Consider the following 57,235-nt stretch of genomic DNA (forward strand, 5'->3'; position numbering starts at 1 on the left):
GTGTAGCCGCAAAGTTGAAGTGTCCTGATCCTGCAAAGTAAGAATGTCACTCTCCCCGGGTTTTGATGACCTGGGAGATTGCGGATGGGATTGATTGCGATGAGCGAGCGTGACCTGCAGCGGATTGAGGTCTTGTCGAAAGTGATTGCCGGGCGGATGACGCTGGTGTCGGCGGCCCATGTGCTTGGCTTGAGTACCCGCCAGGTGCGTCGTCTGTTGGACCGGATCGGCGCTGGCGGTGCGGCGTCGATCCGGCACCAGGCGATCGGCCGGCCATCGAACAACCGGATCTGCGACGGCGTACGCGATTACGCCATGGCGATCGTGCGCGAGCGCTATGCGGACTTTGGTCCGACGCTGGCGGCCGAGAAGCTTGCGGAGCGTGATGGTCTGACGGTGTCGCGCGAGACCTTGCGCCAATGGATGTCGGAGGCCGGCCTGTGGCTGTCGCGCAAGCAGCGACGGACGTTCCATCAGCCGCGGCTGCGGCGCGAGGCCTACGGCGAGCTGGTTCAGATCGACGGTTCCGAGCATCGCTGGTTGTCTAATCGCACTCCATCCGTCAAGCTGGTTTGAGCACGCAATTCCCTTGCCGGCTTGCGAGAGAGGCAACACGGCTGGAACGGATTGAATGGACTGCCCTCACCGGCCATGTCCTTCAGAGCTATCCAGTGCTGGGAGCAGGGTTGTCTCCGCGGTCGACAAATGTCGCCGCACAATGGTCTTCGCAGGTGGGATCTTCCTAATGTTCGAAACGCAGTCTCAACGAGCTGCAGCCAGCGATAGCGGAATGATCCTGCCCACGTCCGCAGCAGGGACGCTCAGCACGCAAAGTTACATGGCGCGCTGAGGGACGAAGGCTGAGCGTCTCCTATATGGTCGCGCCAGCCGATGCGTTGAACACTTCTCCCGTCTTGAGCATGCTGTGCATGATGACCGCGAGTTTCCGGGCGACGGCCACAGCGGCCCGCTTGAAGCCAAGTCGCTCCCGCAGCTTAAGTCCCCAACTCTTGAGACTGCTCTCGGTCCTGGCACTGGTTCTCGTCAGCAGCGCTGTCGCCGCTTCATAAAGCAGCCCACGTAAACGATTGTCACCCCTTCGCGAGATATGGCCGTCACAATCGACTTCGCCTGATTGGTAGCGCCGGGTTGTCAACCCAAGCCAGGCGCCAACCGACCGCGACGTTCGAAAGTTTCCTGGGTCTTCAATTGCCGTAACGTAGGATACCGCCGTGACTGCGCCGATGCCCGGGATTGTCATCAACAGCTTCGTGGCTTCGCTCTCACGTGCCACTATCAGCAACTGGCGACCAAGATCGGCTGCGCGCTTGCGGATATCGTGCCACGCCTCCAAAAGAGGCAAGATAATCTTCGCAAGCTCGTTGTTCCCATCCAAAAGCTTCCGCACATCGCCATCAAACACTCGCCCCTTCGTTTTCGGGATGATCAGACCGAAGGTCTTCATCAGGCCGCGGATTTGATTGCCAAGTTGTGTCGAGATGTTCAGGAGTTGTTCGCGGGCAGCCACCAATGTGCGGGTCATCATAGCGTCAAACGACTTGACGCGAACCGCTTTGTAAAAGCCCGCTTCAGCGAGTTGCGCTAAACCATCCGCATCGTTGGCATCAGTTTTGTTGAGCGTCTCGCTCAGTACCTTTTGCGCGTGTCGCGCTTCAATGCAGATCGCCGGCAACCCCTCGCTCGTCAGCGCGTGATAGAACCACGTCGACAGCGGTCCCGTTTCGAATACCACGCGCTGGGCGCGCGGAGCTTTTTTGCGGATCATCTGTGCGAGAAGATTGGGATCCGAAGGACATTTCCCCCGCCAGATCCGCTTCCCGTCTTCCCGGATCGAGATTGCGGTGTCTTTCAATGAAACATCAAGCCCAATATATTGGTTCATGGTTGCCTCCATCCGATGTTTGGGCCCGGTTCCAATCGAGAGCCCGTTTTTTCATCCTATCGGGGGCAACCACCCTCGCCAGCCAAAAAGCCAGAGACGGTCGCGCCGCGATTACTCCATGTTCGAAGATCGCGGTGATCCATGTTCATTACTGGTGTTCATCGATGATGCGACCGGCAAGCTGATGCAGTTGCGGTTTGTACGATCGGAAAGTGCGTTCAGCTACTTCGAGGCGCTGGAACTCTATCTGAAGGCGCATGGTGCTCCAGTCGCCTTCTATTCCGACAAGCATTCGGTGTTCCGGGTTGCGAAGAAGGATGCCAAGGGCGGCCAGGGCATGACCCAGTTCGGGCGTGCACTTTGCGAGTTAAACATCGAGATTCTTTGCGCAAACTCGAGCCAGGCCAAGGGCCGCGTCGAGCGGATGAACCGGACGCTACAGGACCGGTTGATTAAGGATCTGCGCCTGGAGGGCGTCTGCGGCATGGACGACGGCAACGCTTTCCTGCCTCGGTTCATGGAGCGCTATAACCGCCAGTTTGCCATTACCCCTGCCAGATCTGATGATCTGCATCGGCCGCTGAACCTTGCCCCGGATCGGCTGCGCGACGTGCTATGCAAACGTGAGCAGCGTTATGTCGGTGCCCAGTTGACGTTTTCGTTCGAGCGCCAGCGGATCATGCTGGAAGAGAACGAGGTGACGCGCGGGCTGGTCGGTCGCTATGTCGAGACCTACGCGCTTGCCGACGGCAGGCTGGATGTGCGTTGGAAGGGGCATTCCCTACCCTACCGGGTGTTCGACAAGGACCAGCGGGTGACGCATGCGGCGATCACCGAGAACAAGCGGCTCGGTGAACTCCTGACCTACATCAAGGAACGTCAGGAGCAGCAGACGAAGCCCGCCGTGAAGACGAACAGCGAGAAGAACGGCTACGTTCGACGCGCGCGCGGCCCGGGACGTCGGAAGGATTTCATGAACGATCCTGCGGTCATTGCCCGGCGGCGACAGGCGCTCTCTGACCTCGATGCGGCGGAATGACCGGCTGCTTCAACTGTCCAAGCTAAAGCCGAAGGGGAGCGTCTCATCCGCCCCCTCCCTTCCCTTGCAACCCGGTCCAGCCGGTCCGGTCGGGGGCTTGCCTCAGCGCCAGTGGAGATGTCGAGTGTCGCATGTCTAAATGGCTGACGACGCGCCGCCCAAAGTGACATTTCTCCTTGCTGCCACATCTCGTGTAGCCGGGTACATTCTAATTCGAAGTGCGACTTGCGATAGATACCAATGGGTTGTCACGCGCAAGGAATGGCTCATGAGACGCACCTACTCCCAGATCGATATGGATGAACGCCGCAAGATTGCCCGCTGGCGATCGGCTGGCATCAGCGTTGACGTAATCGCTGAGAAACTGCACGGACATCGTTCGACGATTTTCCGCGAACTCAGGCGCAATACTTTTGTTGATCCGCAGATGCCAGACCTTAGCGGCTACTATTGCGTCACCGCCAACGCGATGGCGCGTGAGCGCAGAGCCAAGCTACGCAAGCTTGCTCGTTTCTCGCATGTGCGCCAATCGGTGATCGAGCGCATCATGCATGGCTGGTCGCCGCAGCAGAACGCCGGCCGCATGCGGCTGGAGCGCGATCCAGTTTCTGTCAGCCATGAGACGATCTACAAGTACGCCTATTCCGCGGATGGGCACGCGATCAAGCTCTGGCGGCATCTGCCGGAGCACCGCTCCAGACGTCGGCCGCGGCATGCCAGGCGTCGTCATGGCAGGCGGTTCAGCCCGGATGTCAACATTCTCTACCGTCCCGACACCGTCGCCGAGCGCAAACAGTTCGGCCATTGGGAATGCGATTGGGTGCGCTCAGGTGACAATTGCGAATATCACTAAGTTATGATGTTTGAAAGATTAATTTAGAAGTTCCGTTTAAGGCATTGAATATGAACGATATTGTATATATGTGCTTGGTGTGAAGAAGCGCACGGCGCTGTCCGCGCCATTTCCAGAACGTGCAAACGACCTATGCTTTCAGGAGCAGGCAGAAACGTCTGGTGGAGATCGGTGATGATCAGGACATTTGCCATTGCCTTCGGTATCGCAGCGCAACTCGCAGGCGCGGGCCTTTGTCGGGCGGAAGAACCGGTCGATACGGCACGCTCGATCATCCAGGATCAGATCGCGGCTTTCCTCAATGACGATGCGGACGCCGCCTACTCCTTCGCTTCGCCGGCGATACGCGGCAAGTTTCCCGACAAGACGGCCTTCTTCGACATGGTCAGGCGCGGCTACCAGCCGGTCTATCGGCCCGGAAATTTTGCCTTTGGCCGCTCCAAGGTGGTGGGCGATCAGGTCATTCAGGAGGTGCTGATCTCGGCTCCCGATGGTAAGGACTGGACGGCGGTCTACCAGCTGATGAAGCAGCCCGACGGCAGCTACAAGATCAACGGCGTCATGATGCTCCAGTCGGCCCCAGGTCCGGAGATCTGAGCAGGTCTGGTCCTCAGAGTGGCGCCAGATCCCCTCGCCGCCAGGTTTCCTGGGTTTCGGCCATGAAGTCGGCAAAGCGGCCCTCTTCGATTGCCAGGCGAATGCCCGCCATCAGTTCCTGGTAATAGGCAAGGTTGTTCCAACTGAGCAGCATGCCCCCGAGTGACTCATTCGAGCGGATCAGGTGGTGCAAATAGGCGCGCGAATAGTCGCGCGTCGCCGGGCACGAGGATTGTTCGTCTAGCGGCCGCAGGTCTTCGGCATGGCGCGCATTGCGCAGGTTGATGCGGCCATGGCGGGTGAAGGCCAAACCATGTCGTCCGGAGCGGGTCGGCATGACGCAGTCGAACATGTCGATGCCGTGTGCGACCGACCTTAGGATATCGTCGGGCGTGCCGACGCCCATGAGATAGCGCGGCTTTTCGGCAGGTAGCTCGGGGCATGTGATGTCGAGCATTCTGAGCATCACCTCCTGCGGCTCGCCGACCGCAAGTCCACCGACGGCGTAGCCCTTGAGATCCAGCCCCTTCAGGGCTTCCGCCGAGCGCACGCGCAGTGCCGGAATGTCGCCGCCCTGGACGATGCCGAACATCGCCTTGCCCGGTTGGTCACCAAACGCCACCTTGCAGCGTTCCGCCCAGCGCAATGACATTTCCATTGCCCGCTCGATCTCCTTGGGCTCGGCCGGCAAAGCCACGCACTCGTCCAGCTGCATCTGGATATCGCTGCCGAGCAAGCCTTGAATTTCGATCGACCGTTCCGGCGACATGTGGAACAGCGCGCCGTCGACATGGCTCTTGAAGGTGACGCCCTGCTCGTCGAGCTTGCGCAGCCCGGCAAGCGACATCACCTGGAAGCCGCCGCTGTCGGTGAGGATCGGACCCTGCCAGCGGATGAGGTTGTGCAGACCGCCAAGCCGCGCCACGCGTTCAGCACCAGGGCGCAGCATCAGATGGTAGGTGTTGCCGAGGATGATGTCGGCGCCGAGATCCTTGACCTGATCGAGATACATCGCCTTGACCGCGCCGACGGTTCCGACTGGCATGAAGGCAGGCGTACGGATGGTGCCGCGCGGCATGGAAACCTCACCGAGGCGCGCCTTGCCGTCGGTTGCGTGCAGCTTGAACTGGAAGGTTTCGGTCATCTAGTCTTTCCGAAAAAGCAGGCTGGAATCGCCATAGGAATAGAAGCGGTAGCCGCTCTCGATCGCGTAGGTATACGCCGCGCGCATCGTCTCGAGGCCACAGAAGGCCGAAACCAGCATGAACAGCGTCGATTTCGGCAAGTGAAAATTGGTCATCAGCATGTCGACGGCGCGGAAGCGGTAGCCGGGCGTGATGAAGATGCCGGTCGGGCCTGACCAGGGATGGATGATACCGTGTTCGTCCGCCGCACTTTCGATCAGCCGTAGCGACGTCGTACCGACGCAGACCATCCGGCCGCCCCTCGCCTTGACGGCATTGAGGCGTTCGGCGGTTGCGGCATCGACCTGGCCAATCTCCAGGTGCATCACGTGGTCGTCGGTATCATCGGCCTTGACCGGCAGGAATGTCCCGGCGCCGACATGCAGGGTGACGAAATGACGTTCGATGCCGAGTTCGTTCAGCTTGGAAAACAGCCGCTCGGTGAAATGCAGGCCAGCGGTAGGGGCGGCTACGGCGCCCTCCTCACGGGCGTAGACCGTTTGGTAGTCGACGCGGTCCTGAGCATCCTCTGCGCGTTTGGAGGCGATATATGGCGGCAATGGAATGTGCCCGACGGCCATGATCGCTTCGTCGAGCAGCGGTCCGGCGAGATCGAAGCGCAGCGTCACCTCACCGGCGTCGCCCTTTTCCTCGACAGTTGCGTCGAGTGTGCCGAGCATGCAGCTGTTGCCGCCGTGGCCAAAGGCAATGCGGTCGCCGACCTTGAGGCGGCGTGCCGGCCGGGCAAACGCCTTCCAGCGATCCGGCGCGACCCGCATATGCAGGGTCAGCGAGACGGGCGTGGTAATCTCTTCGCCGCGTCGACGAATGCCTTCGAGCTGCGCCGGAATGACCTTGGTGTCGTTGAACACCAGTGCGTCGCCGGGACGCAGGAAGGACGGCAGGTCGAGCACGCCGTGATCCGTCAGGAGTTCCGGCGCCTGCGGGTCGACGACGAGCATGCGGGCGCTGTCGCGCGGATTTACGGGCCGCAACGCAATCGAGGTTTCCGGAAGGTCGAAGTCGAACAGGTCTACGCGCATGGATCGTTTCTGAAAAAAAAGCAAACCCGCCCCAGGGCCTTTCGGCGCGACCGGGGCGGGTTTGTGCATTAGCGCAAATCAGGCGTCGGCGGCAACCCGCATGGACACGATGGTGTCGGGATCACGCACCGGTTCGCCGCGCTTGATCTTGTCGATGTTGTCCATGCCTTCGATGACCTGGCCCCAGACCGAGTACTGCTTGTTCAGCCACGGAGCATCGGTGAAGCAGATGAAGAACTGCGAATTGGCCGAGTTCGGCATCTGGCTGCGCGCCATCGAGCACGTGCCACGAATGTGGCTGACGTTCGAGAATTCAGCGTTCAGGTCCGGCTTGGATGAGCCGCCCATGCCGGCACGCGACGGGTTGAAGTGCTCGCCGCCGGTCTTGCCGTACTGGACGTCGCCGGTCTGTGCCATGAAGTCCTCGATCACGCGGTGAAACACCACGCCGTCATAGGCGCCTTCGCGTGCCAGTTCCTTGATTCGGGCGACATGACCCGGAGCCACGTTCGGCATAAGCTCGATGACGACCTTGCCCTTGGTGGTCTCCATGATGATCGTGTTTTCCGGATCTTTGATCTCGGCCATGGGTTTTCTCCTTCTGTTGACTTTACTTGCCGACCTTGACGCTGATCATGCGGTCGGGATCGGCGACGGAGCCGTTGTTGGCGTCGTCACCGAGTTTGATCTTATCGACGTTCTCCATGCCGGAGACGACCTTGCCGACGACCGTGTACTGGCCGTTGAGGAAGTCGCCCGGGGCAAACATGATGAAGAACTGCGAATTGGCGCTGTTGGGATCCTGCGAACGGGCCATGCCGACCGTGCCGCGCTCGAACGGTACGTCGGAAAATTCGGCCGGCAGGTCCGGCTTGGACGAACCGCCCGTGCCCGCAGCCTGGGGCTGGAAGCCGTTTTCCATGTCGCCGTACTGGACGTCGCCTGTCTGGGCCATGAAGCCCTTGATGACGCGGTGGAAGGCGACGTTGTCGTATTCGCCGGCTGTTGCAAGCGCCTTGATCTGCTCGACGTGCTTCGGCGCGATATCAGGGCGAAGCTCGACGACAACAGGGCCATCCTTCAGCGTGATTGTGAGGAAGTTGTCGGCCGACTGCGCAAGCGCCGTTCCCGTCCAGGACGCAAGCGTGACGGCACCGGCGAAAGCGAGGTGGAGGATTTTCATGGTTTCTCCCTGAGTGGTGAATGGAGTGTGGCGGCTCAGGCCTTGCGTTTGGCCTGCAGCGCCGCGTGAACAGCCTTGGGCACGAAGGCACTGACGTCGCCGCCCATGGCCGCGATCTGGCGGACCAATGTGGCTGTAATGGGCCGCGATGCCGTGCCAGCCGGCAAAAACAAGGTCTGGACATCCGGCGCCATCTGCCGGTTCATGCCAGCCATCTGCATCTCGTAATCGAGGTCAGTGCCATCGCGCAAGCCGCGCACAAGCAGCTTTGCGCCGCTTTGCCGCGCAGCGTCGACCACGAGATTGTCGAAGGAGACGACGTCGATGTCGGCGGCACGCTCGGGCAGAAACTCGAGCAGCGACTGGCGAATGAGGTCCGAGCGCTCGTCGAACGAGAAAAGCGGCGCCTTGCCCGGATGGATGCCAATTGCCACGATGACTTTGCGCGCCACGTTCAGCGCCTGAACAAGTACGTCGAGATGCCCGTTCGTCATCGGATCGAAGGAGCCGGGGTAGAATGCCGTCGTCATCGCACCTGTTTCCGTTTGGTGAAGCCTTTTGTCATGGACGGCGACAGATCGCAAGAGTTGTGCAGGAGCGCGGGCCTGTTCCCTGGGAAACAGTGGCACCAAAGAAATGAATGCTAGATGAATGCCATGTTCAAGAGTGTTTCACGTTGCAATCGGTAATGTGAAGCAAGAAAGAACGGAACCTTTTTGAAGATACTGCCGTTTAGGAACCTGAAAGGATGACGGCTATGGGACTTGCTCTGTTTTCGATGACGATGTTTTTCGCAATGATATTTGCGACGATACATGCACTCCGCGACGAGTCCCGTGAGCAACGTGACCGTTCAAGCAACCGTAAGATCTTCGGCTAAAGGTATCATGTCATGGCGACAGTCTTCATGACCGCCGCGGCGGTAATCAGTTTCGTCTTTCTCGTCGATTTTGCCCGCACGATACGCGACCTCCAGCGCGATCGACTGGGCTCCAATGAGACCGGCGGGTTCAACGTTTAGAGACCTTGAGAAACTTCCTCCAGGAGTTTCGGAATAAGCGACCGACATTCTCCCCTGATGTGGTCGCCTTTTGTAAGCCGGACGGCATCCCCTGCCCGTCCGGCTTTTTCTTTGGTCGATGCTTAAGCCGCCGTCACCTTGTGGTCGCGGATCATCCGGAAGAACCGCCAGTTCAGGAACAATGCTGCAGCGGCAAGTCCCAGCACGAAGCCGAACCACACGCCGATGCCGCCGAACTTGAGCGGGAACGCGAAGGCCCAGGCGCAAAGGAACCCGATCGGCCAATAGGAGATCATCGCCAGGATCATCGGCACCTTTGTGTCCTTGAGCCCGCGAAGCATGCCGGCGGCGATTGCCTGCAATCCGTCCACCAGCTGGAACGCGCCGGCGATCACGATGAGCGGAGCGGCAAAGGCGAGCACTTGCGCGGCATCCGGCCGGTTGGTGTCAAGATAAAGGGCGGCGAGCTGGCTCGGGAAGAGAGCGAAGATGGCGCTGCCGATGATCGCAAAGATGGCTCCGAGCACCAGTGCCGAGATCGCGGCACGCCGGACGCCGAGCATGTCGCCACGGCCGTAGGCAAGGCCGACGCGCACGGTTGCCGCCTGCGCAATTCCGAGCGGGATCATGAAGGCGAGCGAGGCGAACTGCAGCGCGATGCCGTGTGCGGCAAGCTCGATCGTGCCGATGGTTCCCATCAGCAACGAGGCGACGGTGAACAGGCTGACTTCGGCAAGAATGGTCAGCGAGATCGGTATGCCGAGATAGACGACTTCCCTGAAGGCGGGCCAATCCGGGCGCCAGAAACGCACGAACAGCTCATACTGGTTCAGTTCCGGTTTGCTCTTGATATAGGCGATGGTCAGCACCGTGCCGAGCACGGCCACGCCAAGGGCGGCGACGGCCGCGCCGAAGATGCCCAGCTGCGGAAAGCCGTAGTGGCCGTAGATCAGCACGTAGCAAAGCGCTGCATTGAGAACCAGCGTTGCCAGTGTGACATAGAGAATGATCCCCGCCCGCTCCAGACCGCTCAGGAACGCCCGCAGCACCATGAAGATGAGGCCGGGAAAGATCGCCCATTGCGCAATGTGCAGATACTCGGCCGCGAGTGCCGCGACCTCCGGCTGCTGGCCGGCAAGCAGCAGGATCGGTTCCGCCAGCCAGAGCACCGGCGCCGTCAGCACGCCATAGCACAGCACCACCCAGAGACCCATGCGCACGGAGCGACGCACGGAGACCTTGTCGCCCCTGCCCTGGGCTTGCGCGGCCATCGGTACGACCGCGTTGGCGAAGCCGCTGCCGAAGATGTAGATGGTAAAGTACATCTGCGTCGCCAGGATGATTGCCGCAAGCTGCGTTGCGCCAAGCTTGCCCACCATCAAGACGTCGGTTGTGTTGATCGCAAGCTGCGCCAGCTGTGCGCCGATGAAGGGCACCCCGAGATAGAGGCTTGCACGATAATGAGTGCGCCATGAATTGTCGGTTTGCACCGGGGTCGGGCTCGCAGTGGCGGTCAGCATGACGGATTCCTGGATGTCGACGCGGCCGAAATGCGGCAGGTCAGAACGAAGGCAAGGATGACCGAAATAGATCACGGCCGGCAAAAGAACCAGTAACAAAGCTCCGACTGCTCAATTTTTCATCCAAAGATCACGAATATTGATCAATTTCAGTGCATGGCACTGCGATCGGAGTAGCGCGGTTCGGCCATGGACACTGCGGGCTCGATATGTTCAGCCGCGACCGCGAGCCGTTTTGGTGCCTTGAGCCAGAACACCGCGAGCGCACCGACGACGAAGCAACTGGCGAGTGCATAGGGGGCGCCTGAGAAGGAGACCGTGGTCGTCGGGCTCGTGAAGTAGCCGAAGATCTGGGTGAAGATCAGCGGGCCGATGATCGTCGTGATGCTGCCGATACTGGTGAGCGCCCCTTGCAACTCTCCCTGCGCCGACGGCGGCACATGGCCGGCGGCGATGCTGCGCAGCGGCGGATCGGCGAGGCTTTCGAGCGCGGTGGCGATAATCACGGCATAGATCATCCAGCCCTGCCAGGCAGCAGCGTAGCCCGCGGCACCGAGTGCCGTGAAAATCAGGCCGAGGACGGCCGTCCGCCACTCGCCAAGCCGCGGCACGACGCGCGGCAGTACGAACGCCATCACCATGGCACCGCCGATGCCGAAGATGCCGAGCGACAGGCCGATTTCCCCCTCGCTCCAGCCGTACCGGTAAGACGATACGAACGACCAGACGGACGGATAAACCGAATGCGCCATCCAGAACAGGAAGAACACCAGCCCGACCCAGCCGATGCCGGGATAGTTGCGCATCTGCCTGAGCGCGCCGAGTGGATTGGCGCGCCGCCATTCGAAGCGGCGACGATGCGCCTTGTCCAATGTCTCCGGCAGCAGAAAAACGCCGAGCAGGAAGTTGATGAAGGAAAGTGCCGCGGCACCATAGAACGGCACACGCGGACCCAGTTCGCCAAGCAGCCCGCCAATGACCGGCCCCAGTGCAAAGCCGGATCCGAACGCGATTCCGATCAGGCCGAAATTCTTCGCCCGGTTTCCGTCATGGCTGATGTCGGCGATATAGGCCGAAGCGGTGCCGAAGCTGGCGCCGCTGATGCCGGCGAGCACACGGCCGACGAAGAGCATCCAGTAGCTGGTCGCGAGAGCGCAGATCAGATTGTCGATGGCGAAGGTGAGCACGGAGGCAAGCAGGATCGGCCGGCGTCCGAAACGGTCGCTGAGGTTGCCGATGAGGGGCGCGAACAGGAACTGCATCGCGGCATAGACGAGCAGCAGCCAGCCGCCGTCGATCGCCGCGTCGCTGACATTGGCGCCGGTCAGCTCCTCCAGATAGGTGGGCAGCACCGGCACGATGATGGCGATGCCGATGATGTCGAGAAGCAGGATGAGAAAGACGAGGAACAGGCCGCGCCGCACGAACTTTTCGTCGAGCATGAAACTCTCCCTGCGCCATCCGTCGCCAGCGCGGAGACAGAACGTGAACGACGTTACCAATTTAGGTGTAACGCATGATTTTAGTCGAAACAATACGTGAACATCTCAAAGTTTTTTATGAGAACAATCGCGTTTGTTGATCCATTGCTCCCCAAAATGGCCGCCATTCAGCGCACCCCTGACCGTTGCTCGGCCTTGAGAAAGTCGACGAAGGCTCGAAGCGGCGCCGGCATGTGGCGGCGGCTGGCATAGTAGAGAAACGGCCCTGGAAAGGGCGTCACCCATTCGTCGAGGATCGTCACGACGGCGCCGGATTTGAGATGCGGCGCCAGGAACTCCTCGAACGTCCGGATGACGCCGAGACCTTCGACTACAGCGGCAATTTCAAGATCGACCGAGTTCGCGATGACGACAGTCGGAGGGGCGATCGAGATTGCTGCGTCTCCGTCACCGAACTCCCAGGCTAGGCTGACGCCGCTTGCGAAGCGATGCCGGATGCAGGCATGCTCCAGAAGATCGTGCGGGTGTTGCGGCAAGGCCGTGTCGCGCGAGATAGTCCGGCGACGCGGCAGTGATGTAGCGTTGCTGCCGCGGTCCGATCGGAATGGCGATCATGTCGCGCTCGACCCGCTCTTCGTAGCGGATGCCGGCGTCGAAGCCGGCGGCAAGGACGTCGATGAAGCCGTCGTCTGCCGTCACCTCCAGCGAAATGGCAGGATTTACCTTCAGAAAGCGCCCAATGATCGAGGGCAGGATCACGCGCGCGACGACCGTGGGCACGTTCAGTTTCAGGGTTCCTGCGGGACTGTCGCGCAATTCGCTCACCTGGTCGAGCGCGCCGGCAATCTCCCCGAGTGCCGGCTGCAGGCGCTCGAGTAGCCGCATGCCGGCTTCCGTCGGTGTTACACTGCGGGTCGTGCGGTTGAGGAGCCGCACATCGAGTTTGGCTTCGAGCCGCCGCAGCGCTTCGCTCAGCGACGAAGCGGAAACGCCCCGCTTCTCGGCGGCAGCGCGAAAGCTGCGCTCGCGCGCAACGGCGGTGAAGGCATCGAGGTCGGCGAGAGGAAGATCGTTCATTGTGCGAAATGCCGTACGGCTTGTTCTGACTGTACGGGATTATCGCACGATAGGACCGGGCGTAACAATGGGGACGAAGAAGGGCGCAAAGGCGCGCCGCCGAAGGAGAACGAGAATGGATCAGGTTTCGCTCGGAAAAGTCGGCCCTATGGTTTCCAACATCGGCCTTGGCTGCATGGGCATGTCGGGCATGTATGGCCCGTCGGATCGTACGGAAAGCATCGCCACGTTCCATGCGGCGCTCGATGCGGGAATTACGCTCATCGATACCGGCGACTTCTATGGCATGGGCCACAACGAGATGCTGATTGGCGAAGCGCTCAAGGGCCAGGACCGCGATCGGGTCGTTCTCAGCGTGAAGTTCGGTGCCTTGAGAGACGCTGGTGGCAGTTGGGTGGGCTATGATTGCCGACCGAAGGCGGTGCGCAACTTTCTCGCCTATACCCTGCAGCGGTTGGGCGTCGACCATATCGACATCTACCGCCCTGCCCGTCTCGACCCGGACGTGCCGATCGAAGAAACAGTGGGCGCAATCGCTGATCTGGTGCAGGCAGGTTATGTCAGGCATATCGGGCTTTCGGAAGTCGGATCCGAGACCATCCGAAGGGCAGCGGCCGTCCATCCCATCGCGGATCTGCAGATCGAATATTCGCTGATCTCGCGCGGCATCGAGGACGATATCCTGCCCACGTGCCGTGCGCTCGGTATCGGCATTACCGCCTATGGCGTGCTGTCGCGCGGCCTGATCAGCGGCCATTGGCAAAAGGATGCGGTCGCACGTGGCGACTTCCGCGCGGCCAGCCCACGTTTTCAGGCGGGCAATGTCGACACAAATCTGGCCCTTGTCGACGCGCTGAAGCGCGTGGCGGATGCGAAGGGCGCCACCGTGGCACAGATTGCGATCGCCTGGGTCGCAGCCCAAGGCAAGGATATCGTGCCGCTCATCGGTGCACGTCGTCGCGACCGGCTGGCCGAAGCGCTGGCATCGCAAGCGGTACATCTGACACCGGAAGATCTGGCCGCGATCGAGCGGGCGGTGCCGAGGGATGCGGCCGCAGGCGCGCGCTATCCCGAGGCGCAGCTCGCCCATATGGACAGCGAGCGCCATTAGAGCATTTCCAGGAAAAGTGCGAAGCGGTTTTCCGTCAGGAAATGCGTGAAAACATGCAGCAATTCAAAGTGCTACAGCGATCTTTGCGCGTAGAATAAGACGCGCAGCGCTGTAGAGTGTTCTCTGCAACTTTGTCTAACCCAGAGCGCTCTAATCCCGGGTAACGAAAGGGGCCGACAGTTCTCGCCGGCCCCTTTGCTTTTTCCCTGGACGGTCTGGAATCAGACCTGGCCGGAGAAGGTGTCGCAGGCCGCCATCTTGCCGCTGTCGAAGCCGCGCTTGAACCAGCGCATGCGCTGCTCCGATGTGCCGTGGTTGAAGCTTTCCGGGACGACGTAGCCCTGCATGCGTTTCTGCAGCGTGTCGTCGCCGATCTGGGTGGCGGCGTTCAGCGCCTCTTCCAGATCGCCCTGCTCCAACAGGCCCTTCTGCTGGGTATACTTGCCCCAGACGCCGGCGAAGCAATCAGCCTGCAGTTCGACGCGAACCGACATCTGGTTGGCTTCGGCTTCACCCATCGACTGGCGCATCTGGTTGAACTTCGGCAGCACGCCGATCAGGTTCTGAACATGGTGGCCAACTTCATGCGCAACGACATAGGCCTGCGCGAAGTCGCCAGATGCGCCGAACTTCTGCTCAAGCTCGTCGAAGAAACCCATGTCGAGATAGACCTTGCGGTCACCAGGGCAGTAGAACGGGCCGGACGCTGCCGAGGCAAAGCCGCAGGCGGAGCGCACGGAGCCGCTGAACAGCACCATCTTCGGCTCTTGATATTGTTCGCCGCTCGCCTGGAAGATGCCGTTCCAGGTGTCTTCGGTTTCGGCCAGCACCGTCGACATGAAGGCTTTCATCTCTTCTTCCTGCGCCGATCCGCGGGGTACCGGCGAGCCATCGCTCTGCTCGAAGCCCGGCTGCGCGACCGGACCGCCGCCGCCGTTCAGCACCTGCAGCATGTCGATGCCCAAGGCCTTCAGGATGAAATAGAGCACGACCAGAAAGATGATGGTGCCGAAGCTCATGCCGCCGCCGGCGCCACGCATGCCTCCGCCACCGCCGGGCATGCGGAAGCCACCACCGCGGCCGAATGGATTACCGCCCAGACCGCCGCCGGGGCTCGCCCCGCGCTGGTCCTCAACGTTTCCGGATTGGCGGCGGCCTTTCCATTCCATGATCTGTCCTCCCGGCATGGATCGATACGCAATATCGGTCAGACCTTTTATATGCCGGGCCGAATGCCGTTGTAAAACGCAATCAGGCCCGTAAGGTTGCGATCAAGCTAATCTTTTCGAGGACTTGCGGCGACCGAAGAGACGACCCTGTCGGATCGACAGGACGGCTGCGGAAATGAGCAGCGCAGCCAGCAGAGCCGCCATCACCGCTGACTGCCAGATCGAAAGCTCGGAGAACAGGCTCGCATGCAGCAGCCTTCCGGGCAGCAGTGTGAAGAGGCCGGCAACGACAATGCCGCCGAGATACATGCCAGCCACATGCCCGCGATGCGCGGGGATGTCGTGCCGCCGGGCGGCCGCAATCGTCTGCCAGCTGCCGAAGAGCACATAGATCGACAACAGGTGAATGGGGCTGAAACCGCCGACCAGCTTGATTTCATGGATGAAGAACGTGGAGAATGCGGTCACGACCATGAGTGCGAGCCAGATTTTGCCGAGCAGCCTATGCAGGCGTGTGCCCTTCGGACGGGCAAGCAGGAAAGCACCAAGGATGGCAGCCGGGATGACGGTCGCGACGTGCAGCTGCACTGCGAACGATGCATGGAGAAGAGGTGAAAATGTCATGAAAAATTTCTATGCTGTTGATTTTCCCCGAACTTGCGGCAGGCTCCGGGCTGCGCTCAAACGCTTTGACTGGAACGGACGGAAAACTTCGTGAAACGCCCATTTCTGCAATCCACGCTTCGTGAGCTGCATCTTGTCGTCAAGGCGCCACGCCTCTGGGCAACCTTTGCTGCAGTCGTGCTGATCTTTTGGGTCACGGGGCCCTATGGCACTGCCGAACGCCTGGCTGTCGTGCCGCGGCTCGGGTTCTGGCTCGTGCTGCACGCCGTCACCTGGGCGATCGCAATCGTTTCGGCCGTGCTTGCCAATGGCCTGCTGCGCGAAAAGGTTGCCTCCGGTTTCGTTCGCATGATGATCGGTGCAGCCGTTGCCAGCATACCGATCGGCCTCGTGACCACCGCGATCGGCTCGGCGACCTTTTCGGCCATTCCAACAGTCGCTGACGTCATGACGGACATCGCGACCGGCCTGTTCCTGTCGCTCTTGTTCTGCACCTTGACCTGGATGACGATGAACACTGAATTCGCCTTGGAGCTGAATGACGCCGGCACCACCGCAATCGCGTCCGACGAGGCCGGGCAACAGACGTCCCGCAACCCGGCTCTTCTCAAGGAGACGGGCCGGGTACCGCTGCTTCTGCGCCTGAAACCCGCCAATCGCGGCCTGCCGCTGCACGTGACGGTTAGCGATCACTACACGGAAGTGACGACCACTCTCGGCCGTGAACTCGTCCTGTTGCGCTTCGCCGATGCGCTCGGTGAACTCGGCCCGGTGGCGGGCCTGCAGGTCCATCGTTCCCATTGGGTGGCGGACGCGCATGTTGCACGCCTCGTCCGTGATAACGGTCGCATGACGATCCTGCTTTGCGATGGAACCGAAGTGCCGGTGAGCCGCACCTATGCTGCGGCCGTGCGGCAGCGCTGGGGTTATCGCCTTCCTCGATCGCGTCCTTGACCGTCCCGCTTTGACAATCCTATTGGCACCAGGGAAATTGTGGAGGGAGGCATGGTCATGAAGGCGTTGCGGCTCGAGGCGATTGACGACCTGTTCCTGGGTGAAGTGAACTTCCTGCGTAAGGTGGACGCCTGCTCCCGGCCCTGGTGACCTGCTGGTGCGCGTCGAGGCGTGTGGCACCGACAGGCACCTCTTGCACGGAGGATCGCGCGGCACGTTTCGCTCGATGAAGCCGCCAGCGTGATTGCCCATCCGCCTGCTGCCGGCGAGGTCGAGGTTCTGGTGGTACCGGGCGTGATTTGACGGCCCGCATGCGGCTTTGGGACCGCCGTCCGACACGTTGCAAAAGCCCATGCCGAAATATGTCGGCTTTCCTGTCGATTCCGGAATTTTCGGGGTTTCGCTTGCAGATACATTTGCCTATAAGCCGCTTCTAGCCTGAAAAGACCATCAATGCGTGCCCGGCCGGTGACCTCCCACTTTGGCCGGTTTTTCGCGCAGCTAGAAACGGATGACCGACCATGCCGAAGCGCCAAGATATCAAATCGATCCTCATCATCGGCGCGGGGCCGATCGTCATCGGTCAGGCATGCGAATTCGACTATTCCGGCACCCAGGCCTGCAAGGCGCTGAAGGAGGAAGGCTACCGCGTCATCCTCGTCAACTCCAACCCGGCAACGATCATGACCGACCCGGGTCTGGCGGACGCAACATACGTCGAGCCGATCACCCCGGAAGTCGTTGCCAAGATCATTGCCAAGGAGCGCCCAGACGCACTGCTGCCGACCATGGGCGGCCAGACCGCGCTCAACACCGCGCTGTCGCTGCGCCGCATGGGCGTTCTCGACCGCTACAATGTCGAGATGATCGGCGCCAAGCCGGACGCGATCGACAAGGCAGAAGACCGCGCGCTCTTCCGCGAGGCGATGGCCAAGATCGGCCTGGAGACGCCGAAGTCGCGCCTGGCGAACGCCACCGACATCAAGGACCACGACCGCAAGGTGCATGAGGCCGAACGCGCCGAACTGAAGGGCCGCCTTTCCGGGCCGGAACTCGACACGGCGCTCGACGAACTGGAAAACCAGTGGAACCTCGGCGAAGGCGATCGCAAGCAGCGCTACATGAACCATGCGATGGCCATCGCCGCGCAGGCGCTCGACGATGTCGGCCTGCCGGCGATCATCCGCCCGTCGTTCACACTCGGCGGCACCGGCGGCGGCATCGCCTATAACCGCACCGAATTCTTCGACATCGTCGGCAGCGGCCTCGACGCATCGCCGACCACCGAAGTGCTGATCGAAGAATCGGTTCTCGGCTGGAAGGAATACGAGATGGAAGTCGTCCGCGACACGGCGGACAACTGCATCATCATCTGCTCGATCGAAAACATCGACCCGATGGGCGTGCACACCGGCGATTCGATCACCGTTGCTCCGGCGCTGACGCTGACGGACAAGGAATACCAGATCATGCGCAACGCCTCGATCGCGGTGCTGCGCGAGATCGGCGTCGAGACCGGGGGCTCGAATGTGCAGTTCGCCGTCAACCCCAAGGATGGTCGTCTCGTCGTCATCGAGATGAACCCGCGCGTTTCGCGCTCCTCGGCTCTCGCTTCCAAGGCAACCGGCTTCCCGATCGCCAAGATCGCGGCCAAGCTCGCCATCGGCTACACGCTCGACGAACTCGAGAACGACATCACCGGCGGCGCGACGCCGGCATCCTTCGAGCCGTCGATCGACTACGTCGTCACCAAGTTCCCGCGCTTTGCCTTCGAGAAATTCCCAGGCGCCTCGCCGGTCCTGACCACTGCGATGAAGTCGGTCGGTGAAGTCATGGCGATCGGCCGTACCTTTGCCGAATCGCTGCAGAAAGCGCTGCGTGGCCTTGAGACCGGGCTCACCGGTCTCGATGAAATCGAAATCCCTGACATGGACGAGAACGGCGATGGCCGTAACGCTATCCGTGCCGCGATCGGTACGCCGACGCCGGACCGTCTGCGCATGGTTGCCCAGGCGCTGCGTCTCGGCATGAGCGAGGCCGAAGTTCACGAGGCAAGCAAGATCGACCCGTGGTTCATCGCCCAGTTCAAGGCGATCGTCGACATGGAAGCGCGCGTCCGCGAGCACGGCCTGCCTCAGGATGCTGAGAACCTGCGCATGCTGAAGGCCATGGGCTTCTCCGATGCCCGGCTGGCAACGCTCGGCGGCAAGCGCCCGAAGGAAGTGGCAGAACTTCGAAACGCGCTCAACGTCCGCCCGGTCTATAAGCGCATCGACACCTGCGCCGCCGAATTCGCCTCGCCGACCGCCTACATGTACTCGACCTACGAGACGCCTTTCGTTGGTGCGGCCCGCTCTGAGGCTGATGTCTCCGACCGCAAGAAGGTCGTCATCCTCGGCGGTGGTCCGAACCGGATCGGCCAGGGCATCGAGTTCGACTATTGCTGCTGCCATGCCGCCTTCGCTTTGAAGGACGCTGGCTATGAAGCGATCATGATCAACTGCAACCCCGAGACCGTTTCGACCGACTACGACACGTCGGACCGGCTCTACTTCGAGTCGCTGACCGCTGAAGACGTGATCGAGATCATGCGCGCCGAGCAGGAAAAGGGCGAACTGGTCGGCGTCATCGTGCAGTTCGGCGGCCAGACGCCGCTGAAGCTGGCGGAAGCACTGGAAAAGAACGGCATCCCGATCCTCGGCACCGCACCCGACATGATCGACCTTGCCGAAGACCGCGACCGCTTCCAGAAGCTGCTGATGAAGCTCGATCTCAACCAGCCGAACAACGGCATCGCCTATTCGGTCGAACAGGCACGCCTCGTTGCCGCCGAAATCGGCTTCCCGCTGGTCGTGCGTCCGTCCTACGTTCTCGGTGGCCGGGCCATGCAGATCATCCATTCGGAAAGCATGCTGCAGACATATCTGCTCGATACAGTTCCGGGCCTCGTTCCGGAAGACATCAAGCAGCGTTACCCGAACGACAAGACCGGCCAGATCAACACGCTTCTCGGCAAGAACCCGCTGCTGTTCGACAGCTACCTGAGCAACGCCACGGAAGTCGACGTCGACTGCCTCTGTGACGGCAAGGATGTGTTCGTCTCGGGTATCATGGAGCACATCGAGGAGGCCGGCATTCACTCCGGCGACAGTGCCTGCTCGCTGCCGGTTCACACGCTCGACAACGCGATGGTCGACGAGCTGGAACGCCAGACGACGGCGCTGGCCAAAGCACTCAATGTCGGTGGTCTGATGAACGTCCAGTTCGCGATCAAGGACGGCACGATCTACGTGCTCGAAGTCAACCCGCGCGCCTCGCGCACCGTGCCCTTCGTCGCCAAGACCATCGGTGCGCCGATCGCCAAGATCGCTGCCCGCGTGATGGCCGGTGAAGCGCTGGATGTGGCGATCGCCGCCTACGGCGAAAAGCCCGACCCGCGCAACCTGAAGCACATCGCCGTCAAGGAAGCCGTGTTCCCGTTCGCCCGCTTCCCCGGTGTCGACACGCTGCTCGGCCCGGAAATGCGCTCGACTGGCGAAGTCATCGGCCTTGATACCGACTACGCGCTTGCTTTTGCCAAGTCGCAGCTCGGTGCCGGCGTCGATCTGCCGCGCGACGGAACGGTGTTCGTATCCGTCCGCGACGAAGACAAAACCCGCGTCCTACCGGCGATCCGCATTCTCGTCGACATCGGCTTCAAGGTGATGGCGACCGGCGGCACCGCCCGCTTCCTCGGTGAAAACGGCATTGCCGCCGTCAAGGTCAACAAGGTCCAGGAAGGTCGTCCGCATGTCGAGGACGCGATCCGCAACCGGCAGGTCCAGCTTGTCATCAACACGACGGATGGCAACAAAGCGATCTCGGATTCCAAGTCGCTTCGCCGCGCGACATTGATGCAGAAGGTGCCCTACTACACCACCATGGCAGGTGCAGAGGCGGCAGCGCGCGCGATCAAGGCGCTCAAGGCCGGCAACCTCGAGGTTCGCCCGCTCCAGAGCTACTTCAAGGCCTGATCGAACGACGGCTGCGCGCATCTTTGGGTGCGCGCAGTTGGGCCGCTGACGAGCGGCGGCTCGATGCTCAGCCGAAATCGCTCTACGAGTGCGCAATCTCCCCCTCATTGTTGTGAACGCCACCTGAACGCCGGGTTCAGCCTAGGTTCGGTCGCCGGGTGCTTACATGCCCACATGCGCTCCCAAGTCGGAAAGATCCGGCACTGCGCATGGGATGGGGCAACATCGTGCAGGTCTATTTCTTCGATTTGTATTGGGGCGACGAGCGCTTTGTCGACGAGGACGGCATCAGCCACTTCGACGAAGGTTCCGCCCTGTATTACGGCCAGCGAATTGCCGACAAGATTGGCCGCGATGCCGACTATGGATCGCTGAGGGTCCATGTGCGCTCGGGCAGCGGCGAGATTCTGGCGACGATTGCGCCGTCAGACGGTCGTGGCCGTGAACAGGACGCTTTGATCGGTCGAGGCAGCCTTGGCGTATTCCGCCGCCCCACCGAAACCGCCGCCGCCCTGCCCACGGCCTGGTGATCAATCGACCGTCACGGGCCGCTGTGCCCGAGCCTCGCTGCGTGTTGGCCTTCGGCTGCGCGCAAGCCGGACAGTCCTGATGCCGAAGAACAACGACGCAACCGAGATCACGCAACTCAAGGCAAACACCGCTAACAGCGCGTCGCGCATGACGGCCAACCGTGCGCCTTCATCGAAGCCGCGTATGTTGGCGGTCAGCCCGAAGACGGCTGCGCCGACTGCGTAACCTGCGGATTGCAGCGTCGGCAGCAGTGCCGAAGTCTTGTCTCGCTCAGGGGGCGGCGACACATCCATCAGCAATTGGCTGAGCGTGCCCCAGCAGACGCCGAAGCCGGCACCAATGGCAATTTGACCTGCGAAAACCAACCGAAACTCCGCTGTCGCGATCGCGACCGTCAGGCCGATGAGCCCGAGGCAAAGCAGCAGTGGCCCGACCCAGATCAATCGTACACGCAGATCATGCGAGCGCAGGCTCGCCACCAGAATGGCGGTCAAGCTCCACGACATCGCCATCAGCGCGCTCGAGAATCCGGCGGCCGTCGGGCCGAAATTCCAGAGGTGTTGCAAGCCGTAGACGAGATAGACGGAGCCGGAAGCCTGCGCCAACGGCATCAGCAGAATGATCCAGAGGCCGGTGCCGAGCGGGCGCCCGATCGAAAATGCGCCAAGCGGGAGAATTGAGTGCCTGGAGCGACGGTCGAGATGCACAGTGTTGACGAGAACGGCGATCGCTACGACCACGAGCGCCGCCATGGCAAATCCGTTCTGGAGCATATTCGAAACCGAGATCAGCAGTATGCCCAGGCCAAATGCGATCAGGCGAAAAAGCGGAATGGGTTGCACGATCTGCGCCGAAGCCGACCGTCTGGGTACGATGGCAAGGACCAGCGCAATAAAGATGGCGGCGGCGGGAATGTTGACGAAGAAGGCCGCACGCCATGACCAGTGGTCGGTGAGAAATCCTGAAATGAGCGGACCGGCAAAGGCAGCACTTGCCCAGACGATGGCCTCTGCACCGAAGACCTTCGGCACGAGCCGAGGCGGGAAAAGCTCCGGGATCAGTGCATAGCAAATAGCGGCAATGATGCCCTCGCCCAGCCCTTGAAACAGCCTTCCGACCAGGACCTGCGGCATGCTCGTCGCCAGCGTCGCAATCACTGTGCCGGTGACGAAGACAAGCGCTGCTGCGATCAACGCATTGCGGGCGCCGAAGCGCGCCTTGAGATTGGCAGCCAATGCCCCGCCGATGATTGCAAAGACGAGATAGAGGGTGAAGGCCCAGGAGAGCAGTGCCGCACCGCCAAATTCCTCGACTGCCGTCGGGAGCGCGGTCGAGATGAAGAACTCGTTGAAGGCAAAGAGCGCGACACCGAGGCAAAGCGTCACGGTCGCCGCCAGATGGTTGGGTTGCAACAACTCGGCCCAACGCCCTTCCGCTTCTGAATGGCCCTCGGCTTTCCCTGCGTCGCGGTCGTCTTTTGTCGTGCTCATCCTGTCATTTCCGTGTGTTCGTCGTTTCGGAAACAGAACTGTTACGACCTCAACCGCGGTTGAGGTAAAGCCCATTATCGAGGATGTCAAATTGGTAGGAGCGTCTGCAAGTTGCGCCCCCCAAGTGAAGGACGCGGTGGATCATGGCGAAAAATCTGGCATTGGCAGTTTCCTTTCTGCTATAAGAACGGTTCGGATATTTCGGACGGTTCCGGTGCTTGCGCGCCGGAGACCGTTTTCTTTTGCGTTGGCGCCGCCCCCAAGCGGCGCCTCGTGCTTGATGAAGGACATTGAAATGGTCGACAAAGTGCCGATGACACAGGGTGGATTCGTCAACCTGCAGGAGGAGCTGCGCTGGCGCCAGCAGGAAGAGCGACCACGAATCATCGAGGCCATCGCCGAAGCACGCGCGCATGGCGACTTGTCGGAAAATGCCGAGTACCATGCCGCCAAAGAGGCTCAGAGCCACAACGAGGGTCGCGTCGGCGAACTCGAAGACCTGATCGCGCGCGCCGAAGTCATCGACCTGTCGAAGATGTCCGGCTCCAAGATCAAGTTCGGTGCCAAGGTGAAGCTCGTCGACGAGGACACCGAGGAAGAAAAAACCTACCAGATCGTTGGCGATCAGGAAGCGGACGTTAAGGCTGGACGCATCTCCATCTCGTCGCCGATCGCCCGCGCGCTGATCGGCAAGGAAGTCGGCGATTCCATCGAAGTGAACGCACCCGGCGGTTCCAAGGCCTACGAAATCCTCGCGGTAAACTGGGGCTGATCGCCCCTTTGGGGCGACGGTTCCGCTTCGCCCCGATCCCCCTGCCTCCAAGACATTGACTGTCGCATGCGCAAGGAGAGCGATTCCGTGGCTGACATCCGGGACGTCGAGGTGATCGCTCCCAATTTCAAGCGGCGCCTCTCGGGCGTTACCTCGACAATCATCCAACTCATCCCGATCCAGCGCGCGCTGGGTCAGAAGATCGCGGTGCTCGGTCCGGGTCTTCCCGACAGTCTGCCTTCGATCAGGTTTCTCGATCTCCTGCATCTCTGGAAAGCGCCCGACGGCCGGCGCTGCCGCGTCTGGCACGCTCGGCGCAACGTCGAGATGTTGCCGGCGATCATCCTGCGCGATCTCCTGCGCATGAAGTTGAAGATTGCCTTCACCTCGGCATCCCAGCGCCGCCATACGGGCTGGAGTAAATTTCTGATCGGCCGTATGGATGCGGTGATCGCGACAAGCGGCAAGACAGCCGCCTATCTCGAAGTGCCGAACGACGTCATCCTGCACGGGATCGATACCATACGGTTCCAGCCGCCCGTCGATCAGCATCAGGCGAAGGCCGCACTTGGCGTCGATCCGGCCCAGAAATTCGTCGGCTGCTTCGGGCGGGTCCGCCGTCAGAAGGGCACCGATCTCTTCGTTGATAGCATGATCGCCCTCCTGCCCTGCCGTCCAAGCTGGAGCGCGATCGTTGCCGGTCGGGCGACGGGTCCGCATGTGGCATTTGAAAACGAGCTCAAGGAGCGCGTCGCCAAAGCCGGGCTTGCCGAGCGTATCCTGTTTGTCGGTGAACACACCAACATTCCCGACTGGTACCGGGCGCTCGATCTTTTCGTCGCGCCGCAGCGCTGGGAAGGATTCGGTCTGACACCGCTCGAAGCCATGGCAACGGGCGTTCCCGTCGTGGCGACCGATGTCGGCGCATTTTCCGAACTGGTTGTGAGCGGTGCAGGCGAAACCGGGACGATCGTCCCGGCCGATAACCTTCAAGCCATGGTCGAGGCGACGGCCGCGTTCATGGATGGTGACCGGCGGCGCACAGCAGCGGGTGCGAATGGCCTTGTCCGCACCGCCACTTCGTTTGCGATCGAAGGCGAAGCGGCCGCCATCAATTCAGTGTACGAACGGCTGATGCGCTGACCGGCCTAGTGGCCGACTGCCGCCTATTTCTTCGAGGCGAACAGCTTCAAATAGGCGTTGGTGATGGCCTGTTTGGAAAACTGGTTCATCAGCGTTTCGTAGCCGCGTTCTGCCAAACGCGACCCGATCTGTCGGTCGTTTGCTATGCGCTCGATGGCGTGGCCGAAACCCTCGGCATCGCCGATATCGACCATCAGGCCGTTTTCACCGTCGCGCATGAACCATTGCGGTCCTTCAGAGCGGCTTGAAACGACTGGCGTGCCCTGCGCCCAGGATTCGAGAATAACGTTGCCGAGTGGTTCATGGCTTGACGCCATGACGAAGATGTCTGCGGCGGCCAGGAACGCACGCGTGTCCTTTTGCCAGCCGGCAAATCGCACCCGGCCCGAAACACCGAGATCGATGGCAAGCTTTTCGAGGTTTTCGCGCTCTTCCCCATCTCCGACAAGCCAGAGATACGCACCCGGCACCTTGGCGATCGCTTCGATCAGCGTATGGAAGCCCTTGCGCTCAACGAAGCGGCCCATCGACATGACGACCGGCGCGTCGTTCGGCGTATCCAGCGTGGCGCGGCTGACGGCAGCGACGCGTTCGGTACTGGTGAAATTGGAGATAACCTCGACGTCGCGCTTCCAACCGATTTCGCGCACATGCGCGGCGATGCCAGGAGTGTTGCAGACGAGGCAGTCGGTGTTGCGGAAGTAGTCGAGCCGCGGCGGGTAGTCGCCGAGCCGCGAGATCTTGATGCAACCCTTGTAGTTCGGCATCAATTCGCTGGCACGGGGCGCCCATGCCATAAGAGCATCCGGCTTCCACGTCTTGGCGAGCCGTGCTGTCTTCCATGGAAGAAGGATGCGGTCGACCGACAGGTTCCGGAAATGGCTCTCTTTGATTCCGACGGAAGGGCTGATGTCCTTGCGCCAGATCCGATCCGGTCGAATGATCGCCTTCTGTTCAACGCCGCGCTCGGCAAAGGCATTGACGAGATGGACGAAGAAACGCTCGGCGCCACCATCCTTGCCGAAGTGAAAATGGACGAGTTTCATGTTTGCTTCGAACCCCGGGCAAACAGCTCGAGGTAGGTCTCTGAGATCACCTGCTCCGAAAAACGCTTGGCAAGCGTATCGCGCCCACCTTCGCAGAGGCGCGTGCGAAGCGCCGGGTCGTCGCGCAGCCGTTCGATAGCGATTGCCAGACCCTCCGCATCGGCACAATCAACCATCAGTGCGTCCTGGCCATCCGTCATGACCCAGGACGGCCCCTCGGCGCGAGACGCAATAGTGGCTACTCCCGCACCCCACCCCTCAAAGCAGACGTTGCCCAAAGGCTCATGCAATGATGTGATCGCGAAGGCATCGCCCGCCGACAGGTAGCCATAGGCGTTCGTCTTCCAGCCAGGAAAGCGCACACGGTCCCTTATGCCGAGTTCTTCTGCAAGCCGTTCGAGGTTGGCGCGTTCGGGACCATCGCCCAGCAGCCAAAGATAGGCGCCATTGACCTTGGCGACGGCGCGCAGCAGATGATCGAAGCCCTTTCGCGGCACGAACCGCCCCATGCCGACGACGACAAAGGCATCCTCCGGCGTTTCGAGGTCTCGGCGCTCTATCGCGGCCGCCGGCGTTGCCCGTGTGAAGTTGGCGATCACTTCGACCCCACGCTTCCAGCCGAGCTTTCTGACGCGATCGGCGATATCGGGTGTTATGCAGACGAGCGTCTCGACATTCGTGTAGTAACCGAGGTGCTCCGGATAATCGCCAAGTCGGGAAATGCGGAAGGCCTTGTTGTAGACAGGCATGAAACGGCTTGCGCGAAGCTGCCAGGCCATGATCACGTCGGGTTGGAACTCCCGCAATATCCGCTGCATGCGTGCCTGAAGGACAAAGCGCGAGAGCGAAATTCGGCGAAAGACGCCTTCGTAGATCTTGCCGCAATGCTCCAGCTCTTGACGCCAGCTTCTGTCGGGCCTGATCAGCATGCGCTGCTCGACACCACGATCATGCAATGCGTTGACGAGATTGACGAAGAACCGTTCCGCTCCACCGTCCTTGCCAAAATGGATATGCATCACTTTCATAAAATCACCTGGATGCTTTCAATGCAGAGCGGCATCATCGTTGTTGGGACGCTTACTGAGTGCGTGCCTCTGATAGATTTTTGCGGCGGTCAAGAATGCGTATACGGCGCCCGTCATGGCTTCGATGAAGCCCGGAAAGCCACAGCGCCAAAGCCCGTTTCGGAAATAGAGACGATAAAAGTAAAGCGGTGGGCTGAACAGCATCTTGTATGGCCGCGGTGGTTTTCCGGCCGCTGCCTGCTGATCCGCCTTCAGCGTGGAGTACTTGTTTTCCTTCAGGATCTGTTCGTCGATAACAAGCGGACGATAATGAAGCAGGCTGCCTTTGCTGGCGGCGCCAACATGACCATCGGGTACGATACCCTCGTGCACTTTCTGACTGAGGTCGTAGCGTCCCCTGCCCTTGCGGATCAGGCGCAGATTTCGCCTCTCATGCACGCGCACCGGCGTATAACCGTAACCGATCAAATAGGGGCGGCGCGCCACGCGCCAGCCGACCGTCTCGGCCGGCCCGTCAAGCAGCGACGGCAGAAGCGCCTTCAGCGGTTCATCAAGGCGTTCGTCGGAGTCGATGTTGAAGCACCAGGGTTGCGTGCACTGGTCCAGCGCGAACTGTTTCTGGCCCGCATAGCCCCGCCAGGGCTCGTGCATGAAGCGGATCGGCCATCCATTATCGATGAAGGATTGCACGAGCGCGGCAGTGCCATCCGTCGATCCCGAATCGACGATGACGATCTCGGCGCACTGCTCGAGGCTCTCGATGCAGTTGCCGAGGTAGGCCTCTTCATTCTGGCAAATGATGAAGGCGGAAAGCGGAAGTTTGCTCATGGATGACGCCACTCAACTTCGGTCGTGTCTGCGTTCTCCAAGGGAGCCTCGCTGCCGTTGCGGATCCGCAAGTGTTCCGGATCCTAGATCTGGACCAGCCCGATATCCTTGACCTGACGAATGGTCAACATCGTGCGAACCGTATCGACGCGCTCGTTGGCGGTCAAAACCTCGATGACGAAATCCTGGAACGCGGTCAGGTTCTCGGCGACGCAATGAAGCAGAAAGTCGCTTTCGCCCGAGACTGTCCATGCCTGGCGCACGATCTGCCATTCCGCGGTTGCCGCGGCGAATGCCTTGAGATCCGCCTCCGACTGCCGCTTGAGACCCACCATGCAGAAACCCACCAGATCGAAGCCGAGCGCCGGTGCGTTCAGCAGCGCGTGGTAGCCCTTGATAACGCCGGTTTCCTCGAGTTTGCGCACCCGTCGCAGACAGGGGGGCGCCGAAATGCCAACACGCTGGGCGAGATCCACATTGGTCATCCTGCCGTCACGCTGGAGCTCGCGAAGGATCTTGAGATCGATTGCGTCGAGCTCGACTTGTTTCGTCATGAAGGTTCGTCCTTTTCACAAAGCGACTTTGATGCATGGGGCAAAGCCGAAGAGGAGTATCTTTGCTTGGATTGCCCGGTAGGTTGTCGTCACCGAGCCGATTTTATCAGGTTGGCCATAGAGAATTGATCGACAGTCGACCGTCCGTTCGACCTGCACGTAGTGACGGACCCTGCGTGTGCAGTTCTCGCTCGTAGCGCGTGAGCCTTGTGTTATCGGCGGGCGATCTTGGAGGCGTGGAGGCGTATGTTTGCGATCCGGTTCCCGCACTGAAGGCGAGGCTACTCTCCGGTCGTGAATTGCCGAACGCGGCGAGTTCGCGGTCGAGCCAAACGCGGCTTGCATTCAACCCCATATGCCTCTCCAGCAAAGTGAATCCGCGTGAAATATCGCCAAACCGATCCGACAACAAGCATCTGCGCCGACTATTCGCGGGAAAACCGGCGTTCAGAGGCGGTCGCGCCCGGTTGACGTCGATTCTTTTGGGGGCGTTCGTCGAAAAACCTGTGGCGATCCACGCCTTCGCGCCCGTCCTAGGTCTTCCGTCAGGCGTGTAAGGGGGCAATGTCGTGTTGCCCTCGATCCCTGTATCTCATGTTCCGTTCGCTGGATCCGGTTCTCATGCGATGTCATCACGGGCTTGTGACGTGAAGAAGGGGGACGCAAGCGGTGCAAAAATGCCTGATCTGGTGTCAAATCGGCGCCTTGGGCTCAAGCACTTGTGTGTATCACCGCGACCGCCCTTGAAAGTCCCGGGGGGGAATACCTAAAGTATGGCACTATTTGCCTGTGATGTAACGGAACCGGACAGGGCCCTTCGGCCATTCGGTGAGCGAAGGACAAGACCATGACTGCCCGCCACGTAAAAGCGCTGATCATCGGCTCCGGCCCGGCCGGTTATACCGCCGCCATCTACACGGCGCGCGCGATGCTGGAACCGGTCCTGATCGCCGGCATGGAACAAGGCGGCCAGTTGATGATCACCACCGATGTGGAGAACTATCCGGGCTATGCCGATCCGGTTCAGGGTCCGTGGATGATGGAGCAGATGCTGAAGCAGGCGACGCATGTTGGCGCCGAGATCGTCAATGATCTGGTCACGGATGTTGACCTTTCCGTTCGCCCCTTCCGCGTCAAGACCGACAGCGGCAACGATTGGACGGCTGACGCCTTGATCATTGCCACCGGCGCCAAGGCAAAGTGGCTCGGCATCGAAACCGAGCCGACTTTCATGGGCTTCGGCGTTTCGGCCTGCGCCACCTGCGACGGGTTCTTCTATCGCAACAAGGACGTCATCGTCGTCGGCGGCGGCAATTCGGCCGTTGAAGAGGCTCTTTACCTCTCCAATCTCGCAAAGACCGTCACCGTCGTTCATCGCCGCGATTCGTTCCGCGCCGAAAAGATCCTGCAGGAGCGCCTGTTCGCCAAGCCCAACGTCAAGATCATCTGGGACCACGAGGTCGTCGAATATCTTGGTGCCGCCCCCAAGCCGCCGATGCCTGCATCGGTCAATGGCGTGAAGCTGCGCAACACCAAGACGGGCGAAACGAGCGACATGGTGACCGACGGCGTCTTCGTCGCAATCGGTCATGCGCCGGCTGTCGAACTGTTCAAGGGCAAGCTCCGGCAGAAGTCCAATGGCTATCTCTGGACGGCCGCTGATTCGACGGCGACCGATATACCCGGCGTTTTTGCCGCAGGTGACGTCACCGACGACATCTACCGCCAGGCCGTGACGGCTGCAGGCATGGGATGCATGGCGGCGCTCGAGGCCGAGAAATACCTGGCGGGTCATATGCCCGTCGCAATTGCAGCCGAATAGAAGCTGCGAATCGGGAAGCTCCAGGCAAGGAGCCTTCCCGTATGGGAACAGATGCATCAGCCGCACGCGGAGGACATGATCCCGTCCCCCGGGGTGGTTTCATATGGGGGACTTCATGTCGCTGGATTGGGACAAACTGCGCATTTTTCACGCGGCGGCCGAGGCTGGGTCGTTCACGCATGCGGCAGACAAGCTCCATCTCTCTCAGTCGGCGATCAGCCGTCAGGTGAGCTCGCTTGAGCAGGATGTCGGCATCAAGCTGTTCCACCGCCACGCGCGCGGCCTGATCCTGACCGAGCAGGGCGAGATCCTCTACCGGACTGCGCACGAAGTGCTGATGAAGCTCGAAAGCGTCAAGGTTCAGCTGAGCGAGACGACCGACAAGCCGAGCGGCAAGCTGCGCATCACGACGACCGTAGGCCTTGGCCAGGGCTGGCTGACCGACAAGATCCAGGAGTTCATGTCGCTGCACCCTGATGTCCAGGTACAGTTGATCCTCGATAACGAGGAGCTCGACGTGAACATGCGCCATGCCGACTGCGCCATACGCCTGCGCCAGCCGCAGCAATCCGACCTGATCCAGCGCAAGCTCTTCACCGTGCATATGCACGTCTATGCGGCGCCCTCCTACATCAACAAGCACGGCGAACCGCAGTCGCTCGACGATCTCGACAACCACCGCATCATTACCTTCGGCGAACCTGCGCCAAACTACCTGCTCGACGTCAACTGGCTCGAAATCGCCGGCCGCGATTCCGACAACCCGCGGACCTCGCATCTGCAGATCAACAGCCAGACCTCGATCAAGCGCGCCTGCCTGCTCGGCATCGGCATAGCGATGCTGCCTGACTATATCGTCGGCCGCGATCCAGGCCTGATACAACTTCCGATCAGTGCCGACATTCCGTCGTTCGACACCTACTTCTGCTATCCCGACGAGATGAAGAATGCTGCCAAGCTCAAGGTCTTCCGCGATTACATCGTCGCCAAGGCCAGGAACTGGAGCTTCTGACGCCAAAGGCGCCATTGCTCGATTTGTGAGCATTTGCCGGATGGCTGATTAGCTCGTTGTTTTATAATCGTAATTTAGATCGTGCGGCGCATTTGGTGCGCCGCATTTTGTTTGTGCGGTGCAAAAATGAGCAGTGATGCGCACATGGCATGGCTGACATGCATATTAAATGATTGCTGCTCGCCCAAAAAAGCAGCATACCACCCTCAGCTGATGCATCTTTGGTGGCTTCTCCTCCCAGTGCCACCGCAGCAGCTGTTCCCCTCTGGAGGTTTAATTACCTTCACAACTATAAGGGCCCAAGTCATCTTGTGGCCCTCTTTTTTTGTCTACTGTGTGGACACGGGCGAGCCGTGACGAAATTCACAGCCGGCTATTGAAAGCTGGTACTTCGCTTCCCATATCAAAATGTAGCTGATGCATTCTTGGTGGCTTTCTCCTCCCCGCCACCGCAGCAGCTGTTCCCCTCTGGAGGTTCTAATTACCTTCACAACTACAAGGGCCCAAGTTTTCTTGCGGCCCTCTTTTTTTGCTCATTTCCTCCTCACGCTCTTGTGATTTGAATATCGAGTGTAGCCGATACATCTATCGATAAAACACGATATGGCGATAGACGATGGATCGAGACGAAATCTTCAAGGCCCTGGCACACCCGGCAAGAGTGAGCATCCTTGCTTGGTTGAAGGAGCCCGAGGTGCACTTTCCGACCCAGGAGCATCCGTTTGAGATGGGCGTTTGCGCGGGGCAGTTCGAGCGCTGCGGCCTGTCGCAATCGACCGTATCCTCCCATCTCGCCATTCTCCAGCGCGCTGGCCTGGTGACAACCCGCCGTCTCGGCCAATGGGTTTTCTACAGGCGCAACGAAGAGACGATTGCCGCGTTCCTGAAGGACATCGGCAGTCTCTGACACCCCCCCAAGACCAAACTGAAACCGAAAGGACCTGCAATGGCTACCCTATTCGATCCCATCACCATTGGTGACATCACCCTGAAGAACCGCATCGTCATGGCGCCGTTGACGCGCAATCGTTCGCCGAAGGCCGTGCCGAACACACTCAACGCCACCTATTACGAACAGCGCGCATCGGCTGGCCTGCTGATCACCGAGGCAACTGCGATCACCCAGCAGGGCCAGGGTTATGCCGATGTGCCCGGGCTCTACACATCCGAAGCCCTCGAGGGCTGGCGCAAGGTCACCGATGCCGTGCATGCCAGGGGTGGCCGGATTGTCGTACAGATGTGGCATGTCGGCCGGATCTCACATGATTCGCTGCAGCCGGACGGTGGCAAGCCGGTTGCACCTTCAGCGATAAGGGCAAAGTCCAAGACCTATCTGATCAATCCCGATGGCACGGGTTCGTTTGCCGAAACCTCCGAACCGCGTGCGCTCGACATCAGCGAACTCGACGGGATCGTTGAGGACTATCGCAAGGCTGCCCGCGCCGCGATCGATGCCGGCTTCGACGGTGTCGAGATCCACGCCGCCAATGGCTATCTCATCGATCAGTTCCTGCGCTCCGGTTCGAACCAGCGCACCGACGCCTATGGCGGTTCGATCGAGAACCGCGCCCGCTTCCTGTTCCAGGTAGTTGATGCCATCACCTCGGAGATCGGCGCCGGCCGTGTCGGCATCCGTCTCTCGCCGGTGACGCCCGCCAACGACGCCTTCGATCCGGAGCCGCAGGCGCTGTTCAGCTATGTCGTCAAGAACCTGGCCCGTTATCCCCTCGCCTATCTCCACATCATCGAGGGTGCGACCGGCGGTCCGCGCGATCACCAACAGGGCGAGCGTCCGTTCGACTACCACGCTCTACGCGCCGTCTATGCCGCTGCCGGCGGCAAGGCTGCCTGGATGACCAACAACGGATATGATCGCGATCTGGCGGCAAAGACAGTTGAAAGTCGCGAGGCCGATCTGGTCGCCTTCGGTAAGCCGTTCATTGCCAATCCTGACCTTGTCGAGCGCCTGCAGGAGAACGCTCCGTTGAATGCGCCGGATCAAGCGACGTTCTATGGCGGCGGCGCAAAGGGCTATACCGACTACCCGTCTCTTGAACAGGTCGCCTGATACCACCACATCCCTCAAGCCCCGCCGGTCGGCGGGGCTTGATCGCCAACGGACCATCCCTCCTTGTATGTTTGCTCCCTACCTCGAAAAATGGTCGCTGCAGCCGGACGGTGACCGGGTCTCAACGCGATCGAGCCAACTGCTGCCGGTGCGCTGGCGCGGCCTGCCGGCAATGCTGAAGGTCGCTCACGAGGTGGAAGAGAAGCTCGGCCGGTTGCCGATGCTCTGGTGGGCCGGCCAGGGTGCTGCCGAAGTCTATGCCGACGACGAGGATGCGCTTGTGATGGAGCGTACCGACAGCCGGCGATCGCTGTTTCATATGGCGATGACGGGAAGCGACGAGGTGGCGACACGGATCATCTGCGGGACGGTGGCTGCGCTCCATGCGCCCCGCGATGCGGCCATTCCCGATCTCGTCCCGCTTGAGAGATGGTTTGCGGCACTGGCGCCGGCAGCACGAACCCATGGCGGCGTGCTGGCGCGTTCGCTTGCGGCGGCCGAGGCCTTGTTTTCCGATCCGCATCCGCCGGTCGTGCTGCATGGCGATGTTCACCACGGCAACATTCTCGACTTCAGTGCCCGTGGCTGGTTGGCGATCGACCCGAAGCCGGTCTATGGCGATCCGGGTTACGACTATGCCAATCTCTTCTGCAATCCGGAACTGGCTGTGGTGAGCGAGCCCGGTCGCCTGCAACGCCATCTCGCTATTGTCGCAGAGGCGACTCGACTGGCGCCGCGCCGTATCCTTTCCTGGATTCTGGCCTATGCGGGTCTCTCTGCCGCATGGTTTCTGGAGGATGATGACGACTTCGATGTCGAGGGCGAAATGCTGGTCGCGCGGATCGCTGCAGCCGAAATCGACAGGTAGCGTCAGCGGCTGCTTAAGAGGATCACCGCATAGACACATAACGTATCGTTGCCATTGCGGAAGATGCAGTCCGTGGGTGGTCCGAGCTCAAGGCAATCGCCTGCTGCCAGCGCATGCGTCTCCTCGCCTTCCGTGAAGGTCAAGGCGCCCTGCTTCACCCAGATCAACTGGCGAAACATTGCATAGGCGGCCGCCGGCATAGGCACGTCCGCACCCGCTGGCAGTTCGACCTCGATCAGTTCCAGCGGCAGCTCGGAGTTCGGTGAGACATGCCGCCTGAGATATCCGCTTTGCGGATCGCGCCAGACCGGCTGGTGCTCGCGCCGCGACAGGCGACCCTCCTGAATTTCCGCGCGGGCGATCAGCGTCGACATGGTCAGGCCGAAGGCACCGGAAAGCCGCGCAAGCAATGTTGCCGTCGGACTGCTATCTGCGCGCTCGATCTTGTGGATCATCGTGCGGGAGACGCCGGAGCGTTCCGCAAGCTCGCTCAGTGACCAGCCGCGGATTTCCCGCTCGAGACGAATGCGATCACTGATGCGTTGATCAAGGCTGTACACTTTAGTATCCATGACGTAGTCATATGGTGTACGAACATGCGGGGCAACATGCTGACCAGGCAAGCAACGAAAGATGACCTGCCGGTCATCTGCGACATCTACAACGACGCGGTGGCCAATACGACCGCCATCTGGAACGACACGATCGTCGATGTCGCCAATCGAGCTGCCTGGCTCAGGGCGCGAAGCGATGCCGGATACCCGGTCCTGGTCGCGGTGGCAGACAGCGGCGATATCGTCGGCTATGCCTCCTTCGGCGACTGGCGTGCGTTTGACGGTTACCGGCACACGGTCGAGCATTCCGTGTATGTCCACCGCAAAAGCCGTGGCGGCGGCATCGGCCGCGAGCTGATGGTTGCCTTGATCGCCGAGGCCGAACGTCTCAACAAGCATGTGATGGTGGCGGGGATCGAGTCGGAGAATGCCGCCTCGATCCGGCTTCACCAACGGCTGGGTTTCACAGAGACCGGTCGAATGCGCGAAGTTGGAACGAAGTTCGGCCGTTGGCTCGACTTGACCTTCATGCAACTGGTGCTCTCCACCGGCTCACCCGCCTGAAGGACCTGTTTTTCCTGACCTCGCGAGATGCTATGTATAAAGCCGGTCTGTTTCGATGAGGCATTGCGGGCGGTACGGCATGGGGAACGGCAGCTCAAAAGGTCTTGCGTTTGCCGCCAGAGGGCTGCTGGCGCTTTTGATGGCCGTGAGCATGGGGTCGCCGGATATCGCTCAGGCTCGCATCGACGAGCTGCCGGTGCGCGCCAAGTGCATCTATGTCGGCCGGTCGGTGACGGACCCGGTTAAATCGCTGTGCATCAGCAAGGAAAGCTTCGAGCGCGATGTTTGCGGCGTCATCGATCATTATGCCGCCGCCAATGACTTGCCTTCAGCCTTCTTTGCGCGCCTTATCTGGCGCGAAAGCCTGTTTCGGCCGAATGCGGTCAGCCCGAAAGGGGCGGAAGGCATCGCGCAGTTCATGCCGGGAACGGCGAAAATGCGTGGCCTTTCCAACAGTTTCGATGTCGTTGCCGCTCTGGGAAAATCAGCCGAATATCTTGGTGAGCTGAAGTCGCGCTACGGCAATCTCGGTTTTGCCGCCGCCGCCTACAATGCCGGTGAAAATGGGCTGGAGCGTTTCCTCGAAGTGGACTGGCTGCCGACGGAGACACGCAACTATGTGCTGGCGATCACCGCCTACAGCGTCGAGGACTGGCGGGACAATCCGCCAAAGACACTCGATCTGACGCTCGACAAGAGCAAGAATTTTCTCGACGGCTGCGTGGCGCTGGCCAGCACCCGCCAACTGCGCGAGATCGACGTGATCGATGAGGCGGAGTGGGCGCCCTGGGGCGTACAGCTTGCGGCGCATTTTCAGAAATCGGTGGCGCAGCGGCTCTTCGTCAACGCTGTCAAACGTCTGCCGGCCCCGATCCGTAGCGAGAAGGCCCTGCTCCTGCGCGAACGCAATGCCAGCTTCGGCCGCCGCATTCGTTATGCCGCCCGAATCGGCCGCGATAGCCAGGTGGAAGCCAATGCGCTTTGCGCCACCATTCGGAAAAATGGTGGCGCTTGCTTGGTCTTCAGGAACTGATCGCCATTTTGGCTGGGGTGAGTCCCTCGCCGGCGCCGATTTGTCCGGCACTCTGCGGCAAGCAGCCGAGCGCCTTGAGGGTTTTGGCCACCGCTTCATCGATCGGTGTACGCGGCTCCTCGCCGAGCAAGTCCAGCAATCGATTGTTCGGCATCCGTAGCGGTTGGCGCCAGAGGTAGCGCATCTTGCGCAACTCCCGAAAGAGCGGGACGAAGGGGGAAGCCAGCGTCACCAGCCACCATGGAAAGGCACGTGCCGGAAGCCTTTGCTGTCCCGCTGCGCGCCGGATGGCGGCGATCATCTTCGTGCCGTCATCATCGACGAAACCGCCCATATGGTAGACGGCAAAGGCCGGCAGATCCTCGGCACGCTCGACCAGACGGATCATCGTCTCGGCCACATCGGGCAGATAGGCCCATTGGTGGGCGACGCCCTTCTTTCCGGGATAGCTGATCGCGGTCAGCGGCTTGCCCGGCTTGACCAGCCCTTGCGAAAACCAGTTGTTGGCGGCATCGGGGCCGAAGAAATCTCCAGCCCGCAGGATGATCACGCCGACACCGGCGTCTGACGCAGCTTTCAATCGAAGTTCCATCTCCTTGCGGATCATGCCCTTGTCCGTATGCGGGTTCTGCGGGCTGTCTTCGGTCAGAAGCGGGAAGGCATCCTGACCGAAATTGTAGATCGTGCCCGGCAGCAAAATGCGCGCGCCTTCCGCTTTCGCGGCGGCAATGGTGTTGTCGAGCATCGGCAGTACCAGCTTGCCCCAGTTGCGGTAACCGGGCGGATTGACGGCATGAACGATCAGTTCGACGCCTTCTGCGGCGGCGCGAACGTCCAGCCGCTTCATCGCATCGCCCTCCACCCATTCGTACGCGGGCGCCTTCTGCGCGGCCTTGGCGATATTGCGATTGAGTGCGCGCACTTTCCATCCCCGCTGGCTGAGGCCGCGGGCGACGGCACCACCGATGCCGCCGGTCGCGCCCAATACCAGGACTGTTCTTGCCTTTTCCAGATTGTCGGTCATTGCGTCTGCTCCATCGGTTCTGATGGAGGAAATGTCGTGCAATTCCGGGATAAACGGAATTGTCGTTTTCTGTTTCATTGCTATACTTTTATGTATGAGCAAGATCGAGCCGAGCTGGGACTACTACCGGACTTTCCTGAAGGTGCTGAAAGAAGGCTCGCTGTCGGCGGCGGCGCGCGAGCTCGGGCTGACGCAACCGACGGTCGGGCGCCATGTCGATGCAATGGAGGAGATGCTCGGCTTTCCGCTCTTCACTCGCTCGCCGCAGGGACTGTTGCCGACCGATGCCGCCCGCGCGCTTCAACCCTATGCCGAAGCGCTCGCAGCAACATCAGCGGCCCTGCTTCGCGCTGCCTCCGGCCAGCAGGATACGGTCAGCGGAACGGTGCGCATCAGTGCCAGCGAAGTGATCGGTATCGAGGTGTTGCCGCCGATCCTTGCCGAGCTGCATGTGCAATATCCGGATCTGACCATCGAGCTGTCGGCTTCCGATGCGATCGAGGACATCCTGCGGCAGGAGGCGGACATCGCCGTGCGCATGGCGGTGCCCAGTCAGGATGCGCTGGTGGCGCTTCATATCGGCGCGGTGCCGCTCGGTTTTCACGCCCACCGGCGATACCTCGACCGGCGCGGCACCCCGGCCACGCTTGCCGATCTGAGCCGCCACAGCCTGATCGGCTATGACCGCGAGACGGCGGCGATCCGGGCAATCATCGCCCGCACACCCGGCCTGCCGGACGTGCGCTTTGCGCTGAAGGCAGACAGCAACCTCGCGCAGCTTGCCGCCATTCGCGCCGGTTTCGGCATCGGTATCTGTCAGAATGCGCTTGCTGCCCGCGACCCCGATATTCTCCCGGTACTGGCAGACGGGTTCGTAATGAAGCTCGAGACATGGCTCGTCATGCACGAAAACCTGAAGGCGGCGCCGCGTTGCCGGGTGGTCTTCGATGCGCTGGCCAAGGGCCTGAGAACCTACATTCGCCCGCCGGAAATCATGGCTGCCCAATAAAAAAGCCCGCCGATCGGCGGGCTTTTCAGTCGGTTGGAGCCGCCTATCAGGCTTCGGCTTCCGGCGTTTCCGGTGCGCCGTTTTCGGCTGCCACCAGGTCCTCGCCTTCTTCGTCACCTTCCGGTTCGCTGATGCGCTCGACCGAGACGACCTTTTCGTCCTTGGCCGTCGAGAAGATCGTCACGCCCTTGGTGGCGCGGCTGGCAAGCCGGACGCCATTGATCGGCACGCGGATCAACTGGCCGCCATCGGAAACGAGCATGATCTGATCGTTGTCTTCGATTGGGAAGGCCGCGACGAGTACGCCGATCTCCGTCGTCTTCGAGGTGTCGGTGGCGCGGATGCCCTTGCCGCCACGACCCGAGGTGCGGAAATCGTAGGACGACGAACGTTTGCCAAAGCCCTTCTCCGAAACCGTCAGAACGAACTGTTCGCGCGCCTTCAGCTCTTCGTAGCGCTCGTTGGTGAGTTCGCCACCTTCGGTGACTTCCTCGCCGACCAGAGCGATTTCTTCTTCCTCGCCGTTCGTGCGCCGCTCGGCGGCTGCGCGCTTCAGGTAGGCCGCCCGTTCCCATGGCTCAGCATCCACATGGCCGAGGATCGCCATCGAGATGATGCGGTCGCCGTCACCAAGGTTGATGCCGCGGACGCCGATCGAGTTGCGGCCGGCAAAAACGCGCACGTCGTCGACCGGGAAGCGAATGCACTGGCCGAGCGCCGTCGTCAGCATGACGTCGTCATGCTCGGTGCAGGTGTCGACCGAGAGGATCTCGTCGCCATCCTCCTCCAGTTTCATCGCGATCTTGCCGTTGCGGTTGACCTGGACGAAGTCGGACAGTTTGTTACGGCGCACCGTGCCGCGCGTCGTCGAGAACATGACGTCGAGGTTTTCCCACGTCGTTTCGTCCTCGGGCAGCGGCATGATCGTCGTGATGCGTTCGCCGGGTTCAAGCGGCAGCATGTTGATCAGTGCCTTGCCGCGCGATTGCGGCGTGCCGATAGGCAGGCGCCAGACCTTCTCCTTGTAGACGATGCCACGGGAGGAGAAGAACAGAACCGGCGTATGAGTGTTGGCAACAAATAGCCGGGTAACGAAATCCTCGTCCCTGGTTGCCATGCCGGAGCGGCCCTTGCCGCCGCGGCGCTGCGCGCGATAGGTGGTCAGCGGCACGCGCTTGATGTAGCCGAGATGCGAGACGGTCACGACCATGTCTTCGCGGGCGATCAGGTCCTCGTCGTCCATGTCGGGACCGCCTTCGGCGATCTCGCTGCGACGCGGCGTGCCGAACTCCTCGCGAACGGCGGTGAGTTCGTCCTTGACGATGGTCATGATGCGGAGACGCGACGACAGGATATCGAGGTAATCCTTGATTTCCTCGCCGATCTTGTTGAGTTCGTCGCCGATTTCGTCACGACCAAGCGCAGTCAGGCGCTGCAGGCGCAGGTCGAGAATGGCGCGCGCCTGCTCTTCCGACAGGTTGTAGGTATTGTCTTCGTTGATCCGGTGACGCGGGTCGTCGATCAGCCGGATGAGGCTGTCGACGTCATGCGCCGGCCAACGGCGCTCCATCAACTGTTCGCGCGCGGTCTGCGGATCGGGCGCATGCCGGATCAGCTTGATCACTTCGTCGATGTTGGCAACCGCGATGGCGAGACCGACCAGGACATGCGCACGGTCGCGCGCCTTGCGCAGCAGGTACTTCGTTCTCCGGCTAACGACTTCCTCGCGGAACGAGACGAAGGCGCGCAGCATGTCGAGCAGCGTCATCTGCTCCGGCTTGCCGCCGTTGAGCGCCACCATGTTGCAGCCGAAAGACGACTGCAGCGGCGTGTAACGGTAAAGCTGGTTCAGGATGACGTCGGCATTGGCGTCGCGCTTGAGTTCGACGACGACGCGGTAGCCCTGACGGTCCGATTCGTCGCGCAGATCCGAGATGCCTTCGATGCGCTTATCGCGCACCAGTTCGGCCATCTTCTCGATCATCGTCGCCTTGTTCACCTGGAAGGGAATCTCGGTGATGATGATCTGCTCGCGGTCACCGCGCATCGGTTCGATATGGGCACGACCGCGCATGATGACCGAACCGCGGCCGGTCTCGTAGGCCGAGCGGATACCCGAGCGGCCGAGGATGAGCGCACCGGTCGGGAAGTCCGGCCCCGGGATGATTTCCATCAGCTCCGGCAATTCGATCGCCGGGTTGTCGATCAGCGCCATACAGCCGTTGATGACTTCGACGAGGTTGTGCGGCGGAATGTTGGTCGCCATGCCGACCGCGATGCCGCCGGCGCCGTTGACGAGCAGGTTCGGGAACTTCGCGGGCACCACCACCGGCTCGCTCATCGTGCCGTCGTAGTTGTCGCGGAAATCGACCGTTTCCTTGTCGAGGTCGTCGAGCAGCGAGTGCGCTGCCTTCTGCAGGCGGCACTCGGTGTAGCGTTCTGCCGCCGGCGGGTCGCCGTCGACCGAGCCGAAGTTGCCCTGGCCGTCGATCAGCGGCAGCCGCAGCGACCAATCCTGGGCCATACGTGCCAGCGCATCGTAGATCGCCGAATTGCCGTGCGGGTGGTATTTGCCCATCACGTCCCCGGTGACACGGGCGCATTTGACGTACTTCTTGTTCCAGTCGATGCCGAGTTCGCTCATCCCGTAGAGGATGCGGCGATGAACGGGTTTCAGGCCGTCACGCACGTCTGGAAGCGCGCGGCTGACGATGACGCTCATGGCGTAATCGAGATAGGACCGCTGCATTTCCTCGATGATGGAAATCGGCTCGATGCCTGGCGGAGTCTTTCCGCCGCCGGGAGTGCTTTGCTCAGTCAATTGTGATCACGATCTTTGTTCAGAATCAGTCGGATATTTATAGCCGAATGCGCCTGGAAGCGCCAATTTTGGCCCGTGGTTGTGAACAGTCTTTTGCCGTCGGAACAGGCTTTTCTAGGGCATTGCAGCGGAAATCGGAAGTGCTGGCGACAAAGTCGGCTGCCCGGCCTGAACGGCTGTGAGAAGGTTCCGTCACATCCTCATTAAGCTATTGCTCAAGCTTTGGCCACCGACCCCTTCCCAAGCCCCCTCCGCTTGCCTAACAATGCCGATCTGCCACCGGGAAAACTCGGGGCGCGCGCGCACGCACGCGACAATCCGGAAGGGGAAACGGATGTTCAATGTCGACCTCCTGGTCAACGCACTCACCACCCTGCTCGTCACGCTCGATCCGCCGGGGCTCGCCCCGATCTTCCTGAGCCTCACCGTCGGCCTCAGCCGGCAGGAACGCTTTCAGGTCGCCACACGCGGCTCGCTGATCGCCTTCTTCATCCTTGCCGCCTTCGCCGTCTTCGGTAACGGCATTCTCGGCCTGCTCGGCATATCCATCGGTGCCTTCCGCATCGCCGGCGGTCTGCTGCTGTTCTGGATTTCCTTCGAGATGATCTTCGAGAAGCGTCAGGAGCGAAAGGAAAAGACCGGCGAAAACGCCACCACCAAGGACCACATCCACAATATCGCGGTGTTCCCGCTTGCCCTGCCGCTGATTGCCGGGCCGGGCGCGATCTCCGCGACGATCCTGCTTGCCGGCTCGTTCCCGACGGCGGTCGAGCGCACGCAGCTGTTGATCGTCATCGCGCTGTCGATGGTCAGTCTTTTCCTGGCGCTTGTCATCGCCGAACGCATCGACCGTTTTCTCGGCGTCACCGGCCGGGCAATCCTCACGCGCCTGCTTGGGGTCATCCTGGCGGCACTTGCAGTCCAGTTCGTCGTCGACGGCGTGAAATCGGCAATGGCGGTCTGAGGCCATCGGGACGTTTGAGCGCTTCCGCTTTGGATAGAGTTGCGGAAGCGTCCCGTCTCCTGGTCATACGCACTTCCGGACGGAAAACCGCTTCGCACTTTTCCTGGAAATGCTCCAACCGACAGAAACGTTCATTCGAACGCAAAAAGGGCCGGTTTCCCGGCCCTTTTTCAATGTCACGATATTGCCATTAAAGGCCCGTGCCGTTCCAGTCTGCTCACAAAGGGCGTCCGCAACTGAAAATCGCCGTGTTCGCGTGGCTCAGAACGGGATGTCGTCGTCGAGATCGCGCGAGAAGTTGCCGCCACTCTGGCTGCCCTGACCACCCTGGCCGCCGCCGGAGCGACCGCCGCCGGAGGACTGGCGCGGCTGCTGATCGTAGTCGTCGTAGCCGCCGCCAGCGCCGCCACCGAAATCGCTGGAGCCGCCACGGCCGGCGCCGGAGCCGCCGCCCTCGCCGCGACCATCAAGCATGGTCAGCGTCGAGTTGAAGCCCTGCAGCACGATTTCGGTCGAGTAACGATCATTGCCCGTCTGGTCCTGCCATTTGCGGGTCTGCAGCGCGCCTTCAATATAGAGCTTCGCGCCCTTCTTGACGTATTGCTCGACGACCTTGCACAGGCCTTCGTTGAAGACGACGACGGTGTGCCATTCGGTCTTTTCCTTGCGCTCGCCGCTGTTGCGGTCACGCCAGGTTTCCGATGTGGCAATGCGCAGGTTGGCGATCGGCCGGCCGTCCTGCGTGCGCCGGATTTCCGGGTCCGCCCCGACGTTTCCGACCAAGATCACCTTGTTGACGCTACCAGCCATATTGCTTTTCCCGTGGTTTTGCCGCGCCGCCGGCACGGCTTTCGAATTTCAAGAACGCGTATCTTAGCGGTCCGCTGCCGCGGATACGCCCCGCATCATACATAATCCACAACAGATTTAGTCGATTTGCGTGTTGTTTGTTCTTTCTTTGTTCTAATATTTCCCTATGATCCTGTCAACCGAATCGAAATGGCCACCAGTTTTGCCGATTGCGCCTCGACATGGGCGTTAGCGTCATTACATAGGGGGCTTTCAACCGACATGCAAAAGCTGGCTTCCGATGAGCGAACTCAAGACCATCTCCATTCGTGGCGCGCGCGAGCACAATCTCAAGGGCATCGATCTCGATCTGCCGCGCAACAAGCTGATCGTGATGACAGGGCTTTCCGGCTCCGGCAAGTCGTCGCTCGCCTTCGATACGATCTATGCCGAAGGCCAGCGTCGCTACGTTGAGAGCCTGTCTGCCTATGCGCGCCAGTTCCTCGAGATGATGCAGAAGCCGGATGTCGACCAGATCGACGGCCTGTCGCCGGCAATCTCGATCGAGCAGAAGACGACCTCGCGCAACCCGCGCTCGACGGTCGGCACCGTGACCGAGATCTACGACTACATGCGCCTGCTGTTTGCGCGCGTCGGTGTGCCCTATTCGCCGGCGACCGGCCTGCCGATCGAAAGCCAGACAGTCAGCCAGATGGTCGACCGTGTGCTCGCCTTCGGCGAAGGCACGCGTCTTTATATTCTTGCGCCGCTCGTGCGCGGCCGTAAGGGCGAGTACAAGAAGGAACTCGCCGAACTGATGAAGAAGGGCTTTCAGCGCGTTAAGGTCGACGGCACCTTCTACGAGATCGCCGAGGTTCCTGCCCTCGACAAGAAGTACAAGCATGACATCGACGTCGTCGTCGACCGTGTCGTCGTGCGGCCCGATCTCGCCTCGCGGCTTGCTGACAGCTTGGAAACATGCCTGACGCTGGCCGACGGTCTCGCCGTTGCCGAATTCGCCGACAAGCCGCTGCCGCCGGAAGAAACCGCGGCCGGTGGCTCGGCCAACAAGTCGCTCAACGAAACCCATGAGCGCGTGCTGTTTTCGGAAAAGTTCGCCTGCCCGGTCTCCGGCTTTACGATTTCCGAGATCGAGCCGCGCCTGTTCTCATTCAACAATCCCTTCGGTGCCTGCCCGACCTGCGATGGCCTCGGCAGCCAGCAGAAGATCGACGAGGCGCTGATCGTACCAGAGCATAACAGGACGCTGCGTGATGGCGCGATCGCGCCTTGGGCCAAATCGTCGTCGCCCTATTACAACCAGACGCTGGAAGCGCTCGGCAAGGTTTTCGGATTCAAGCTCGGCAATCGCTGGAGCGAACTGTCCGTCGACGCGCAGAAAGCCATCCTGCACGGCACCGAAGAGAAGATCGTCTTTCATTATGAAGACGGCGCTCGCTCCTACAACACCACCAAGAATTTCGAAGGCATCGTGCCCAACCTCGAGCGCCGCTGGAAGGAAACCGACAGCGCCTGGGCGCGCGAGGAGATCGAGCGCTATATGTCGGCTGCCCCCTGCCCGGCCTGCGCTGGCTTCCGCCTGAAGCCGGAGGCGCTCGCCGTCAAGATCGACACGCTGCATATCGGCCAGGTCACCGAGATGTCGATCCGCATCGCACGGGACTGGTTCGAGGCATTGCCGGGACATCTCAACACCAAGCAGAACGAGATCGCCGTTCGCATCCTCAAGGAGATCCGCGACCGCCTGCGGTTCCTCAACGATGTCGGTCTCGAATATCTCAGCCTGTCGCGCAACTCCGGCACGCTGTCGGGTGGTGAAAGCCAGCGTATTCGCTTGGCATCGCAGATCGGCTCTGGTCTGACGGGCGTGCTCTACGTGCTCGACGAACCGTCGATCGGCCTGCACCAGCGCGACAACGCCCGCCTGCTCGAGACGCTGCGCCATTTGCGCGACATCGGCAACACGGTCATCGTCGTCGAGCATGACGAGGACGCTATCCTGACGGCCGACTATGTCGTCGACATCGGCCCGGCCGCCGGCATCCATGGCGGCGAGGTCATCGCCCAGGGTTCGCCTGCCGACGTGATGTCCAATCCGAAGTCGCTGACCGGCAAGTATCTCTCCGGTGAACTGTCGGTTGCCGTCCCGAGCGAACGCCGCAAGGCGAAAAAGAAAAAGGAAATCACCGTCGTCGGTGCACGCGCCAACAACCTGAAGAACGTCACGGCGTCCATTCCGCTCGGCATTTTCACCGCGGTTACGGGCGTGTCCGGTGGCGGCAAGTCCACCTTCCTGATCGAGACGCTCTACAAGGCCGCCGCCCGCCGTATCATGGGCGCGCGCGAAAACCCGGCCGAACACGATCGCATCGACGGCTTCGAGCACATCGACAAGGTGATCGACATCGACCAGTCGCCGATTGGCCGCACGCCGCGCTCAAACCCGGCGACCTACACCGGTGCCTTCACCCCGATCCGCGACTGGTTTGCCGGTTTGCCGGAAGCCAAGGCCCGCGGTTACCAGCCCGGTCGCTTCTCGTTCAACGTCAAGGGTGGGCGCTGCGAAGCCTGCCAGGGCGACGGCGTCATCAAGATCGAGATGCACTTCCTGCCGGATGTCTACGTCACCTGCGACGTCTGCCACGGCAAGCGCTACAACCGCGAAACGCTGGACGTGCATTTCAAGGGCAAGTCGATCGCCGATGTGCTCGACATGACCGTCGAGGAAGGCGTGGAGTTCTTTGCTGCCGTTCCCGCAGTGCGCGACAAGCTGGTGACGCTGAACCAGGTGGGGCTTGGCTATATCAAGGTCGGTCAGCAGGCAAACACGCTCTCGGGCGGCGAAGCCCAGCGCGTCAAGCTCGCCAAGGAACTGTCGAAGCGCTCCACCGGACGCACGCTCTATATTCTCGACGAACCGACAACCGGCTTGCATTTCCACGATGTGGCAAAGCTTCTTGAAGTTCTGCATGAACTCGTCAACCAGGGCAATTCGGTCGTGGTCATCGAGCACAATCTCGAGGTGATCAAGACGGCCGATTGGGTCATCGACTTCGGTCCCGAAGGTGGCGACGGCGGCGGCGAAGTCATCGCCAAGGGCACGCCGGAGGATGTCGTCAAGGAGCCGCGTTCCTATACCGGCCAGTTCCTGAAGGAGCTTTTGGAGCGTCGTCCGATGAAAAAGGTTGAGGCGGCCGAGTGAGCGTCTCGGGCAATAGGCGGAGCGACACCGTCGCCGGCTTCGCGATGATGCGGCCGGCGACGCTAGATGACCTGCCCGCCGTGCGGGATATCACCGTTGCCGCCTACGCGCCTTATACCGACCTGCTCGGTGGACTGCCTTTGCCGGTTACCGAAGATTACGTGCCTCGCATCGCCCGCGAAGAGGTCTGGATCCGTGACGATGGCGATGCGGTTTCTGCGATTGCCGTTTTCGAACGGCATGCGGATCATCTTTTGATCTTCAGCATTGCCGTTGCGCCCTCCTTCCAGCGTCAGGGGCTAGGGAGCGAGCTGTTGCGGTTTGTTGATGCACAGGCGGAGGAATGCGGCGTGGCAGACGTGCGGCTCTATACCAATGCGCGGATGGAGCGAAACATCGCGCTTTATCGTGCCTATGGTTTTCAAGAAACGGGTCGCCGCCCGAACCCCTATCGGCCAGGGTGGACGCTGGTGGATATGGCCAAGCCCGCGGGGCAGATGGCGTCCGAACGAAACTAGTTGCGGCTTGAATTCGCCGCCATGAGGAGGATGGGATGACGAAATCCGGAAAGATCCGCGTTGGTATCGGCGGTTGGACCTTCGAGCCTTGGGAGGGCACGTTTTATCCCGACAGCCTGTCGAAGAAGCGCCAGCTCGAATTTGCCGGCAAGGAGTTGCGAGCGATCGAGGTCAACGGCACCTATTATTCATCGCAGAAGCCGGAAACTTTCGCCAGGTGGGCAGCCGAAGTCCCTGATGATTTCATCTTCTCGCTGAAGGCCAGCCGCTTCGTCACCAATCGCAAGGTTCTGGCCGAAGCTGGTGAATCCATGCAGAAATTCCTGACGCAGGGGCTGACAGAATTAGGACCCCATCTCGGGCCGATCCTGTGGCAGTTCGCGCCGACGAAGAAGTTCGAGCCGGAAGATTTCGAAGGCTTCCTCAAACTTTTGCCGGAAAAGCAGGACGGTCTGCCGCTGCGCCACGTCGTCGAAGTGCGCAATCCAACGTTCCAGGCGCCCGAGTTCGTCGACCTGCTGGAAAAATACAAGGTGGCCATCGTTCTGGCAGAACATGCGGACTATCCGATGATCGCCGATGTCACTGCCGATTTCGTCTATCTGCGCCTGCAGAAGGGCAGCGACGATATCAAGACCTGCTATGCCGCCGACAAGCTTGATCTCTGGGCGGATCGCGCGAAAACCTTTGCCGCCGGCGGGGAGCCGGGTGATCTCGCCAAGAACGCGCCCGATCGCAAGGCAAAGAAGGAGCCGCGCGATGTCTTTGCCTTCTTCATCACCGAGGGCAAGGTGAACGCGCCGAATGGCGCGCGTGAGCTGCAAAAGCGCGTTGATTGATGTCAAGTTCAGGCGCGGGGGACCTTCCCGCGCCTCTCCACGCGACCCTAATTGCTCACCCCCAAAACCTGAAAACGAATCAATTTGTAGTGCCCCTCACATCGGCGTTGGTTGTGCAATCGCGGTTGCCCCTGGGGATGCTATTTATGTGCTTTTTTACCCTTCAAAAATTTGATTTTTCGCCTGCCGCTGCGGCAGTGTCACAGGCAACCTGCCGAAGTGCCTGATTTACAAGGCATTGGCCGCTGTCCCCGTTTTCCACAGCCGATCCACACAACATCTAGCGCTCAAACTTCCGTCACAAACCACCCCTTGACGCCTTGGGACGATTCACGGTTAATGGATTTCACGTTGCGACGGCGGCGGACCGGATTGTTTTGAGCCCGGTTCATTTCACGAAATCGTCGGTTCTGACATGCGGCAAACGCGGGTTCCCCGCTTGAGCCGCAGTGAGGAATCCTGTGCGCTTTTTCGGGCCCGCTTGAGCAACTTTTGGCTGGCATAAAGAAGCTGTTGATACTATATTTAGTGCTTGCAGGCAGCCTATCTCACAAGATACAGGGTCACCCAGATCTGGGTTTCCCTTCATGGATGGAAGCTGAGACTGGCTGCGGAATGCCTCCGCGGTCGGGCGGGGACACTTGCGCCTGTGGCGGGCGCTCGCAACACGAAGGACACGGGATAATGCTGATCGAACGTCGTTTCACCAAGGCTGGGCAATCCGCCTATGCGGAGATCGAATTCCGCAAGGCTACGAGTGAAATCAAGAATCCCGACGGCTCGATCGTGTTCCGTCTGGCCGATATCGACGTGCCGGCCCAGTTCAGCCAGGTTGCCGCCGATATCCTTGCCCAGAAGTATTTCCGCAAGGCCGGCGTGCCGGCGAAGCTGAAGCGCGTCGAGGAGAATGATGTCCCCTCCTTCCTCTGGCGCTCGGTTCCCGACACGGATGCGCTGAAGGCGCTGCCGAAGGACGAACAGTACGGTTCCGAAACCGATGCCCGTCAGGTTTTCGATCGCCTGGCCGGTACCTGGGCCTACTGGGGCTGGAAGGGCGGCTATTTCGCCAGCGAAGAAGACGCCTCCGCCTTCCGTGACGAACTTGCTTATATGCTCGCCACCCAGCGCGTTGCGCCGAACTCCCCGCAATGGTTCAACACCGGCCTGCATTGGGCCTATGGCATCGACGGCCCCGGCCAGGGCCACTTCTATGTCGATCCCTTTACCGGCAAGCTGACCAAGTCCAAGTCGGCTTACGAACACCCGCAGCCGCACGCCTGCTTCATCCAGTCGGTTGCCGACGACCTCGTCAACGAGGGCGGCATCATGGACCTGTGGGTGCGTGAAGCGCGCCTGTTCAAGTATGGCTCCGGCACCGGCTCCAACTTCTCGCATCTGCGCAGCGAAGGCGAAAAGCTCTCGGGCGGCGGCAAGTCCTCGGGCCTGATGTCCTTCCTGAAGATCGGCGACCGCGCAGCCGGCGCCATCAAGTCGGGCGGCACCACCCGTCGCGCCGCCAAGATGGTCGTTGTCGATATCGATCACCCGGATATCGAGGAATACATCAACTGGAAGGTCAAGGAAGAGCAGAAGGTTGCAGCGCTCGTCACCGGCTCGAAGGTCGTCGCCAAGCATCTGAAGGCGATCATGAAGGCCTGCGTCAACTGCGACGGCACGGACGACGCCTGCTACGACCCGAAGCAGAACCCGGCGCTCAAGCGCGAGATCCGCGCTGCCAAGCAGTCGCTGGTGCCTGAAAACTACGTCCAGCGCGTCATCCAGTTCGCCAAGCAGGGTTACAAGGACCTTGAGTTCAAGACCTACGACACCGACTGGGATTCGGAAGCCTATCTCACGGTTTCGGGCCAGAACTCGAACAACTCCGTCTCGATCAAGGACGACTTCCTGCGCGCCGTCGAAGCTGATGGCGACTGGCACCTGACCGCCCGCAAGGACGGCCGGGTGATGAAGACGCTGAAGGCACGCGACCTCTGGGAGTCGATTTCCTACGCCGCATGGGCGTCGGCCGATCCGGGCCTGCACTTCAACACGACGATGAACGACTGGCACACCAGCCCCGCCGCCGGTCCGATCCGCGCGTCGAACCCGTGCTCGGAATACATGTTCCTCGACGACACCGCCTGCAACCTCGCCTCGCTGAACCTGATGATGTTCAAGGACGCGGCGACGAAGCGCATCAACATCGCCGATTACGAGCACGCCGTGCGTCTGTGGACCGTCGTTCTCGAAGTTTCGGTGATGATGGCGCAGTTCCCGTCCCGCGAGATTGCCGAACTGTCCTACGAATACCGCACGCTCGGCCTTGGCTATGCCAATATCGGCGGCCTTCTGATGTCGTCGGGCATTCCCTATGACTCGACCGAGGGCCGCGCCATTGCCGGTGCGTTGACGGCGATCATGACCGGCGTTTCCTACGCCACGTCGGCGGAAATGGCGGCCAAGCTCGGTCCGTTCCCGGGCTTCGCGCCGAACCGCGACAACATGCTGCGCGTCATCCGCAACCACCGCCGCGCCGCTTACGGCGAGACGACGGGCTATGAAGGCCTCTCGGTCAACCCGGTTGCGCTGATCCATGGCGAAAACCCCGACCAGGACCTCGTCATTCACGCCATGAGCGCCTGGGACAAGGCGCTGGAACTCGGCGAGAAGCACGGCTACCGCAATGCCCAGGCAACCGTCATCGCGCCGACCGGCACGATCGGTCTTGTCATGGACTGCGACACGACTGGAATCGAGCCCGATTTCGCGCTGGTGAAGTTCAAGAAGCTCGCCGGTGGCGGCTACTTCAAGATCATCAACCGCGCCGTTCCCGAGGCTCTGCGTTCGCTCGGTTACTCCGAGAGCCAGCTTGCCGAGATGGAGGCCTATGCCGTCGGCCATGGCAACCTCAACCAGGCGCCTGCCATCAACCCCTCGACGCTGAAGGCCAAGGGCTTCACCGATGAGAAGGTCGAGGCCGTCAACGCTGCCCTGAAGTCGGCCTTCGATATCAAGTTCGTCTTCAACCAGTGGACGCTCGGTGCGGACTTCCTCAAGGGTGCGCTGAAGGTTACCGACGAGCAGCTCGCCCAGATGGACTTCAACCTCCTGGAGCACATGGGCTTCTCGAAGAAGGACATAGAAGCGGCCAACATCCACGTCTGCGGTGCGATGACGCTCGAAGGTGCGCCGTTCCTCAAGAACGAACACCTGCCTGTCTTCGATTGCGCCAACCCCTGCGGCAAGATCGGCAAGCGTTACCTCTCGGTCGAAAGCCACATCCGCATGATGGCTGCCGCCCAGCCGTTCATCTCGGGCGCCATCTCCAAGACGATCAACATGCCGAACGAGGCGACCGTCGAGGATTGCAAGAACGCCTACATGCTGTCGTGGAAGCTGGCGCTGAAGGCCAATGCGCTCTATCGCGATGGTTCCAAGCTGTCGCAGCCGCTCAATGCCTCGCTGATCGAAGACGAGAATGACGAGGATGCGCTGGAGGATCTGATCCAGGCGCCGGCCGCTGCCCAGGCCGTGACCATCACGGAGAAGATCGTCGAGCGCGTCATCGAGAAGGTGATCCGCGCCCGCGAAAAGCTGCCGAACCGCCGCCAGGGTTACACCCAGAAGGCTGTCGTCGGCGGTCACAAGGTCTACCTGCGCACCGGCGAATTCGGCGATGGCCGCATCGGCGAGATCTTCATCGACATGCACAAGGAAGGCGCTGCCTTCCGGGCGATGATGAACAACTTCGCCATCGCCATCTCGCTCGGCCTACAATATGGCGTGCCGCTCGAAGAATATGTGGAGGCCTTCACCTTCACCAAGTTCGAGCCGGCCGGCATGGTGCAGGGCAACGACGCGATCAAGAACGCGACGTCGATCCTAGACTACGTCTTCCGCGAACTGGCCGTGTCCTACCTCGGCCGTCACGATCTGGCCCATGTCGACACGTCCGACTTCAGCAACACGGCGCTCGGCAAGGGTATCCAGGAAGGCAAGACGAACCTGATCTCCACCGGCTGGACCCGCGGCTACAAGCCGACCATCGTCGGCGGCACGGCTGATCGCACCAGTGAGCCGAAGGGTTCGGCGACAGCAGCCCCTGCCCGCGCCTCCTCCAGTGCAACGGTAACCTCGATTGCCGGCAACACCGTCCGCAAGATCGAACAGACAACGTCGATCGCAACTTCTGAAATCGTTGCCTTCAAGCGCGACTACGAAGAGCGCGCCGCCGAACTTGCCGAAGAGATCCCCGAGGAAACAGTCGAGACGGTAACGGAAGTGACGGCTCTGTTCTCCGACAAGGCGGCCGCAGAAGCGGCATCGGCCAAGTCGGACGCCAAGAAGCTCGAAGCCGAACGCCGCGCCCGCTCGATCATGCAGGGTTACACCGGCAACATGTGCTCCGAGTGCCAGAACTTCACAATGGTGCGCAACGGCACCTGCGAGAAGTGCGACACCTGCGGCGCCACCAGCGGCTGCAGCTGATCAGCTACGACACTGAAGCCACGTGGTGTAAGATGCGTGCAGTGAGACATTGAAGAAACAAAAGGCGCTCCTTAGAGCGCCTTTTGTGTTGGGGCAGGCTCCGGATTTCTGCCTGACCTTGCTTCCCGCATTTGAAACGTTACGGATTTGGTTTCTCTCTGACAGGAGAGGCAGGTGTAATGAGTGCATTCCGTCTATTGCTACTGCTGCCGCTTGTCTTGCCGGCTAGCTGCGCCTACCCGATTTGCAAGCAACTGAAGCCGGCAGCTCGTGTCTCCGTCCACGACACCAGCGAGGTCCCGATTGCGGGCGCGAAGGTGCATCTTTGGACAATTGTTCATCCTCATAATCGCCGCGGACTTGCCGAGGTGACGGAGACGGACGCATCAGGAATCGCACGCTTTCATAAGAAGGTGAATGGCGTGTTGAGGCGCTGGTCGTGCATGGCTACGACGTGTTCTCTTGGCGGTGGTGTGTCGCCAAACCCGGCTACGAGACGCGCCATCTCAGTTACGATGAGTGGCTCAGCACCAAATCGCCGATCGTCCTACGAGAAGGCGTATCGCAACCGTGTAAGGCGCCAGAGCCGTCGGGATGAAACACTTGGCAGCCAGCACAGATTATGTATCTGTTGCGGCTAGAGAGGCACCGCCGACCGTCGCAATTGTGCATCCGCAGTCTTTACCCATTCGCCCCGCTTATCTGGCTCGTTCCAAATGACAGCCCCCATCATCGACATCACCCTCGAAGATCCGAGCAAGGATGATCTGCGTGCGATCGTCACGACGCTTGACGCCTATAACGATGCGCATAGCGGCATGGTCGATCAGCCCGGTTTTGCCGTCTTCATTCGGGATCCCGAAACGAAGGCGGCAATCGGCGGGCTCTATGCGACCGATGGCTATGGCTGGGCTTTCATCCGCTATCTCGCCATACCGGAAAACCTTCGCGGCCAAGGTCTGGGACAGCGACTGATCGCCGAGGCGGAGAAGATCGCGCGGATCGCGGCTACATCGGCCTATGGCTCGATACGTTCGAATTCCAGGCGCGGCCTTTTTACGAAAAGCTGGGTTTTGTGGTTTTCGGCCAGCTGGAGGGCGCGCCGGGCGCAATAGCGCGTTACTTCCTGAAGAAGCGGTTTGAGAATTAGCCGACAGCCAAAGACAGGTGGCATGCAGCTTCGCTGCGTATGATCAATGCGGGATGGATCAGTTACGGAGAGCGCCGCAGAGTTGTGGCGCGTCGACAAGAGTTCTGCCGTTCTTGGTGCGAGTGTTGCTTCGGTTGATCGGTGCGTGGGAGAGCGCAACCGTGCAACCGAAGCCTTTTTGGTGAAAAGCCCACTTCCATGGGATTTCAGGCTGCCTTCACCGGATTATTTCGGTGTAACGATGCCCTGGTAATAGTCGCCGTCGCCGCTGACATAATTCACACCACCGCCGCCCGTGGTTTGCGCACAGGCCGCCAAGGTGGAGAGAACGAGTAGCAACATCGCAGTTTTCATAGGCATTTGCTCCTTCAGCGTCGTTTGATCTTCGGCCGTGCGCTACGCCGAAGCGACGCATGACGATTTGACCCGCCAATTCTATGATACTCAACCGGGCATCTATCAAGGGCATTGATTGTTTAAAGCTAATTTGTGCTTGCCTGTGATGTGTTCAACGTCTGCGCGCATATTGGGCGCGGCAAATCGTTGGCGCTTTTGCACTCACAAGGGTGAGCGGGGCAAACAGCAGCACGCTTCTTTCAGCTTCTACAGCGCCGCGCGTCTTAGACGCGCAAAGGTCGCTGTAGCACTTTGAATTGCTGCAGGTTTTTATCCTTAAAACGAATAGGATTTAAGGAAACATGCAGTAGAACTCAGCCGCCTGCCCCTGGGAAAAGCCGAGGCGAAGGTTCACGTCGACAGGTGTTTGCCCGGCTGCTCGCGCTCCCGCCAGTAACGCAGCCTGAGGCGTGGAGCCATCAGCCAGGCGATGAAAGGCGTGAGGATGAAACATGTGACGACCACGACTGGCAGAGAATACTTGGCGTTGTCGGCGAGCACCGGGATGGAAAGCACGATCACCGCACCGATGCCGAAGAGCACGGCGTTGATCATCAGTCCAACCATGATGGCAAGTTGCAGGCGCACGGACATGTCGGCCTCCGTTGAAAAACCACCCAATGGGAACGCTGCCTTTTTCGAATGGTTCCGAAATCCCGATTGTAGCAGAAACGGCCTACTCGCGAAATGAGAGCACAAACCGGCCGCGGTTCGTTTTCTCCCTGTCGTTTCCGCACGGGTGCCCTATGCTTGTAGTCAAGCGACCGATCACCCGATTGGATTGGGATATGTGAGCTGTACCGCACAGCCCGATCCACTGCCGATCGCTTCAGTTTGAGGGAGACCCATGCCGAGCAGTCCATACGAAACCCTGGGCGTCAGCCGGGACGCCAAGCAGAAAGATATTCAGAGCGCCTACCGCAAGCTTGCCAAGAAACTACATCCCGATCTCAACCCCGGGGACAAGGGAGCCGAGGATCGCTTCAAGTCAGTTTCGGCCGCTTATGCGCTCTTAAGCGACGAGGAGAAGCGCGGCAAATACGATCGCGGCGAGATCGACGAAACCGGCGCGGAAACGGCGCCTCGGAACTTCTACCGCGATTATGCCGGCGCCAACGACACCGCCGGTCGCTACGAAAGCGCTCACGGCTTTTCGGATTTCGGCGATTCGGACGATATTTTCTCCAACTTCTTTTCTCGTCGTGGTCGGGGCCAACAATCGATGCGCGGGCGCGATGCACATTTCTCGATGGAGATCAGTCTGCTCGAGGCGGTCAATGGTGCCAAGAAGCAGATCAGCCTGCCGGGGGGCGGGCCGGCCCTTGATCTGACGATTCCGCCGGGCACACGCGACGGCCAGACGTTGCGCCTGCGCGGCAAGGGAGAGCCCGGCTCCAACGGCGCGGCTGCCGGTGACGCGCTGATCGACATCCGTGTGCGGCCGCATCCGCTGTTCCAGGTGGATGGTGAGGATGTGCGCTATGAGATCCCGATTTCGCTGAGCGAAGCCGTGCTTGGCGGCAAGATCCGCGTTCCGACCATGGATGGCGCCGTCAACGTCACGATCCCGCCGAACTCCAACACCGGCAAGGTCTTGCGGTTGAAGGGTAAGGGCATGCGCAAGCCGGGCGGTGGCCACGGCGATGCCTATGTGACGCTGAAGATCACGCTTGCGCCGCAGGCCGATCCGGCGCTCGCCGCCTTCGTCGAGGGCTGGGCAGCCGGAAAGGCGGAGGATCCACGCAAGAACCTGGGAGGCAACGCATGAACGACAGCGAGTTTTGCGAACACCTCGAAATCGAGGTCACGGTGCTACGGGTCTGGGTCGAGCAGCGCTGGCTTGTGCCGCGCCATGCCGACAGAGGTTGGATATTCGAAGACGATGATCTTGCCCGCGCCCGCCTGATCCAGGACCTGACTGGCCCCATGGGCGTCAACGACGACGGCGTCGACGTCGCCATGCAACTGCTCGATCAGATTCACGGCCTACGCGGCCGGTTGAGTGCGTTGATGACGGCAATCCGCAGCCAGGATCCGGATATTCAGAGGCTGATACTGTCTCGTGTGGACGACGAATAATCCACCGCGATCGCCGGCATCGCGACAAGACCGACGGTTTCGGCAACAAGCAAGGTGTCGACGAATTCCGTCAGGTCAGCCATCCGGTCGTCGCTGAAGCTGAACCTGTCCAGGATTTCCGTATCGAACCATGTGTCGGAAGGAAGGAAGCGGATGGGCCCAACCCGATGGGCGTAAACCGTGTTACCGTCGACGTCGAGCTGAACCGTCTTCATCTGGCTCAAATCCCAGGCGTCGACCAGGCCGCGAAAAGCGGAGCGCACTGCTTCCGGATTGCTGACCTTCTGGGTCATGGCCCCAAGACGGCCGCTACCGACGATACGGAAGCTGAAGGTTGGATGCAGACAGGCCAGCATGGCCTCAAGGTCGTTGGCATCGCGCGCTGCATAGAGCGAGTGCACGGTTTGCTCGAGCGCGGTGCGATCTGGCATCAAATTGCTCCCTTGTGAAATCTGGGCACGCCTTTTGTATCCGGGGTGAGTGTGCGCGTATTTAAGGCATGTCGCAAGTATATGCGAAGGCTGCAGTACAACCTCAGCCTGGCGTTCGTCTTTGCTGGCCTGTGGTGGCAACGCCTGCCGTCGCCCGGGCGACTGACCCAAGCGTCGAGGCAAAGAGAGCAATCAGGGTGGTCTTCAACCTGTGCGTTCCCCCGTCGGGGATGCCCGAAGTGTCCGGCCTTCATGCCCGAGGGATGGATCGCATGGGCGCATCCCGACATAGACTCTTCGAAAACCGATCCGCACCGCCCTTAGAAGCAATCGTTAGGATTCGACTAAAAGGCGACCGCCAATTTTCACCCAGCTTCAAGCGAAACAGCGCAAAAAGGAAAGGATTAATAGCAAGGAAGGCAGGGGAACAAGGTGGTACAGGTCGTCACGGTATCCGCGACCACAGCGGCTTATGCGGCGGAAGCCGTCAAGCCGAAGGCGCGCGTGTCCGGCGATGGCCCGGCCGATGAGGCGATCACCTTGCTTTCGACCCGCCGTTCCAGCGAGCCGACGATCACCCAGGCATCTATTCCCAAGATGAAGGGCGCCCTGCCCCTGTCGTTGATGCTGATGAGCGCCGATGGCCGCCTGCCGCAGCAGAGCGAGGCGGAAACGCTACGCCGATATCTCGAATACATGCGCGACGACGGGGACATGCCAGAATGGCGCGAAAACGAAAGCCGGCAGGAAGATCCCGCCGGCCAAGAGGATGAGAACGGCGCCGCCTGAGGCAAAGCCCTTCGTCTCATCAGGTCCTTCAGTGGTGCTTGTGCCCGCCGGTTGCCGCAGCGCCGCCGGCCGCCGTTCCCACGGCAAGCGTGGCATCGACCTTGCCAGCCTTCTCGAAGACCAGCGTAACCGGCACGGTTTCACCCTCGGCAAACGGCTTCGACACCTGCATGAACATCAGATGCAGGCCGCCGGACTTGAGCTCGACGGTCTCGCCGGCCGGGATGGCAACGCCGTCATCGAGCTTGCGCATCTTCATCACGTCGTTTTGCATCGCCATTTCGTGGATCTCGACGCGACCCGCGACCGGGCTCTCGACTGCGACCAGGCGATCGTCGGCGCTGCCGCCGTTCTTGATCGTCAGGAAGCCGCCGCCAACCTTGGCGCCCGGCAGCATCGCCTTGGCCGCGCCGCCAAAGATTTCAAGGTCGCCCAGCTTGACCGGGCCGTCCGTGGCCATCTGCCCGCCGTGTCCGGCATGCTCGTCGCCACCGGCGGCAAGCGTCACCGTCACCGTGGGCGCCGGGCTCTTCAGGTCATGGGCGCTCTGCCCCTCGGCTGCTACCTCGTCCCACACCACCTTGCCGTCCGTGCCGCACAGCTGAACCGTCGGGAAGGCAAGCACGGTTTCCTTGTCGAAGCCCGAGATCTTACCTTTGACGACGAAGG

General features: G+C 60.9%; 48 protein-coding genes and 4 pseudogenes (1 of these 52 cut by a window edge). 28 read left to right on the forward strand and 24 right to left on the reverse strand.

From position 1 onward, the window contains the following. Window positions 1-84: 84 nt before the first annotated feature. Window positions 85-540: pseudogene (locus ASD00_RS20130) on the forward strand (helix-turn-helix domain-containing protein); the annotation flags it as partial. A 331-nt stretch (window positions 541-871) separates the two neighbouring features. Here ASD00_RS20130 and ASD00_RS20135 read toward each other — a convergent pair. Further along, window positions 872-1,903 carry an IS110 family transposase gene (locus tag ASD00_RS20135; RefSeq protein ID WP_057208601.1) on the reverse strand — a complete coding sequence of 344 codons (1,032 nt, stop codon included), beginning with the start codon at window positions 1,901-1,903 and terminating at the stop codon, window positions 872-874. Between the two features lie 121 nt (window positions 1,904-2,024). Here ASD00_RS20135 and ASD00_RS20140 point away from each other — a divergent pair. The 3 genes and pseudogenes from ASD00_RS20140 to ASD00_RS20150 all read left to right on the forward strand — a co-directional run. After that, window positions 2,025-2,942: pseudogene (locus tag ASD00_RS20140) on the forward strand (ISNCY family transposase); the annotation flags it as partial. Window positions 2,943-3,210: 268 nt separating this feature from the next. Then, window positions 3,211-3,759: pseudogene (locus ASD00_RS20145) on the forward strand (IS30 family transposase); the annotation flags it as partial. A 210-nt stretch (window positions 3,760-3,969) separates the two neighbouring features. After that, on the forward strand, window positions 3,970-4,392 hold the full coding sequence (locus tag ASD00_RS20150) for a DUF4864 domain-containing protein (protein WP_057208602.1): 423 nt from the start codon (window positions 3,970-3,972) through the stop codon (window positions 4,390-4,392). A 13-nt stretch (window positions 4,393-4,405) separates the two neighbouring features. On the opposite strand, the gene tgt is transcribed toward ASD00_RS20150, so the two are convergent. The 5 genes from tgt to coaD form a co-directional block, all read right to left on the reverse strand. After that, window positions 4,406-5,536, reverse strand: a complete 1,131-nt coding sequence (tgt, locus tag ASD00_RS20155; RefSeq protein ID WP_057208604.1) for a tRNA guanosine(34) transglycosylase Tgt — start codon at window positions 5,534-5,536, stop codon at window positions 4,406-4,408. Further along, window positions 5,537-6,619, reverse strand: a complete 1,083-nt coding sequence (queA, locus tag ASD00_RS20160; RefSeq protein WP_057208607.1) for a tRNA preQ1(34) S-adenosylmethionine ribosyltransferase-isomerase QueA — start codon at window positions 6,617-6,619, stop codon at window positions 5,537-5,539. Window positions 6,620-6,697: 78 nt separating this feature from the next. Beyond that, window positions 6,698-7,207, reverse strand: coding sequence for a peptidylprolyl isomerase (locus ASD00_RS20165; protein ID WP_025427068.1), 510 nt, complete (start codon window positions 7,205-7,207; stop codon window positions 6,698-6,700). Window positions 7,208-7,229: 22 nt separating this feature from the next. Then, window positions 7,230-7,802, reverse strand: a complete 573-nt coding sequence (locus tag ASD00_RS20170; RefSeq protein WP_025427069.1) for a peptidylprolyl isomerase — start codon at window positions 7,800-7,802, stop codon at window positions 7,230-7,232. A 35-nt stretch (window positions 7,803-7,837) separates the two neighbouring features. Next, window positions 7,838-8,332, reverse strand: a complete 495-nt coding sequence (gene coaD / locus ASD00_RS20175; protein WP_025427070.1) for a pantetheine-phosphate adenylyltransferase — start codon at window positions 8,330-8,332, stop codon at window positions 7,838-7,840. 362 nt (window positions 8,333-8,694) lie between these two features. On the opposite strand from coaD, the gene ASD00_RS42325 reads away from it, so the two are divergent. Then, window positions 8,695-8,823 (forward strand): hypothetical protein, encoded by a 129-nt coding sequence (locus ASD00_RS42325; RefSeq protein ID WP_255569870.1) that lies wholly within the window; start codon window positions 8,695-8,697, stop codon window positions 8,821-8,823. A 122-nt stretch (window positions 8,824-8,945) separates the two neighbouring features. Here ASD00_RS42325 and ASD00_RS20180 read toward each other — a convergent pair whose 3' ends face one another. The 3 genes and pseudogenes from ASD00_RS20180 to ASD00_RS20190 form a co-directional block, all read right to left on the reverse strand. Further along, complete coding sequence (locus ASD00_RS20180; RefSeq protein WP_025427072.1) at window positions 8,946-10,343, reverse strand: MATE family efflux transporter; 1,398 nt, start codon at window positions 10,341-10,343, stop codon at window positions 8,946-8,948. A 149-nt stretch (window positions 10,344-10,492) separates the two neighbouring features. Then, window positions 10,493-11,785, reverse strand: coding sequence for a tetracycline resistance MFS efflux pump (locus ASD00_RS20185; RefSeq protein WP_025427073.1), 1,293 nt, complete (start codon window positions 11,783-11,785; stop codon window positions 10,493-10,495). A 167-nt stretch (window positions 11,786-11,952) separates the two neighbouring features. Next, window positions 11,953-12,862: pseudogene (locus tag ASD00_RS20190) on the reverse strand (LysR family transcriptional regulator). Window positions 12,863-12,977: 115 nt separating this feature from the next. Here ASD00_RS20190 and ASD00_RS20195 point away from each other — a divergent pair. Beyond that, window positions 12,978-13,973 (forward strand): aldo/keto reductase, encoded by a 996-nt coding sequence (locus tag ASD00_RS20195; RefSeq protein WP_025427074.1) that lies wholly within the window; start codon window positions 12,978-12,980, stop codon window positions 13,971-13,973. A gap of 221 nt (window positions 13,974-14,194) precedes the next feature. Here ASD00_RS20195 and ASD00_RS20200 read toward each other — a convergent pair whose 3' ends face one another. Both ASD00_RS20200 and ASD00_RS20205 read right to left on the reverse strand, forming a co-directional pair. Beyond that, the gene (locus ASD00_RS20200) at window positions 14,195-15,142 is read right to left on the reverse strand and encodes a neutral zinc metallopeptidase (protein ID WP_025427075.1); all 948 of its coding nucleotides are present in this window, start codon (window positions 15,140-15,142) and stop codon (window positions 14,195-14,197) included. Between the two features lie 102 nt (window positions 15,143-15,244). Next, window positions 15,245-15,766 carry a DUF2306 domain-containing protein gene (locus ASD00_RS20205; RefSeq protein ID WP_057208611.1) on the reverse strand — a complete coding sequence of 174 codons (522 nt, stop codon included), beginning with the start codon at window positions 15,764-15,766 and terminating at the stop codon, window positions 15,245-15,247. Between the two features lie 90 nt (window positions 15,767-15,856). Between ASD00_RS20205 and ASD00_RS20210 the strand changes: the two genes are divergently transcribed. The 3 genes from ASD00_RS20210 to ASD00_RS20220 all read left to right on the forward strand — a co-directional run bounded on the left by ASD00_RS20210 (window position 15,857) and on the right by ASD00_RS20220 (window position 21,263). Continuing rightward, window positions 15,857-16,720, forward strand: a complete 864-nt coding sequence (locus ASD00_RS20210; RefSeq protein ID WP_025427077.1) for a LytTR family DNA-binding domain-containing protein — start codon at window positions 15,857-15,859, stop codon at window positions 16,718-16,720. 521 nt (window positions 16,721-17,241) lie between these two features. Beyond that, complete coding sequence (carB, locus tag ASD00_RS20215; protein ID WP_057208613.1) at window positions 17,242-20,733, forward strand: carbamoyl-phosphate synthase large subunit; 3,492 nt, start codon at window positions 17,242-17,244, stop codon at window positions 20,731-20,733. Window positions 20,734-20,942: 209 nt separating this feature from the next. Next, window positions 20,943-21,263, forward strand: coding sequence for a hypothetical protein (locus ASD00_RS20220; RefSeq protein WP_038576103.1), 321 nt, complete (start codon window positions 20,943-20,945; stop codon window positions 21,261-21,263). On the opposite strand, the gene ASD00_RS20225 is transcribed toward ASD00_RS20220, so the two are convergent. After that, window positions 21,264-22,754, reverse strand: coding sequence for an MFS transporter (locus ASD00_RS20225; protein WP_057208615.1), 1,491 nt, complete (start codon window positions 22,752-22,754; stop codon window positions 21,264-21,266). Between the two features lie 295 nt (window positions 22,755-23,049). Here ASD00_RS20225 and greA point away from each other — a divergent pair, with 295 nt between their 5' ends. Further along, entirely contained in the window at window positions 23,050-23,526 is a 477-nt protein-coding gene (gene greA / locus ASD00_RS20230; RefSeq protein ID WP_025427081.1) for a transcription elongation factor GreA, read from the forward strand. A gap of 87 nt (window positions 23,527-23,613) precedes the next feature. After that, the gene (locus ASD00_RS20235) at window positions 23,614-24,669 is read left to right on the forward strand and encodes a glycosyltransferase family 4 protein (RefSeq protein ID WP_025427082.1); all 1,056 of its coding nucleotides are present in this window, start codon (window positions 23,614-23,616) and stop codon (window positions 24,667-24,669) included. Between the two features lie 23 nt (window positions 24,670-24,692). Here the strand turns inward: ASD00_RS20235 and ASD00_RS20240 are convergent, their stop codons facing one another. From ASD00_RS20240 to ASD00_RS20255, 4 genes are all read right to left on the reverse strand, one after another. Beyond that, the gene (locus ASD00_RS20240; protein WP_057208617.1) at window positions 24,693-25,715 is read right to left on the reverse strand and encodes a glycosyltransferase; all 1,023 of its coding nucleotides are present in this window, start codon (window positions 25,713-25,715) and stop codon (window positions 24,693-24,695) included. Beyond that, window positions 25,712-26,743, reverse strand: a complete 1,032-nt coding sequence (locus ASD00_RS20245; RefSeq protein WP_025427084.1) for a glycosyltransferase — start codon at window positions 26,741-26,743, stop codon at window positions 25,712-25,714. The genes ASD00_RS20240 and ASD00_RS20245 overlap by 4 nt, the downstream gene beginning before the upstream one ends. An 18-nt stretch (window positions 26,744-26,761) precedes the next feature. Continuing rightward, window positions 26,762-27,571, reverse strand: a complete 810-nt coding sequence (locus ASD00_RS20250) for a glycosyltransferase family 2 protein (RefSeq protein ID WP_025427085.1) — start codon at window positions 27,569-27,571, stop codon at window positions 26,762-26,764. Window positions 27,572-27,654: 83 nt separating this feature from the next. Continuing rightward, window positions 27,655-28,125 carry an Lrp/AsnC family transcriptional regulator gene (locus ASD00_RS20255; RefSeq protein ID WP_025427086.1) on the reverse strand — a complete coding sequence of 157 codons (471 nt, stop codon included), beginning with the start codon at window positions 28,123-28,125 and terminating at the stop codon, window positions 27,655-27,657. A gap of 847 nt (window positions 28,126-28,972) precedes the next feature. On the opposite strand from ASD00_RS20255, the gene trxB reads away from it, so the two are divergent. From trxB to ASD00_RS20280, 5 genes are all read left to right on the forward strand, one after another. Beyond that, complete coding sequence (gene trxB / locus ASD00_RS20260; RefSeq protein ID WP_025427087.1) at window positions 28,973-29,947, forward strand: thioredoxin-disulfide reductase; 975 nt, start codon at window positions 28,973-28,975, stop codon at window positions 29,945-29,947. 115 nt (window positions 29,948-30,062) lie between these two features. Further along, window positions 30,063-30,959 carry a LysR family transcriptional regulator VtlR gene (locus ASD00_RS20265; RefSeq protein ID WP_038577011.1) on the forward strand — a complete coding sequence of 299 codons (897 nt, stop codon included), beginning with the start codon at window positions 30,063-30,065 and terminating at the stop codon, window positions 30,957-30,959. Between the two features lie 616 nt (window positions 30,960-31,575). Continuing rightward, window positions 31,576-31,866 carry a metalloregulator ArsR/SmtB family transcription factor gene (locus ASD00_RS20270; protein WP_025427089.1) on the forward strand — a complete coding sequence of 97 codons (291 nt, stop codon included), beginning with the start codon at window positions 31,576-31,578 and terminating at the stop codon, window positions 31,864-31,866. 39 nt (window positions 31,867-31,905) lie between these two features. Next, window positions 31,906-33,027 (forward strand): alkene reductase, encoded by a 1,122-nt coding sequence (locus ASD00_RS20275; protein ID WP_025427090.1) that lies wholly within the window; start codon window positions 31,906-31,908, stop codon window positions 33,025-33,027. A 67-nt stretch (window positions 33,028-33,094) separates the two neighbouring features. Continuing rightward, window positions 33,095-33,895, forward strand: coding sequence for an aminoglycoside phosphotransferase family protein (locus ASD00_RS20280; RefSeq protein WP_025427091.1), 801 nt, complete (start codon window positions 33,095-33,097; stop codon window positions 33,893-33,895). Between the two features lie 2 nt (window positions 33,896-33,897). Here ASD00_RS20280 and ASD00_RS20285 read toward each other — a convergent pair whose 3' ends face one another. Then, the gene (locus ASD00_RS20285) at window positions 33,898-34,467 is read right to left on the reverse strand and encodes an XRE family transcriptional regulator (RefSeq protein ID WP_025427092.1); all 570 of its coding nucleotides are present in this window, start codon (window positions 34,465-34,467) and stop codon (window positions 33,898-33,900) included. Window positions 34,468-34,503: 36 nt separating this feature from the next. Between ASD00_RS20285 and ASD00_RS20290 the strand changes: the two genes are divergently transcribed. Beyond that, window positions 34,504-35,013: a GNAT family N-acetyltransferase gene (locus ASD00_RS20290; RefSeq protein ID WP_025427093.1), complete on the forward strand. Its 510-nt coding sequence runs from the start codon at window positions 34,504-34,506 to the stop codon at window positions 35,011-35,013. Between the two features lie 151 nt (window positions 35,014-35,164). After that, the gene (locus tag ASD00_RS20295) at window positions 35,165-36,046 is read left to right on the forward strand and encodes a lytic transglycosylase domain-containing protein (protein WP_234907880.1); all 882 of its coding nucleotides are present in this window, start codon (window positions 35,165-35,167) and stop codon (window positions 36,044-36,046) included. On the opposite strand, the gene ASD00_RS20300 is transcribed toward ASD00_RS20295, so the two are convergent. Further along, entirely contained in the window at window positions 36,036-37,070 is a 1,035-nt protein-coding gene (locus ASD00_RS20300) for an NAD(P)H-binding protein (RefSeq protein WP_025427095.1), read from the reverse strand. The two genes, ASD00_RS20295 and ASD00_RS20300, sit on opposite strands and share 11 nt — an antisense overlap. Before the next feature lie 94 nt (window positions 37,071-37,164). On the opposite strand from ASD00_RS20300, the gene ASD00_RS20305 reads away from it, so the two are divergent. Then, window positions 37,165-38,079, forward strand: coding sequence for a LysR family transcriptional regulator (locus ASD00_RS20305; protein WP_025427096.1), 915 nt, complete (start codon window positions 37,165-37,167; stop codon window positions 38,077-38,079). Window positions 38,080-38,125: 46 nt separating this feature from the next. On the opposite strand, the gene gyrA is transcribed toward ASD00_RS20305, so the two are convergent. Further along, window positions 38,126-40,900, reverse strand: coding sequence for a DNA gyrase subunit A (gyrA, locus tag ASD00_RS20310; RefSeq protein ID WP_025427097.1), 2,775 nt, complete (start codon window positions 40,898-40,900; stop codon window positions 38,126-38,128). 334 nt (window positions 40,901-41,234) lie between these two features. On the opposite strand from gyrA, the gene ASD00_RS20315 reads away from it, so the two are divergent. Continuing rightward, entirely contained in the window at window positions 41,235-41,864 is a 630-nt protein-coding gene (locus ASD00_RS20315; RefSeq protein ID WP_025427098.1) for a MarC family protein, read from the forward strand. A 261-nt stretch (window positions 41,865-42,125) separates the two neighbouring features. Here the strand turns inward: ASD00_RS20315 and ASD00_RS20320 are convergent, their stop codons facing one another. Beyond that, a complete protein-coding gene (locus tag ASD00_RS20320; protein WP_025427099.1) occupies window positions 42,126-42,674 on the reverse strand; it encodes a single-stranded DNA-binding protein in 549 nt (182 codons plus the stop codon). Between the two features lie 280 nt (window positions 42,675-42,954). Between ASD00_RS20320 and uvrA the strand changes: the two genes are divergently transcribed. The 5 genes from uvrA to ASD00_RS20345 all read left to right on the forward strand — a co-directional run bounded on the left by uvrA (window position 42,955) and on the right by ASD00_RS20345 (window position 52,836). Next, a complete protein-coding gene (gene uvrA / locus ASD00_RS20325; protein ID WP_025427100.1) occupies window positions 42,955-45,876 on the forward strand; it encodes an excinuclease ABC subunit UvrA in 2,922 nt (973 codons plus the stop codon). 44 nt (window positions 45,877-45,920) lie between these two features. After that, on the forward strand, window positions 45,921-46,394 hold the full coding sequence (locus ASD00_RS20330; RefSeq protein ID WP_057208748.1) for a GNAT family N-acetyltransferase: 474 nt from the start codon (window positions 45,921-45,923) through the stop codon (window positions 46,392-46,394). Window positions 46,395-46,429: 35 nt separating this feature from the next. Further along, window positions 46,430-47,233: a DUF72 domain-containing protein gene (locus tag ASD00_RS20335; RefSeq protein WP_025427102.1), complete on the forward strand. Its 804-nt coding sequence runs from the start codon at window positions 46,430-46,432 to the stop codon at window positions 47,231-47,233. A 684-nt stretch (window positions 47,234-47,917) separates the two neighbouring features. Next, window positions 47,918-51,721 carry a vitamin B12-dependent ribonucleotide reductase gene (locus ASD00_RS20340; RefSeq protein ID WP_057208619.1) on the forward strand — a complete coding sequence of 1,268 codons (3,804 nt, stop codon included), beginning with the start codon at window positions 47,918-47,920 and terminating at the stop codon, window positions 51,719-51,721. 716 nt (window positions 51,722-52,437) lie between these two features. Further along, window positions 52,438-52,836, forward strand: a complete 399-nt coding sequence (locus ASD00_RS20345) for a GNAT family N-acetyltransferase (RefSeq protein WP_244496097.1) — start codon at window positions 52,438-52,440, stop codon at window positions 52,834-52,836. A 260-nt stretch (window positions 52,837-53,096) separates the two neighbouring features. Here ASD00_RS20345 and ASD00_RS42330 read toward each other — a convergent pair whose 3' ends face one another. Together ASD00_RS42330 and ASD00_RS20350 are read right to left on the reverse strand one after the other, a co-directional pair. Further along, entirely contained in the window at window positions 53,097-53,225 is a 129-nt protein-coding gene (locus ASD00_RS42330) for a hypothetical protein (RefSeq protein ID WP_255569869.1), read from the reverse strand. 393 nt (window positions 53,226-53,618) lie between these two features. Then, window positions 53,619-53,861 (reverse strand): hypothetical protein, encoded by a 243-nt coding sequence (locus tag ASD00_RS20350; protein ID WP_025427105.1) that lies wholly within the window; start codon window positions 53,859-53,861, stop codon window positions 53,619-53,621. 253 nt (window positions 53,862-54,114) lie between these two features. Here ASD00_RS20350 and ASD00_RS20355 point away from each other — a divergent pair, with 253 nt between their 5' ends. Both ASD00_RS20355 and ASD00_RS20360 read left to right on the forward strand, forming a co-directional pair. Continuing rightward, window positions 54,115-55,035, forward strand: coding sequence for a J domain-containing protein (locus ASD00_RS20355; protein WP_025427106.1), 921 nt, complete (start codon window positions 54,115-54,117; stop codon window positions 55,033-55,035). Then, complete coding sequence (locus ASD00_RS20360; protein WP_057208621.1) at window positions 55,032-55,346, forward strand: chaperone modulator CbpM; 315 nt, start codon at window positions 55,032-55,034, stop codon at window positions 55,344-55,346. Before ASD00_RS20355 ends, ASD00_RS20360 begins: the two co-directional genes overlap by 4 nt. On the opposite strand, the gene ASD00_RS20365 is transcribed toward ASD00_RS20360, so the two are convergent. Further along, window positions 55,310-55,777, reverse strand: a complete 468-nt coding sequence (locus tag ASD00_RS20365) for a nuclear transport factor 2 family protein (RefSeq protein ID WP_057208623.1) — start codon at window positions 55,775-55,777, stop codon at window positions 55,310-55,312. The two genes, ASD00_RS20360 and ASD00_RS20365, sit on opposite strands and share 37 nt — an antisense overlap. A 432-nt stretch (window positions 55,778-56,209) precedes the next feature. Between ASD00_RS20365 and ASD00_RS20370 the strand changes: the two genes are divergently transcribed. Further along, a complete protein-coding gene (locus tag ASD00_RS20370) occupies window positions 56,210-56,566 on the forward strand; it encodes a hypothetical protein (protein WP_025427108.1) in 357 nt (118 codons plus the stop codon). A 28-nt stretch (window positions 56,567-56,594) separates the two neighbouring features. On the opposite strand, the gene ASD00_RS20375 is transcribed toward ASD00_RS20370, so the two are convergent. Further along, window positions 56,595-57,235: the 3' portion of a copper chaperone PCu(A)C gene (locus ASD00_RS20375; protein ID WP_057208625.1), read on the reverse strand. It continues 346 nt past the right edge of the window; the window shows 641 of its 987 coding nt (coding positions 347-987); its start codon lies off the right edge, out of view; it ends in the stop codon at window positions 56,595-56,597.

It is taken from the genome of Ensifer sp. Root31 (genome assembly GCF_001424825.1).
GTDB classification, from domain to species: Bacteria; Pseudomonadota; Alphaproteobacteria; order Rhizobiales; family Rhizobiaceae; genus Ensifer; species Ensifer canadensis.

Excerpts from the sequence above, each read along its gene's own strand:
- ASD00_RS20135 (WP_057208601.1), bottom strand. The coding sequence starts at position 1,903 with ATGAACCAATATATTGGGCTTGATGTTTCATTGAAAGACACCGCAATC.
- ASD00_RS20150 (WP_057208602.1), top strand. The coding sequence starts at position 3,970 with ATGATCAGGACATTTGCCATTGCCTTCGGTATCGCAGCGCAACTCGCA.
- tgt (WP_057208604.1), bottom strand. The coding sequence starts at position 5,536 with ATGACCGAAACCTTCCAGTTCAAGCTGCACGCAACCGACGGCAAGGCG.
- queA (WP_057208607.1), bottom strand. The coding sequence starts at position 6,619 with ATGCGCGTAGACCTGTTCGACTTCGACCTTCCGGAAACCTCGATTGCG.
- ASD00_RS20165 (WP_025427068.1), bottom strand. The coding sequence starts at position 7,207 with ATGGCCGAGATCAAAGATCCGGAAAACACGATCATCATGGAGACCACC.
- ASD00_RS20170 (WP_025427069.1), bottom strand. The coding sequence starts at position 7,802 with ATGAAAATCCTCCACCTCGCTTTCGCCGGTGCCGTCACGCTTGCGTCC.
- coaD (WP_025427070.1), bottom strand. The coding sequence starts at position 8,332 with ATGACGACGGCATTCTACCCCGGCTCCTTCGATCCGATGACGAACGGG.
- ASD00_RS42325 (WP_255569870.1), top strand. The coding sequence starts at position 8,695 with ATGGCGACAGTCTTCATGACCGCCGCGGCGGTAATCAGTTTCGTCTTT.
- ASD00_RS20180 (WP_025427072.1), bottom strand. The coding sequence starts at position 10,343 with ATGCTGACCGCCACTGCGAGCCCGACCCCGGTGCAAACCGACAATTCA.
- ASD00_RS20185 (WP_025427073.1), bottom strand. The coding sequence starts at position 11,785 with ATGCTCGACGAAAAGTTCGTGCGGCGCGGCCTGTTCCTCGTCTTTCTC.
- ASD00_RS20195 (WP_025427074.1), top strand. The coding sequence starts at position 12,978 with ATGGATCAGGTTTCGCTCGGAAAAGTCGGCCCTATGGTTTCCAACATC.
- ASD00_RS20200 (WP_025427075.1), bottom strand. The coding sequence starts at position 15,142 with ATGGAATGGAAAGGCCGCCGCCAATCCGGAAACGTTGAGGACCAGCGC.
- ASD00_RS20205 (WP_057208611.1), bottom strand. The coding sequence starts at position 15,766 with ATGACATTTTCACCTCTTCTCCATGCATCGTTCGCAGTGCAGCTGCAC.
- carB (WP_057208613.1), top strand. The coding sequence starts at position 17,242 with ATGCCGAAGCGCCAAGATATCAAATCGATCCTCATCATCGGCGCGGGG.
- ASD00_RS20220 (WP_038576103.1), top strand. The coding sequence starts at position 20,943 with ATGGGATGGGGCAACATCGTGCAGGTCTATTTCTTCGATTTGTATTGG.
- ASD00_RS20225 (WP_057208615.1), bottom strand. The coding sequence starts at position 22,754 with ATGAGCACGACAAAAGACGACCGCGACGCAGGGAAAGCCGAGGGCCAT.
- greA (WP_025427081.1), top strand. The coding sequence starts at position 23,050 with ATGGTCGACAAAGTGCCGATGACACAGGGTGGATTCGTCAACCTGCAG.
- ASD00_RS20240 (WP_057208617.1), bottom strand. The coding sequence starts at position 25,715 with ATGAAACTCGTCCATTTTCACTTCGGCAAGGATGGTGGCGCCGAGCGT.
- ASD00_RS20245 (WP_025427084.1), bottom strand. The coding sequence starts at position 26,743 with ATGAAAGTGATGCATATCCATTTTGGCAAGGACGGTGGAGCGGAACGG.
- ASD00_RS20250 (WP_025427085.1), bottom strand. The coding sequence starts at position 27,571 with ATGAGCAAACTTCCGCTTTCCGCCTTCATCATTTGCCAGAATGAAGAG.
- ASD00_RS20255 (WP_025427086.1), bottom strand. The coding sequence starts at position 28,125 with ATGACGAAACAAGTCGAGCTCGACGCAATCGATCTCAAGATCCTTCGC.
- trxB (WP_025427087.1), top strand. The coding sequence starts at position 28,973 with ATGACTGCCCGCCACGTAAAAGCGCTGATCATCGGCTCCGGCCCGGCC.
- ASD00_RS20265 (WP_038577011.1), top strand. The coding sequence starts at position 30,063 with ATGTCGCTGGATTGGGACAAACTGCGCATTTTTCACGCGGCGGCCGAG.
- ASD00_RS20270 (WP_025427089.1), top strand. The coding sequence starts at position 31,576 with ATGGATCGAGACGAAATCTTCAAGGCCCTGGCACACCCGGCAAGAGTG.
- ASD00_RS20275 (WP_025427090.1), top strand. The coding sequence starts at position 31,906 with ATGGCTACCCTATTCGATCCCATCACCATTGGTGACATCACCCTGAAG.
- ASD00_RS20280 (WP_025427091.1), top strand. The coding sequence starts at position 33,095 with ATGTTTGCTCCCTACCTCGAAAAATGGTCGCTGCAGCCGGACGGTGAC.
- ASD00_RS20285 (WP_025427092.1), bottom strand. The coding sequence starts at position 34,467 with ATGGATACTAAAGTGTACAGCCTTGATCAACGCATCAGTGATCGCATT.
- ASD00_RS20290 (WP_025427093.1), top strand. The coding sequence starts at position 34,504 with ATGCTGACCAGGCAAGCAACGAAAGATGACCTGCCGGTCATCTGCGAC.
- ASD00_RS20295 (WP_234907880.1), top strand. The coding sequence starts at position 35,165 with ATGGGGTCGCCGGATATCGCTCAGGCTCGCATCGACGAGCTGCCGGTG.
- ASD00_RS20300 (WP_025427095.1), bottom strand. The coding sequence starts at position 37,070 with ATGACCGACAATCTGGAAAAGGCAAGAACAGTCCTGGTATTGGGCGCG.
- ASD00_RS20305 (WP_025427096.1), top strand. The coding sequence starts at position 37,165 with ATGAGCAAGATCGAGCCGAGCTGGGACTACTACCGGACTTTCCTGAAG.
- ASD00_RS20315 (WP_025427098.1), top strand. The coding sequence starts at position 41,235 with ATGTTCAATGTCGACCTCCTGGTCAACGCACTCACCACCCTGCTCGTC.
- ASD00_RS20320 (WP_025427099.1), bottom strand. The coding sequence starts at position 42,674 with ATGGCTGGTAGCGTCAACAAGGTGATCTTGGTCGGAAACGTCGGGGCG.
- uvrA (WP_025427100.1), top strand. The coding sequence starts at position 42,955 with ATGAGCGAACTCAAGACCATCTCCATTCGTGGCGCGCGCGAGCACAAT.
- ASD00_RS20330 (WP_057208748.1), top strand. The coding sequence starts at position 45,921 with ATGATGCGGCCGGCGACGCTAGATGACCTGCCCGCCGTGCGGGATATC.
- ASD00_RS20335 (WP_025427102.1), top strand. The coding sequence starts at position 46,430 with ATGACGAAATCCGGAAAGATCCGCGTTGGTATCGGCGGTTGGACCTTC.
- ASD00_RS20340 (WP_057208619.1), top strand. The coding sequence starts at position 47,918 with ATGCTGATCGAACGTCGTTTCACCAAGGCTGGGCAATCCGCCTATGCG.
- ASD00_RS20345 (WP_244496097.1), top strand. The coding sequence starts at position 52,438 with ATGACAGCCCCCATCATCGACATCACCCTCGAAGATCCGAGCAAGGAT.
- ASD00_RS42330 (WP_255569869.1), bottom strand. The coding sequence starts at position 53,225 with ATGAAAACTGCGATGTTGCTACTCGTTCTCTCCACCTTGGCGGCCTGT.
- ASD00_RS20350 (WP_025427105.1), bottom strand. The coding sequence starts at position 53,861 with ATGTCCGTGCGCCTGCAACTTGCCATCATGGTTGGACTGATGATCAAC.
- ASD00_RS20355 (WP_025427106.1), top strand. The coding sequence starts at position 54,115 with ATGCCGAGCAGTCCATACGAAACCCTGGGCGTCAGCCGGGACGCCAAG.
- ASD00_RS20360 (WP_057208621.1), top strand. The coding sequence starts at position 55,032 with ATGAACGACAGCGAGTTTTGCGAACACCTCGAAATCGAGGTCACGGTG.
- ASD00_RS20365 (WP_057208623.1), bottom strand. The coding sequence starts at position 55,777 with ATGCCAGATCGCACCGCGCTCGAGCAAACCGTGCACTCGCTCTATGCA.